Source organism: Streptomyces sp. NPDC001980 (assembly GCF_040296885.1).
Lineage (GTDB): Bacteria > Actinomycetota > Actinomycetes > Streptomycetales > Streptomycetaceae > Streptomyces.
The window spans coordinates 1-57671 of record NZ_JBEOYD010000032.1 but is presented as its reverse complement, the minus strand read 5'-3'; the positions used below and the strand labels follow the sequence as shown (position 1 = coordinate 57671).

At 73.5% G+C, this 57671-nt stretch carries 31 protein-coding genes (1 of these 31 running past the window's edge); 17 read left to right on the top strand and 14 right to left on the bottom strand.

Annotation, left to right across the window (positions count from 1 at the left end; genetic code table 11):
- Nucleotides 1-1291, bottom strand: partial view of a lysine N(6)-hydroxylase/L-ornithine N(5)-oxygenase family protein gene (locus ABT137_RS36590; RefSeq protein WP_351715584.1) — the 5' portion only. 35 nt of this gene lie to the left of the window's left edge; 1291 of the gene's 1326 nt are visible here — the first part of the coding sequence; the start codon lies at nucleotides 1289-1291; its stop codon lies off the left edge, out of view.
- 84 nt (nucleotides 1292-1375) lie between these two features.
- On the opposite strand from ABT137_RS36590, the gene ABT137_RS36585 reads away from it, so the two are divergent.
- The gene (locus ABT137_RS36585; protein ID WP_351715467.1) at nucleotides 1376-2329 is read left to right on the top strand and encodes a methionyl-tRNA formyltransferase; all 954 of its coding nucleotides are present in this window, start codon (nucleotides 1376-1378) and stop codon (nucleotides 2327-2329) included.
- 44 nt (nucleotides 2330-2373) lie between these two features.
- On the opposite strand, the gene ABT137_RS36580 is transcribed toward ABT137_RS36585, so the two are convergent.
- From ABT137_RS36580 to ABT137_RS36570, 3 genes are read right to left on the bottom strand one after another with little or no spacing between them, the layout of a single operon-like run.
- On the bottom strand, nucleotides 2374-3261 hold the full coding sequence (locus ABT137_RS36580; protein WP_351715465.1) for an ABC transporter ATP-binding protein: 888 nt from the start codon (nucleotides 3259-3261) through the stop codon (nucleotides 2374-2376).
- 4 nt (nucleotides 3262-3265) lie between these two features.
- Nucleotides 3266-4360, bottom strand: a complete 1095-nt coding sequence (locus ABT137_RS36575) for a FecCD family ABC transporter permease (RefSeq protein WP_502984632.1) — start codon at nucleotides 4358-4360, stop codon at nucleotides 3266-3268.
- Nucleotides 4357-5352, bottom strand: a complete 996-nt coding sequence (locus ABT137_RS36570) for a FecCD family ABC transporter permease (RefSeq protein WP_502984634.1) — start codon at nucleotides 5350-5352, stop codon at nucleotides 4357-4359. The genes ABT137_RS36575 and ABT137_RS36570 overlap by 4 nt, the downstream gene beginning before the upstream one ends.
- Before the next feature lie 226 nt (nucleotides 5353-5578).
- Here ABT137_RS36570 and ABT137_RS36565 point away from each other — a divergent pair, with 226 nt between their 5' ends.
- Together ABT137_RS36565 and ABT137_RS36560 are read left to right on the top strand one after the other, a co-directional pair.
- Nucleotides 5579-27652 carry a non-ribosomal peptide synthase/polyketide synthase gene (locus ABT137_RS36565; protein ID WP_502984631.1) on the top strand — a complete coding sequence of 7358 codons (22074 nt, stop codon included), beginning with the start codon at nucleotides 5579-5581 and terminating at the stop codon, nucleotides 27650-27652.
- 50 nt (nucleotides 27653-27702) lie between these two features.
- Nucleotides 27703-27906, top strand: a complete 204-nt coding sequence (locus ABT137_RS36560) for an MbtH family protein (RefSeq protein WP_351715463.1) — start codon at nucleotides 27703-27705, stop codon at nucleotides 27904-27906.
- A gap of 65 nt (nucleotides 27907-27971) precedes the next feature.
- Here the strand turns inward: ABT137_RS36560 and ABT137_RS36555 are convergent, their stop codons facing one another.
- From ABT137_RS36555 to ABT137_RS36530, 6 genes are all read right to left on the bottom strand, one after another.
- Entirely contained in the window at nucleotides 27972-29042 is a 1071-nt protein-coding gene (locus tag ABT137_RS36555) for an iron-siderophore ABC transporter substrate-binding protein (RefSeq protein ID WP_351715462.1), read from the bottom strand.
- 79 nt (nucleotides 29043-29121) lie between these two features.
- On the bottom strand, nucleotides 29122-31026 hold the full coding sequence (locus ABT137_RS36550; RefSeq protein ID WP_351715461.1) for an ABC transporter ATP-binding protein: 1905 nt from the start codon (nucleotides 31024-31026) through the stop codon (nucleotides 29122-29124).
- Nucleotides 31023-32720, bottom strand: coding sequence for an ABC transporter ATP-binding protein (locus ABT137_RS36545; RefSeq protein WP_351715460.1), 1698 nt, complete (start codon nucleotides 32718-32720; stop codon nucleotides 31023-31025). Before ABT137_RS36545 ends, ABT137_RS36550 begins: the two co-directional genes overlap by 4 nt.
- 140 nt (nucleotides 32721-32860) lie before the next feature.
- Nucleotides 32861-33559 (bottom strand): histidine phosphatase family protein, encoded by a 699-nt coding sequence (locus ABT137_RS36540; protein ID WP_351715459.1) that lies wholly within the window; start codon nucleotides 33557-33559, stop codon nucleotides 32861-32863.
- A 307-nt stretch (nucleotides 33560-33866) separates the two neighbouring features.
- On the bottom strand, nucleotides 33867-34979 hold the full coding sequence (locus tag ABT137_RS36535) for a sensor histidine kinase (protein ID WP_351715458.1): 1113 nt from the start codon (nucleotides 34977-34979) through the stop codon (nucleotides 33867-33869).
- A complete protein-coding gene (locus ABT137_RS36530; protein WP_351715457.1) occupies nucleotides 34976-35644 on the bottom strand; it encodes a response regulator in 669 nt (222 codons plus the stop codon). Before ABT137_RS36530 ends, ABT137_RS36535 begins: the two co-directional genes overlap by 4 nt.
- 264 nt (nucleotides 35645-35908) lie before the next feature.
- On the opposite strand from ABT137_RS36530, the gene ABT137_RS36525 reads away from it, so the two are divergent.
- The 4 genes from ABT137_RS36525 to ABT137_RS36510 are packed head-to-tail and all read left to right on the top strand — an operon-like array spanning nucleotide 35909 to nucleotide 39597.
- A complete protein-coding gene (locus ABT137_RS36525) occupies nucleotides 35909-36964 on the top strand; it encodes a serine hydrolase domain-containing protein (RefSeq protein ID WP_351715455.1) in 1056 nt (351 codons plus the stop codon).
- 39 nt (nucleotides 36965-37003) lie between these two features.
- Entirely contained in the window at nucleotides 37004-38533 is a 1530-nt protein-coding gene (gene miaB / locus ABT137_RS36520; protein ID WP_351715454.1) for a tRNA (N6-isopentenyl adenosine(37)-C2)-methylthiotransferase MiaB, read from the top strand.
- Between the two features lie 35 nt (nucleotides 38534-38568).
- Entirely contained in the window at nucleotides 38569-38838 is a 270-nt protein-coding gene (locus tag ABT137_RS36515) for a hypothetical protein (protein WP_351715453.1), read from the top strand.
- Nucleotides 38839-38871: 33 nt separating this feature from the next.
- A complete protein-coding gene (locus tag ABT137_RS36510) occupies nucleotides 38872-39597 on the top strand; it encodes a class III extradiol dioxygenase subunit B-like domain-containing protein (protein ID WP_351715452.1) in 726 nt (241 codons plus the stop codon).
- 123 nt (nucleotides 39598-39720) lie between these two features.
- Here ABT137_RS36510 and ABT137_RS36505 read toward each other — a convergent pair whose 3' ends face one another.
- Together ABT137_RS36505 and ABT137_RS36500 are read right to left on the bottom strand one after the other, a co-directional pair.
- Nucleotides 39721-40008, bottom strand: a complete 288-nt coding sequence (locus tag ABT137_RS36505) for an antitoxin (RefSeq protein ID WP_351715451.1) — start codon at nucleotides 40006-40008, stop codon at nucleotides 39721-39723.
- Nucleotides 40009-40041: 33 nt separating this feature from the next.
- The gene (locus ABT137_RS36500; protein WP_351715450.1) at nucleotides 40042-40353 is read right to left on the bottom strand and encodes a hypothetical protein; all 312 of its coding nucleotides are present in this window, start codon (nucleotides 40351-40353) and stop codon (nucleotides 40042-40044) included.
- A 183-nt stretch (nucleotides 40354-40536) separates the two neighbouring features.
- On the opposite strand from ABT137_RS36500, the gene miaA reads away from it, so the two are divergent.
- The 6 genes from miaA (at nucleotide 40537) to hflX (ending at nucleotide 48780) form a co-directional block, all read left to right on the top strand.
- Complete coding sequence (gene miaA, locus ABT137_RS36495; RefSeq protein ID WP_351715449.1) at nucleotides 40537-41475, top strand: tRNA (adenosine(37)-N6)-dimethylallyltransferase MiaA; 939 nt, start codon at nucleotides 40537-40539, stop codon at nucleotides 41473-41475.
- Nucleotides 41476-41582: 107 nt separating this feature from the next.
- Nucleotides 41583-42098, top strand: a complete 516-nt coding sequence (locus ABT137_RS36490; protein WP_351715579.1) for a hypothetical protein — start codon at nucleotides 41583-41585, stop codon at nucleotides 42096-42098.
- Between the two features lie 130 nt (nucleotides 42099-42228).
- On the top strand, nucleotides 42229-43092 hold the full coding sequence (gene dapF / locus ABT137_RS36485) for a diaminopimelate epimerase (RefSeq protein WP_351715448.1): 864 nt from the start codon (nucleotides 42229-42231) through the stop codon (nucleotides 43090-43092).
- Between the two features lie 295 nt (nucleotides 43093-43387).
- Nucleotides 43388-45523, top strand: coding sequence for a RelA/SpoT family protein (locus ABT137_RS36480; RefSeq protein WP_351715447.1), 2136 nt, complete (start codon nucleotides 43388-43390; stop codon nucleotides 45521-45523).
- 69 nt (nucleotides 45524-45592) lie between these two features.
- Nucleotides 45593-47098: a M1 family metallopeptidase gene (locus ABT137_RS36475; RefSeq protein WP_351715446.1), complete on the top strand. Its 1506-nt coding sequence runs from the start codon at nucleotides 45593-45595 to the stop codon at nucleotides 47096-47098.
- A 188-nt stretch (nucleotides 47099-47286) separates the two neighbouring features.
- Nucleotides 47287-48780, top strand: coding sequence for a GTPase HflX (hflX, locus tag ABT137_RS36470; protein ID WP_351715445.1), 1494 nt, complete (start codon nucleotides 47287-47289; stop codon nucleotides 48778-48780).
- Nucleotides 48781-48954: 174 nt separating this feature from the next.
- Here hflX and ABT137_RS36465 read toward each other — a convergent pair whose 3' ends face one another.
- Both ABT137_RS36465 and ABT137_RS36460 read right to left on the bottom strand, forming a co-directional pair.
- On the bottom strand, nucleotides 48955-50178 hold the full coding sequence (locus ABT137_RS36465) for a trypsin-like serine peptidase (RefSeq protein ID WP_351715444.1): 1224 nt from the start codon (nucleotides 50176-50178) through the stop codon (nucleotides 48955-48957).
- Nucleotides 50179-50277: 99 nt separating this feature from the next.
- A complete protein-coding gene (locus ABT137_RS36460; RefSeq protein WP_351715443.1) occupies nucleotides 50278-50433 on the bottom strand; it encodes a hypothetical protein in 156 nt (51 codons plus the stop codon).
- A 180-nt stretch (nucleotides 50434-50613) separates the two neighbouring features.
- On the opposite strand from ABT137_RS36460, the gene ABT137_RS36455 reads away from it, so the two are divergent.
- The 4 genes from ABT137_RS36455 (at nucleotide 50614) to ABT137_RS36440 (ending at nucleotide 57588) form a co-directional block, all read left to right on the top strand.
- Nucleotides 50614-52131 carry a diaminobutyrate--2-oxoglutarate transaminase family protein gene (locus ABT137_RS36455; protein WP_351715442.1) on the top strand — a complete coding sequence of 506 codons (1518 nt, stop codon included), beginning with the start codon at nucleotides 50614-50616 and terminating at the stop codon, nucleotides 52129-52131.
- Nucleotides 52132-52391: 260 nt separating this feature from the next.
- Complete coding sequence (locus ABT137_RS36450; RefSeq protein WP_351715441.1) at nucleotides 52392-54452, top strand: IucA/IucC family protein; 2061 nt, start codon at nucleotides 52392-52394, stop codon at nucleotides 54450-54452.
- Between the two features lie 105 nt (nucleotides 54453-54557).
- Nucleotides 54558-55409, top strand: coding sequence for a GNAT family N-acetyltransferase (locus ABT137_RS36445; protein WP_351715439.1), 852 nt, complete (start codon nucleotides 54558-54560; stop codon nucleotides 55407-55409).
- 202 nt (nucleotides 55410-55611) lie between these two features.
- On the top strand, nucleotides 55612-57588 hold the full coding sequence (locus ABT137_RS36440) for an ATP-dependent DNA helicase (RefSeq protein WP_351715438.1): 1977 nt from the start codon (nucleotides 55612-55614) through the stop codon (nucleotides 57586-57588).
- The last annotated feature ends 83 nt before the right edge of the window (nucleotides 57589-57671 follow it).

Sequence of the window (57671 nt, the reverse complement as noted above, 5' to 3'; positions counted from 1 at the left end):
GGTGGATCTCGTGCGCGCGGACCGCCACGGTCGACAGCAGGGTGCTGGTGAGCCCGTGGGTGTGCTCGGTCCCGCCCTGGAGGTAGATGCCGGCCGCCACCTCCGGCACCGTCTCCACGCGGTGGTCCCGGCCGACCCGGATCGCGTCGCCGTCGTCCTTGAGGCACAGCTTGGCCGCGTCGCCCATGAGTGCGGTCAGGTCCCGGGGCCGGTAGCCGGTGGCGAGCACCAGGACGTCGGCGGGCAGCGTCTGCTGTTCGCCGGTGGGCAGGAACTCGACGGTGACGTCGAGACCGCCGTCCGCGCCGTCCGCGATGTCGCGGACACGGGAGACGTTGAGGAACCGCAGCCGCTCCCGCCCCGCCACCTTCTCCCGGTACGTGGTGGCGTACAGCGACTCGATCAGATCCATGTCCACGACCGAGTAGTTGGTGGAGCGGTGGTAGTCCAGCAGGGACTGCTTCACCGCGGACGGCGCGGAGAAGTAGACGTCGACCGCCTCCGGATCGAAGATCCGGTTGGCGAACGGGCTGTCGTCCGCGGGCGTGTAGCCGTACTTGGCGAAGACCGAGCAGACCTCGGCGTCCGGGAACGTGCGGTGCAGGTAGTCCACCGTCTCGGCGGCGCTCTGCCCGGCACCGAGCACGACCGCCCGCCGCACCGGCACGCCCGTCGCGGCCAGTTGCTCGGCCTGCGGGATCAACTCGCTGTTGTGCCAGACCCGTTCCGCGAGCTCCAGCCCCGGCGGCACATGCTGTTCAAGGCCCATCGCCACGCTGATGTTGCGCGTGCGGTGGGTCACGGTCCTCCCCGGGCGTCCCGTGTCCCGGCAGGTGACGTCGAAGAACGTCACCCGGCCGTCGTCGTCGCGCACCGGGTCCACCGCGACCACCTCGCTGCCGTACGACACCAGGTGCGCCACCCGGGCCGCCGCCCACTCGAAGTACTCGTGGAACTCCATCCGCAGCGGGAAGAGCGTCTTCTGGTTCAGGAAGTCGATCAGTCTGCCCTGTTCGCGCAGGAAGCAGAGGAAGCTGTAGTCGCTGGTCGGGTTGCGCAGGGTGACGAGGTCCTTGAGGAAGGAGACCTGCATCGTGGCGTCGTCGATCAGCATGCCCCGGTGCCAGCCGAACCGCGGCTGCCGTTCCAGGAACAGGGCGTTGAGACGGCTGTCCGCCGTCAGACCCGTGTTGTGCTCCTCAACCGCTATGGAGAGAGCGAGATTTGACGGGCCGAAACCGATTCCGATGATGTCGTGGACGACGTCGGAACCCATGACCGGTGATTTCACCTTGGCATCGCCTCCCTCAGGCAGACCCATGCTAGATAAGGTAAGGCTTACCTAGCAATGGAGTCTGTGAAGGGAAGGACCGTCATGCGGGTCGTCATGCTCGGCTACCAGACCTGGGGTCACCGCACGCTGCAGGCGCTGCTGGACTCCGATCACGAGGTGGTTCTCGTCGTCACCCATCCGAGGAGCGAGCACGCCTACGAGAAGATCTGGGACGACAACGTCGCCGAGCTGGCCGAGAAGCACGGCGTCCCGGTGCTGCTGCGCAACCGCCCCGACGACGCCGAACTCCTCGCCGCCGTACGGGAGTCCCGGCCGGACATCATCGTCGCCAACAACTGGCGGACCTGGCTGCCCCCGGAGCTGTTCGACCTGCCCCCGCACGGCACCCTGAACATCCACGACTCCCTGCTGCCGGCCTACGCCGGGTTCTCCCCGATCATCTGGGCGCTGATCAACGGCGAGGAGCGGGTCGGGGTGACCGCGCACCGCATGAACGCCGAACTCGACGCCGGGGACGTCCTGGTGCAGCGCTCGGTGCCGGTCGGGCCCACCGACACGGCCACCGACCTGTTCCGCCGTACCGTCGACCTGATCGCGCCCATCGTGCGCGAGTCCCTCGACCTGATCGCCGCCGGCCGGGACGCCGGCCAGTGGGTGCCGCAGGACCGCAGCCGGGCCGGCTTCTTCCACAAGCGGTCCCTGGAGGACAGCCGCATCGACTGGACCTGGCCCGCGGAACGCCTGGAGCGGCTGGTCCGGGCCCAGTCGGACCCGTACCCGAACGCCTACGCCTTCCACCGCGGCGAGCGGCTCAGGATCGTCTCCGCCGCCGTCTCCGAGGGGCGTTACGGCGGCACGCCGGGCCGGATCTTCATCCGCGAGGGCGACGGCGTGGTGGTCGTGGCGGGCCCCGACGCCCACACCGGGCGCTGCCCGGGCCTGCTGGTCCGGCGGGTGCGCACGGACAACGGCACGGAGTATGCGGCGGCGGACTACTTCCGCACCATGGGGGGCTACCTGACGTCCCGTCCCTGAGCGCGGTCCCGTCGCCGGGCGCGGTCCCGACCCCGGCCGCCGGCTCAGTCGACGGCGGCCGGTACCGCGCCCTCGGGGTCGCGGGCGTCGCCGTCGTGGTGGTGGCGGCCCAGCGGGATGACCATCGGCGTGCCGCTGACCGGGTCGGGGGTGATCCGGCAGCGCAGGTCGAACACATCCTCGACGGTCGCCTCGGTGACCACCTCGGCCGGTGCGCCCTGGGCGACGATGCGGCCGGCCTTCATGGCGATGACGTGGTCGGCGTACCGGCAGGCCTGGTTGAGGTCGTGCAGCACCATCACCACCGTGCGGCCCTCGCGCCGGTTGAGGTCCGTGACGAGGTCCAGGACGTCGATCTGGTGGGCGAGGTCGAGATAGGTCGTCGGCTCGTCCAGGAGGAGGATCGGGGTGCCCTGGGCGACGGCCATGGCGATCCACGCGCGCTGCCGCTGGCCGCCGGAGAGCTCGTCCACCGGCCGGTCCGCGAGCTCGGTCAGGCCGGTGGCGGCCAGCGCGGCCCGTACGGCCTCCTCGTCCGCCGCCGACCACTGCCGCCACCAGGTCTGGTGCGGGGAGCGCCCGCGGTTGACCAGGTCGGCGACGGTCAGCCCCTCCGGCGCCACCGGTGTCTGCGGCAGGATGCCGAGATTGCGGGCGAGTTCCCGGGTCGGTATGGAGCGCAGCGCGGTGCCGTCCAGTTCGACGACGCCCTGGCGCGGGGCCAGCAGCCGGGCGAGGGCGCGCAACAGGGTCGACTTGCCACAGGCGTTGGCGCCGACGATGGCCGTGATCCGGCCGGTGGGCACGGTGAGGTCGAGGTCCGCCACCACCGTCCGTCCGTCGTAGGCGAGATGGAGGTCGCGAGCCCGCAACTCAGGTCCAGCGGGTTGCTGTTCGGCGGGGCCCGGCGTACGCGGGTCGGTGGTCGACATGGGATCAGCCTCCAGATCCCGCGCGGTTGGCGCGGACGAGCAGCCACAGCAGGACCGGCGCGCCGAGGGCGCCGGTGACGACCCCGACCGGCAGTTCCGTCCCGGGGACCGCCTCACGGGCGAGGAGGTCGGAGCCGAGGACGACGAACGCACCGGTGAGACCGGAGACGAGCGGGGGCGGTGCCGAGGTGCCGGCCAGCCGCAGCGCGATCTGCGGGCAGGCCAGGGCCACGAAGGCCACCGGTCCCGCCGCCGCCGTGCCGAAGGCGACCAGGCCCACTCCGGTCAGCAGCAGCGCCAGCCGGACCGGCTGGACGGGGGTGCCGAGCCCGGCGGCCACGTCGTCGCCGAGCTGGAGCGTGCGCATCCAGCGGCCCAGGCCCAGGGTGACGGGCAGCAGCACGGCGAGGGCGATCGCCAGGGAGTCCACCTGGCCCCAGGTACGGCCGTTGAGGTTGCCGACCAGCCAGCCGAGCGCCTCCTCGGCCTGGAACCGGTTGCCGCGCGCCACCAGGAAGTCGGTGGCGCTGGTGCAGATCCAGGAGACGCCGATGCCGACGAGGATGATGCGGTAGCCGGTGGCCCCGCCCTTCCAGGCCAGCGCGTACACGAGCAGCGCGGTCGCCAGGGCGCCGAGCAGTCCGACCGTGGACAGCCCGAGCCCGCCGGCCCGGCCGAGCACCACCGCCGCCACCACGGCGGTGCCGGCGCCCTCGGTCAGCCCGATCATGTCGGGGCTGGCCAGCGGATTGCGGGTCATCGTCTGGAACACCGCCCCGGAGACCCCGAAGGCGATGCCGACCAGGAGGCCGGTGAGGGCGCGCGGCAGCCGCAGGTCCCGTACGACGACGAGCGTCCCGGGGTCGCCGACGCCGAACAGGGCCCTGACGACGTCGGGCAGGCTCACCGGGTAGTCGCCGAGGGCCAGGCCCCAGCAGAACAGCGCGAACGCGCCCACACCGACGAGGACTCCGGTCAGCACCAGGCGCGGCCGCAGCATGCCGGAGACCGGGGGCACGGTCAGCCGGAACGGCCGGTCGCGCAGCGCGGGCCGGGCCGGAGCGACGGGGGCGGGGGACGACTGTGCGGGCACGCTCACACCTCCGCGAGTTTCCGGCGGCGGACCAGGGCGATGAAGAACGGGCCGCCGAGGAAGGCGACCAGGACACCGGCCTGGATCTCGGTGGGCCGGGCCACCATCCGGCCCACGATGTCGGCGGACAGCAGCAGGACCGGCGCCAGCGCGGCGGACAGCGGCAGCAGCCAGCGGTGGTCGGGCCCGATGCCGGCGAACTGGGCGAGCAGCCGGGCGATGTGCGGGACGACCAGGCCGAGGAAGACCACCGGACCGATCACGGCGACCGACGCGCCGGTCAGCAGCACGATCGCCGTCACCCCCTGGAGCCGTACCAGACCGAGCCGCCGTCCCAGGGAGGCGGCCACGTCGTCGCCGAGGGCCAGGCTGTTGAGGGCGGGCGCGCAGGACAGGGCGAGTACGGCGCCCACGGCGAGGAACGGCAGGATGCGCACCAGGTCGCCGGAGTCCTGGTCGGCCAGGGTGCCGGCGGACCAGTAGCGGTAACGGTCCAGCGCGTCCTGGTCGGTGAGCACCACGGCACTGGTCAGCGACGACAGCAGCGAGGTGACGGCCACTCCGGCGAGCGCCAGCTTCACCGGGGTCGCCCCGGAGCGGCCGAGCCGTCCGAGGAGGAAGACCAGGACGCTCGCGGCCAGCGCCCCGGCGAACGCGAACCACACATAGCCGTACAGCGAGCCGATCCCGAACACCGCGACCGACACGACGATCGCGAAGGACGCGCCCGCGCTCACCCCGAGGACGCCGGGGTCCGCGAGGGGGTTGCGGGTCAGGGCCTGCATCAGCGCGCCGGACATGCCGAGTGCCGCGCCCGTGGTCAGGCCGAGCAGGGTCCGGGGGATGCGCACCGACCAGATCACGTTGTCGACCAGCCGGCTCGGCGGATGCCCGAGCACCGAGCGCACCACCTGGTCGAGCGGGACGCTCAGCGCGCCCAACGCCACGGAGAGCAGGGACAGGAGGACCAGGAGCGCGACGATCACTGTCACCAGCACCGTGGTGCGAAGCCTTCTGCCTGAAGCCACTTGCCGGTCTCCATGCCGTCGTCCGGGGGTCCGCGAACAGTCCTGATAGCAGGTTAGGTGAGCATAACCTCAGTCGCTGTGACGTGAACCGCTGAAGCCGGATTGACCCTGTTGAGTTAGGCAATCCTTACCTTACTATGCGAGCGGTCGCGGCTCCGCTGAGCCGTTCCACACCTATGGGGAGGCACGGGCAGCTGTGTCGGGCACGTCGGGCAACACGCGTTCTTCCGCACCTTCTTCGGCCGCCTCGGCTTCGGCGGCACGGACGGCACCCACGGAGGACTACTGGCGGGAACGGTTCGCCGCACCGGCACCGGAGACCTCGCTGCCGTTCGACCTTCCGCATCCGGCGCGCCCGCAGGAGCCCCGGCCGCGGGCCGTCCGCACGGCCGCGCACGCCGTGCCGGCCGACGAGCCGACCCGGCTCGCCGCCTTCGTCGCCCTGCTGCACCGCTACGGCGGCGGCGCGGCCCAGGATCTGACGGTCGCTCACGAAGGGCTGCCGCTGCGGCTGCCGGTGAACGGCACCATGACGTTCGCCGAGGTGCGCGACCACGTCACGGCCGCCCACGCGCAGGCCGCCGCCCACCGACTGCCCATGGCCGAGCTGCTACGACTGCTCGCTCCCGAACCCGGCCGCGGCGGCGCCCTGTTGTGCGCCGTCGGCTTCGGTCCCGCGCCCTGGGACGGGGGCGGCCCGCTGGACCTGGCACTGTCCCTGAGCGGCACGGAGGTGCGCGCGGACTACGCCGCCGACCTCTTCGAGCCCGCCACCGTCGACCGGATCCTCGGCCACTACGCCACGCTCCTCGCCGACGCCCTCGACCGGCCCGGCACCGCGGTCGCCGACCTCCGGCTCCTCGGCGCCGACGAACGGCAGCGGATCCTGGCCGGCTGGAACGACACCGCCCACGACGTGCCCGCACGCACCTGGCCGCAGATGTTCGCCGACCAGGTCGCCGCCCGCCCCGACGAGGTGGCCCTCGTCCACGAGGACGTCCGCCTCACCTACGCCGAACTCGACGCCCGCGCCGCCCGGTTGGCGCACGCCCTGGTCGCCCGCGGTGCCGGTCCCGAGCAGGTCGTGGCGCTCGCCGTACCCCGCTCCGCCGACATGATCGTCGCGGAGGTCGCCGTACTGAAGACGGGCGCGGCCTACCTCCCCGTCGACACCGACTACCCGGCCGACCGCATCGCGTACATGCTCGACGACGCCCGTCCGGTCTGCCTCGTCACCACCGCCGAGATGGTCCCCGACCTGCCGCCGGGCCCGGCGCCGCTGGTCCTCGACGCCCCGGAGACCGTCGCCGAGCTGGCCGCCCACCCGGCCCACGACCCCGCCATCGCCGACGCGTTGACGGTCGCGCACGCGGCGTACGTCATCTACACCTCCGGTTCCACCGGCCGCCCCAAGGGCGTGGTGCTCTCGCACGCCGGGGTCGCCAAGCTGGTCGCCACCCAGCGCGAGCGGTTCGGGATCGGCCCGCACAGCCGGGTCCTGCAGTTCGCCTCGCCCAGCTTCGACGTGGCCTTCTGGGACCTGTGCCTCGGCCTGCTCTCCGGCGGCCGGCTGGTCGTCGTACCCGCGGACCGCCGGGTGCCCGGCGCACCCCTCGCCGACTACGCGAACGAGCACGGCATCACCTTCATGATCCTGCCGCCCGCTCTCCTCGCGGCCATGCCGGAGGACGTACAACTCCCGCCCGCCGCAACCCTGCTGGCCGGCACCGAGCGCGTCTCGCCCGAGCTGGTCGGCCGCTACGCGCGCGGCCGGACGATGTTCAACGCGTACGGGCCCACCGAGGCCACCACCAACTCCACGCTCGGTCTCTGCGACCCGGACACCCCGGCCGGCACCATCGTGCCCATCGGCGTCCCCGACCCCGGCACCCGCGCCTACGTCCTCGACGACCGGCTGCGGCCCGTACCGGCCGGTGTGGTGGGGGAGCTGTACCTCGGCGGCGCCGGACTCGCCCGCGGCTACCTCGGCCGGCCCGCGCTGACCGCCGAACGGTTCTTCGCCGACCCGTTCGGCGCGCCCGGCGAACGGCTCTACCGCACCGGCGACCTGGTCCGCTGGAAGTCCGACGGGCGCCTGGAGTTCCACGGCCGCGCCGACAGCCAGATCAAGATCCGCGGCTTCCGCATCGAGCCCGGCGAGATCGAGTCGGTGCTGCGCGCCCACCCGGCCGTCGACCAGGCCGCCGTGGTGGTCCGCGAGGACCGCCCCGGCGACCGCCGCCTCGCCGCCTACGTCGTGCCCTCCCTGGACTCCCCGGACGGCACCGCGGGGGCCGACGAGGCGGTGTCCGACTGGAAGGACCTGCACGAACTCCTCTACTCCGCCGCCGGATCCGACGGCTTCGAGGAGAACTTCGCGGGCTGGAACAGCATGTACGACGGCCTGCCCCTCCCGCTCGCCGACCTGCGCGAATGGCGGGACGCGACCGTCGCCCGGATCCGCGAACTACGGCCCCGCCGGGTCCTGGAGATCGGCGTCGGCAGCGGCCTGCTGCTCTCCCGGATCGCCCCCGACTGCGCCGAGTACGTCGGCACCGACCTGTCCGAGGAAGCGGTCCGCGCCCTGCGCGCCCAGGTCGACGCGGTACCGGAGCTGGTCGGCAAGGTCACCCTGCACGCCCGGCCCGCACACGAGCTGACCGGGCTCCCCGAGGGCCACTTCGACACGATCGTCGTCAACTCCGTGATCCAGTACTTCCCCGGCGCCGACTACCTCACCGACGTCCTGCGCTCGGCCGCCCGACTGCTCGCGCCCGGCGGCGCGTTGTTCGTCGGCGACGTACGCAACCTGCGGCTGCTGCGGACGCTGGCCACAGCCATCGAGTCGGGCCGCGGCCGCACGGAGTCCACCGAGGACAAGGAGGCCCTGCGCGCCGCCGTCGACCGGGCCGTGGCCTGGGAGGGCGAACTCCTCGTCGACCCGGACTACTTCGCGGCCCTGGACGGCTTCACCGCCGACGTGCGCGTCAAGCGCGGCGTCCACCACAACGAGCTGACCCGCTACCGGTACGACGTCGTCCTGCGCCCCGGCACCGAGCCGGCCCAGGACACCACGGCCCCGGTGCCCTGGTCGGCGCTCGGCACTCCGGACGCCTCGACCCCGGTGCCCTGGTCCGCGATCGGCACCCCGGACGCACTCGCCGAGCGGCTCGCCGCCCCGGACCGCCCCGCCCGCCTCCGCGTCACCGGCATCCCCAACGCCCGCCTCGCCCTCGACCTGGCCGCGCTCGGCGCCCTCGACGACAGCAGCCGCACCGGCAGTACCGGCGTCGACCCGGAGACCCTGTACGAGACCGCCGCCCGGCACGGCTACCGGGCCGCCCTCACCTGGACCGCGGACGCCGAGGACGGCAGTCTCGACGCGGTGTTCGCGGGCGGCGACGACACCCCGCTCGGCCCGCTGTACGTCCCCGGCCAGGCCCATCCGCACGCCAACCGCCCGGCGCCGTTCCGCAACGTCAGCGCCCTGATGGCGCACCTGCGCGCGCACGCCGCCGAGTTCCTGCCCGAGTACATGGTCCCGGCCGCCCTCGTCCCGCTGGACCGGCTCCCCGTCACCCCCAGCGGCAAGCTCGACTCCGCCGCCCTGCCGGTCCCGGACTACGGCCTGCTCAGCTCGGGCCGCGCCCCGCGCACCGAACGCGAGCGTCTGCTGTGCGACCTGTACGCACGCGCCCTGCGGGTGCCCTCGGTCACCGTCGACGACGACTTCTTCGCGCTCGGCGGCGACAGCATCGTCGCCATCCAGCTGCTCGTCCTGGCCCGCCGGGCCGGTCTGGAGCTGACCCCGCGCGACGTCTTCCGGCACCGCACGGTCGCCCAGCTCGCCGGCGTCGCCCGCACCGCCGACGCCGCCGAGGACCCGGCCGACACCCCCTGGGACCCGCCCACCGCCGACGAACTCGCCGCGCTCCAGGGCGAGGACCCGCTGACGGTCGCCGAGGTCCTGCCGCTCGGCCCGCTCCAGGAGGGCTTCTTCTTCCACGCCCTGGTCGACGGCGGTGAGCACGACGCCTATGTCGTCCAGCAGGTGATCGAACTCGCCGGACCCGTCGACGGCGGCCTCCTGCGCCAGGCCGCCCAGCGGCTCCTCGACCGGCACGCCCCGCTGCGGGCCTGCTTCCGCCAGCTCCCGGACGGCCGCCCCGCCCAGCTCGTCGCCACCGGCCTCGACGTGCCGTGGCGCGAGGTCGACCTGTCCGCCCAGGACCCCGCGGTCCGTCCGGGCCTCGCCGAGGCCGTCGCCGCCGACGAACGCGCCCGCCGCTTCGACCTCGCCCACCCGCCGCTGCTGCGCTGCGCCCTGGTCCGCCTCGGCGCGGACCGCAACCACCTCGTCCTGACCTTCCATCACATCGTGGCCGACGGCTGGTCCCTGCCTGTCCTGCACCGCGAACTCCTCGCCCTCTACGGGCCCTACGGTGAGGAGCCCGCCCAGCTCCCCGACGTCGCCCCGTACCGCGGCTACCTGGCCCGCGTCGCGCGCGCCGACCGGGAGGCCGCCCGGGAAGCCTGGCGCACCGCCCTCGCCGGGATCGACGAGCCCACCCGCCTGGTCGAGACCCCGGCCGCCGCCGGGCCGATCGAGCCCGCCCAGCTCCGCGTCGAGCTGCCCGAGCGCACCACCGCCCGGCTCACCGCCCGCGCCCGCGAACACGGCGTCACCCTCGGCACGGTCGTCCAGGCCGCCTGGGGCCTGCTCCTCGCCGGGCTGGCCGGCCGCCAGGACGTGGTCTTCGGCACCACCGTCTCCGGCCGCGACGCCGCCGTGCCCGGCATCGAGTCCATGGTCGGTCTCTTCATCAACACCCTGCCCACCCGGCTGGGCTGGGCCCCCGCCGACACACTCGGCGCCGTCCTGGAACGCCTCCAGCAGGAGCAGAGCGCCCTGCTGGACCACCAGCACCTCGGCCTCGCCGAGATCCAGCGGGCCGCCGGGCACGCGGGCGACGGCGAACTCTTCGACACCCTGGTGGTCTTCGAGAACTACCCCGCGGAACCGCACCTCACCGACCCCACCGGCACGGTCCGGCTGGCCGGGCACGCCTTCCACGACGCCGTGCACTATCCGCTGGCCCTGATCGTCAAGCCCGGCCGCCGGCTCGACCTGCGCCTCAAGCACCACGCGCACCGGGTCTCCGGCGACGCCGTGCGACTGCTCGCCGACCGGCTCACCCGGGTCCTGGACGCCCTCGCCGAGGACACCGCCCGCCCGGTGGCCGCCCTGGACCTGCTCATCGAGGGCGAGCACGTACACCTCGACGGCGAGCAGCGCGCCGTACCCGCGACCACCCTGCCCGCCGCCATCGCCGCGCAGACCGCCCGCACCCCCGACGCCACCGCCGTCGTGTACGAGGGCACCGCCCTCACCTACGCCGAACTCGACGCCCGTGCCGAGCTGTTGGCCCAACGGCTGCGCGCCCGCGGCGCCGGACCCGAGCGGTTCGTCGCCGTCGCGGTGCCGCGCTCGGCCGAGCTGATGGTCGCCCTCCTCGGGGTGCTCAAGTCGGGCGCCGCCTATCTGCCGGTCGACCTCGACTACCCGGCCGACCGCATCGCCTACATGCTCACCGACTCCGGCGCCCGGACCGTCGTCACCACGGCACGGGACGCCGTACGCCTGCCGGCGGTCGACGGACTGGAGGCCCTGTACGTCGACGAGGACGCGGAGCCTCGGGACGTACCGCAGGCCACGCCGCCCCTCACCCCCGACCACCCCGCCTACCTCATCTACACCTCCGGCTCCACGGGCCGCCCCAAGGGCGTCGTCGTCACCCACCGCGCCATCGGCAACCGGCTCGCCTGGATGCAGGGCGCGTACGGACTCGGCCCCGACGACCGGGTGCTGCAGAAGACCCCCTCCAGCTTCGACGTCAGCGTCTGGGAGTTCTTCTGGGCGCTGCACGAGGGCGCCGCGGTCGTGCTCGCCGCGCCCGACGGGCACCGCGACCCCGCCTACCTGGCCCGGCTGATCCGCGCCGAGGGCGTCACGACCACGCACTTCGTGTCGTCGATGCTGGACGCCTTCCTCGCGTCGGAGGAGGTCACCGCCGATCCGACGTGGGCGGGCAGCCTGCGCCGCGTCTTCAGCAGCGGCGAGGCCCTGTCCGGAACGGCGGCCCGGCGCTGGCGCGACCTGACGGGCGTACCGCTGCACAACCTGTACGGCCCCACCGAGGCCGCCGTCGATGTCACGCACCACGCCTACGACGGCGCGCCCGAGACGGTCGTGCCCATCGGGCGGCCCGTGTGGAACACCGGCCTGCGGGTGCTCGACTCCTGCCTGCGCCCGGTGCCCGACGGGGTGCCCGGCGAGCTCTACCTGACCGGCGTCCAGGTGGCCCGCGGCTACCACCGGCGCCCCGCGCTCACCGCCGACCGCTTCGTGGCGGACCCGTACGCGGCCGCGCCCGGCGCCCGTATGTACCGCACCGGCGACCTGGTGCGCCGCCGCCCCGACGGGGCCTTGGACTACCTGGGCCGCACCGACCGGCAGGTCAAGCTGCGCGGCAACCGGATCGAACTCGGCGAAATCGAGGCCGCGTTGACCCGTCACCCGGCAGTGGCCCGCGGTGCCGTGGTCGTCCGCGACCAGCGCCTGGTCGCCTACGCGGTCCCGGCGGCCGGTGCCGTCGCCGACCCCGCCGAACTGCGTGCCGCCCTCGCCGGGGCGCTGCCCCCGCCGCTGGTCCCGGAGGCGTACGTCGTCCTCGCCGACCTGCCGCTCACCCCCAGCGGCAAGCTCGACCAGGCCGCGCTGCCCGCCCCCGAGGCCGAACGCGCCGCCCGCCGCGAGCCCGCAGGACCCCTGGAGCGGCGGCTCACCGAGATCTTCGCGGCCGTTCTCGGCGTCGCCGACGCCGGCCCGGACGACGACTTCTTCCGGCTCGGCGGCGACAGCATCAGCTCCATCGGCGTCGCCGGCCGGGCCCGCGCGGCCGGCCTCGACCTCAGCCCGCGGGACGTCTTCACCCACCGCACGCCCGCCGCCCTGGCGGCCAACGCCGGTACCGCCACGGCCACCACCCCCGCCGCCGCTGCCGCCTTCAGCCTCACCGACGCCGAACACGCCCGGATCCGCGCGCTCGCCGCCCCGGCCGCCGTCGCCGACGTCTGGCCGCTGGCCCCCCTCCAGGAGGGCCTGTTCTTCCACTCGGCCTACGACCAGGGCGCGTTGGACGTCTACACCGTCCACGAGACCTTCGACTTCGCCACCGGCCTGAACCCGGCCCGGCTGCGCGCCGCCGCCCGCACCCTCCTGGACCGCAACCCGGGCCTGCGCGCGGGCTTCACCAGCGAAGGCCTCGACCAGCCGGTGCAGTTCATCGTCGAGACCCCGGAGATCCCGCTCGACGAGGTCGACCTCTCCCACCTCCGGGCCGCCGAACAGGACGAGCGGGTACGGGAGTTGACCGATGCCGAGCGCGACCGGCGCTTCGACCTCTCCGCGCCCCCGCTGTTCCGGCTGCTCCTGCTGCGCCTCGGCGCCGAGCGCGGCGACCGCCTCGTCGTCGGCCGGCACCTGATCCTCTGGGACGGCTGGTCGGCCTGGCTCTTCCTCGACGAGCTGTTCGCCCTGTACGAGACCGGCGGCGACGCCTCCGCGCTGCCCGCCCCCGGCAGCTACCGCGACTACCTGACCTGGCTCGAACAGCAGGACGACACCTCCGCCACGGCCGCCTGGCGCACCGCGCTGGCCGGTCTGGAGGAGCCCACCCTGCTGGCCCCGACCGCCGCCGACGGGCTCGAACCGGTCATCCCCGACCAGCTCGACGTCCGCCTCACCGCCGAACTCGGCCACCGGCTGCGGGAGACCGGCCGCGTCCACGGCCTCACCCTGAACACCCTGCTCAACGCGGCGTGGGGCCTGACCCTCGCCGCCGTGACCGGTCGCACCGACGTCGTGTTCGGCACCACGGTCGCCGGCCGGCCCAGCGAGGTCCACGACGTCGAGAACATCATCGGCCTGTTCCTCAACACCGTCCCCACCCGCATCGCCTTCGACCCCGCCGAGCCGGTCCTCGACCTGCTCCGCCGCGTCCAGGGCGAGCGCCTCGACCTGATGCCGTACGAGCACCTCAGCCTCGGCGTGCTCCAGGCCGAGACCGGGCACCGCAAGCTGTTCGACACGCTGTTCGTGCTGCGCAACAACGACACCGAGGACCGGCTGGCCGAGCTGCGCACCCGGCACGGCGCCACCGCCGTCGCCAACGTCGACGCCACCCACTACCCGGCCAACCTCGTCGTCACCCCCGGGCAGCGGATCACGGTCACCCTCACCCACCGGCCCGACCTGGTCCCGGCCGACCGGGCCCGCGCCCTGCTCGACCGCTTCACCCTGCTCGTCGACCGCCTCACCGCCGACCTCACGGCACCCGTCGGTTCACTGGACCCGCTGCTGCCCGCCGAACACGCGGCGCTGCGCGAGGAGTGGGCCGCCGGCCGGGTCGAGGTCCCCGAGGAGACCGTCGCCGACCTGCTCGCCGCCCAGGCCGCCCGCACCCCGGACGCCCGCGCCCTCGTCCTCGGCGAGCGCGCGCTGTCGTACGCCGAACTCGACGCGGCCGTCAACCGGACGGCCCGGCTGCTCATCGAGCGGGGCGCCGGTCCCGAGCGGGTGGTCGCGCTCGGCCTGGGCCGCTCCCTCGACATGGTGGTCGCGCTCTTCGCCGTCCTGCGCACCGGCGCCGCCTACCTGCCCCTGGAACTGGACCACCCGGCCGACCGGCTCTCCCTGATGCTGGCCGACGCCCGCCCGCTGCTCCTGCTCTCCACCGCCGCAGTCTCCGCGACCCTCGACGGCGCCGACCTGCCGCGCGTCCTGCTCGACGACCCGGTGGTTCAGGACGAACTGGCCGGCCTCCCCGACACCCCCGTCCGCCGCCGCTTCAGCCTCGAACACCCCGCCTACGTCATCTACACCTCCGGCTCCACCGGCCGCCCCAAGGGCGTCGTCACCCCCTACCGGGGCCTGACCAACATGCAGCTCAACCACCAGAAGGAGATCTTCGAGCCCGCGATCGCCGCCGCGGGCGGCCGGCGGCTGCGGATCGCGCACACCGTCTCCTTCGCCTTCGACATGTCGTGGGAGGAGCTGCTCTGGCTGGTCGAGGGCCACGAAGTGCATGTCTGCGACGAGGAGTTGCGGCGCGACGCGGAGGCGCTGGTCGCCTACTGCGAGCGGCACCGCATCGACGTCGTCAACGTCACGCCCACGTACGCCAGGCTGCTGATCGAGCAGGGCCTGCTCACGGGCCACGTCCCGCCGCTCGTGCTGCTCGGCGGCGAGGCGGTCCCGGAGACGGTGTGGGCGGCCCTGCGCGACACCGAGGGCACCTACGGCTACAACCTGTACGGGCCGACCGAGTACACCATCAACACCCTCGGCGGCGGCACCCTCGACTCCGACACTCCCACCGTGGGCAGGCCCATCCGCGGCACCCGCGCCCACCTCCTGGACGCCTGGCTGCGCCCGGTGCCCGACGGCGTCCCCGGCGAGCTGTACATCGCGGGCATCGGACTCGCCCGCGGCTACCTCGACCGGCCCGGGCTGACCGCGGAGCGGTTCGTCGCCGACCCGTTCGGCGCGCCGGGGGAGCGCATGTACCGCACCGGCGACCTCGTGCGCCGGAACCCCTGGGGGTCCCCCCGGCCGGAGGCTGGGGGAGGCAACCTCGACTTCCTCGGCCGCACCGACGACCAGGTCAAGATCCGCGGCTACCGCGTCGAACCCGGCGAGATCGAGACCGCCCTCAGCCGCCACCCCCTGGTCTCCCAGGCCGCCGTCGTGGTCCGCGACGAACGCCTCGTCGGCTACGTCGTGCCCTCCGGCGCCGACCCCGCCGACCGCACCGCCGCCGAGGCCGCGCAGGTGGGGGAGTGGCAGGAGATCTACTCCGACGAGTACGAGGAGATCGGCACCGCCGTCTTCACCGAGCAGTACGACGGCTGGGACAGCTCCTACGGCGGCCGGCCCATCCCCTTCGAGGAGATGCACGAGTGGCGCGAGGCCACCGTCGCCCGCATCCGCGCCCTCGACCCGCGCCGCGTCCTCGAAATCGGCGTCGGCTCCGGCCTGTTGCTCTCCCGGCTCGCCCCGGAGGCGGAGGAGTACTGGGCGACCGACTTCGCCGCCCCGGTCATCCGCAAGATCGGTGCGGAGCTGAGGGACCGGGACCCCGAGCTGGCCGCCCGAGTGGAACTGCGCTGCCGGGCCGCCGACGACCTGGGCGGGCTGCCCACCGGCCACTTCGACACGATCGTCATCAACTCCGTGATCCAGTACTTCCCGAGCATCGAGTACCTCACCGCCGTCATCGACGGCGCCATGGAACTGCTCGCGCCCGGCGGTGCCCTGTTCGTCGGCGACGTCCGCAACCTGCGACTGGCCCGCACCTTCCACACCGAGATCCAGCGTGCCCGGGGCACGGCGGAGGCCGACCTGGAGCGGGCGGTGGAGCGGGGGCTGCGCCTGGAGAAGGAACTCCTGGTCGACCCCGACTACTTCGCCGCCCTCGGGTACGGCGTCGACCTGCGTACCAAGCGCGGCCGGCACCACAACGAGCTGACGAGGCACCGCTACGACGTCGTCCTGTACGCCGGTGAGCCCGACGTCCGCCTCGACGACGCGCCGGCCGTCGAGTGGACCGCGGCCCACACCGTGGGCGAACTGGCGCGGGGCGGCCTGACGTCCGAGGCCGTCGGCAGCCTCCTGGACGGCATTCGGCAGCTGACCGCACGGGTCGGCGAACGCCAGGGCGCCGAGCGGCCCGCCGCCCTGCGCGTCACCGGCATCCCCGACGGCCGCACCCGCGGGGACGGCGTCGACCCGGAGGCCCTGCACGCCCTCGGCGCGGGGGCCGGATACCGCGTACTGACGACGTGGTCGGAGCGGACCGGCACCTATGACGCCGTCTTCCTCACCGACGAGACGGCCGGACCCCGGCTCACCGGCAACCTGTTCCGCCCCGGCGGCGGTACCGCCCCCTACGCCAACGACCCCACCGCCGCCCGCGAGACCGGCGCCCTGGTCCGGCGGCTGCGCGAGGACCTCGGGCGGGAGCTGCCCGAGTACATGGTCCCGGCCGCCTTCGTGACCGTCGACGGCCTGCCCATGAACGCCAACGGCAAGCTGGACGTGCGCGCCCTGCCCGAGGCCGAGCCCGCCGTCGCCCTCGGCGGCGGCCGCGGTCCCCGCACCCCGCAGGAGGAGGTGCTCTGCCGCCTGTTCGCGGAGGTGCTCGGGCTGCCCGAGGCCGGTGCGGAGGACAACTTCTTCGACCTGGGCGGCCACTCGCTGCTCGCCACCCGGCTGGTCAGCCGCGCCCGCACCGAACTGGGCGCCGAACTCGCCATCCGCGACCTCTTCGAGGCCCCCACCCCGGCCCGGCTCGCCGCCCGCGTCGGCGCGGCGAGCCCGGCCCGGCCGCCCGTCACCCCGGTGACCGACCGGCCCGCCCGGATCCCGCTGTCCCCGGCCCAGCGCCGGCTGCTGCTCGTCGAGCAGATCGCCGGCAGCGGTGTCGCCTACAACTTCCCGCTGGTCTTCCGGCTGCGCGGCGACCTCGACACCGAGGCCCTGCGCGCCGCCCTGCGGGACGTGGCCGCCCGCCACGAGGCGCTGCGTACGGTGTTCCCGGCGCACGACGGCGAGCCGTACCAGCGGATCGTCCCCGCCGACGAGGCGGACCCCGCTCTCACGGTCGCCGACGCCACCGAGGAGGCGCTGCCCGCGCTGATCGAGGCGGCCCAGCGCCGCCCGTTCGACCTCACCGCCGAACTACCGCTGCGCTGCGAGGTGTTCCGGCCGGCCGACGAGGATCACGTGGTGGCGGTCGTCCTGCACCACATCACCACCGACGAGTGGTCCGACCGCCCGTTCCTCGCCGACCTCGACACCGCCTACGCGGCCCGCCGCGCGGGTACGGCCCCGCAGTGGGCGCCGCTGCCCGTGCAGTACGCCGACTACACCCTGTGGCAGCGGGAGCTGCTCGCGACCAGTGGTGAGACCCAACTCGCCTACTGGCGGGACGCCTTGCGCGGTCTGCCCGACGAGCTGACCCTGCCCGCCGACCGGCCGCGCCCCGCCGAGCCGACCGGACACGGCGACAAGGTCCGTCTTGAACTGCCCGCCGCCACCGCCCTCGCCCTGCGCGACCTGACGGCCGCCACCGGCACCAGCATGTTCATGCTGTTCCAGGCCGCCACCGCCGCCCTGTTGCAGCGGCTCGGCGCGGGCGACGACATCCCCCTCGGCGCACCCATCGCGGGCCGCACCGACGAGGCCCTCGGCGACCTGGTGGGCTTCTTCGTCAACACCCTGGTGCTGCGCACCGACCTGTCCGGCGACCGGCTGACGTTCCGTGAACTCCTCGGCCGGGTCCGGGAGTCGTCGCTGTCCGCCTTCGAGTACCAGGACCTGCCCTTCGACCGGGTGGTGGAGGCCCTCAACCCGCCCCGGGTGGCCGGCCGCAACCCGCTCTTCCAGGTCATGCTCGGCTACCACCACCGGCCCGACGGCGACCCCGCCGTGCTGGGCCTGGCCACCGAGTGGTCCGACATGGACACCGGCATGGCCAAGTTCGACCTGCACTTCACGTACGTCGACGAGTCCGACCGTGTGGTCCTGCTCCTGGAGTACGCCACCGACCTCTTCGACCCCGGTACGGCCGAAGCCCTGGCCGACCGGGCGGCCCGGCTCCTCGCCCATGCCGCCGCCGAACCCGACGCCCCGCTCAGGGACTTGGAGCTCCTGCACGAGGACGAGCGGGCCCGGGTCCTCACCGGCTGGAACGACACCGCCCGGCCCGTCCCGGACCTGACGCTCCCCGAGCTGTTCCGCGCCCAGGCGGCCCGTACCCCCGACGCGACCGCCCTCGTCTTCGAGGAGCAGCGGCTCACCTATGCCGAGCTGGACGCCCGGGTCGAGCACACCGCCCGCGTCCTGGCCGGGCTCGGCGCGGGCCCGGAGCGGACCGTCGCCGTCGCCCTGCCGCGCTCGGCGGACCTCGTCGTCGCCCTCCTCGCCACCCACCGCGCCGGCGCCGCCTACCTGCCGCTGGACCCGGACCACCCGGCGGACCGGCTCGCCCTCATGGTCGAGGACGCCCGCCCGGTGTGCGTGATCCGCGACGCCCTGCCCACCGGCCCGGAGGCGGCGCTCCCGACGTCGTACGACCCCCGGCACCCGGCGTACGTCATCTACACCTCGGGCTCCACCGGCCGCCCCAAGGGCGTGGTCGTCCCGCACGCGGGCATCGTCAACCGCCTGCTGTGGATGCAGGACGCCTACTGCCTCGGCGCCGACGACCGGGTGCTGCAGAAGACGCCGTCCAGCTTCGACGTGTCGGTGTGGGAGTTCTTCTGGCCGCTGATCACCGGCGCCACGCTGGTCGTCGCCCGGCCCGAGGGCCACCGCGACCCCGCCTACCTGGCCGCGCTCATCCGCGAACAGGCCATCACCACCGTCCACTTCGTGCCCTCGATGCTCCAGCTCTTCCTGGAGGAGCCGACGGCCGCCGACTGCACCGGCCTGCGCCGCGTGCTGTGCAGCGGCGAGGCCCTCCCGGTCGCACTCACCCGCCGCTGCCACCAGGTGCTCGACGCCGAACTGCACAACCTCTACGGCCCCACCGAGGCGTCCGTCGACGTCACGGCGATCGGGATCGGCCCCGACGCGACCGCCGTCCCCATCGGCCGCCCGGTCTGGAACACCCGCCTCCACGTCCTCGACGCCGGCCTGCGCCCGGTGCCGCCCGGCGTGCCGGGCGAGCTGTACCTCGCGGGTGTGCAGCTGGCGCGCGGCTATCTGGACCGGCCCGGACTGACCGCCGAGCGGTTCGTCGCCGACCCGTACGGTCCGGCCGGGAGCCGCATGTACCGCACCGGCGACCTGGCCCGCTGGACGGCGGACGGCACGGTCGAGTACCTCGGCCGCACCGACGACCAGGTGAAGGTGCGCGGCTTCCGCGTCGAGCCCGGCGAGATCGAGGCCGTGCTCGCCGCCCATCCGGCCGTCGCGCACGCCACGGTCGCCGCGCACGGCCAGGCGCTCGTCGCCTACGTCGTCCCCGCCGTGGGCCCGGTGGTGGACGCGACCGCGCTGCGCGCCCACGCGGCCGCCGTACTCCCCGCCCACATGGTCCCGGCCGCCTACGTCACCCTCGACGCACTGCCGCTCACCCCGAACGGCAAGCTCGACCGCAAGGCCCTGCCCGCCCCCGAGTTCACCGCCGGCACGGGCGACGGGGCCGCGCCGCGCACCCCGCGCGAGGAGATCCTCACCGCCTTGTTCGCCGACGTCCTCGGCCGCGAACGGATCGGCCGGGACGACGACTTCTTCGCACTGGGCGGCCACTCGCTGCTCGCCATGCGCCTGGCCGGCCGCGTCCGCGGCGCACTCGGCACCGAGTTGACGGTCCGCGCGGTCTTCGAGGCACCGACGGTCGCCCTGCTCGCCGCCCGCACCGACACCCCCGACAGCGAGACCCGTCCCGCGCTCGCCGCCCCGCGCCCGCGTCCCGAACGGCTGCCGCTGTCCTCCGCGCAGCGCAGGCTCTGGCTGCTCGCACAGGTCGACGGCGCGAGCACGGCGTACAACCTCCCCTCGGCCTGGCGGCTGACCGGCGTCCTCGACCGGGACGCCCTCCAGGCCGCCCTCGACGACGTGGCCGCCCGGCACACCCCGCTGCGGACCGTCTTCCCGGCGGTCGAGGGCGTCCCGTACCAGCGGATCCTGGCGGATGTGCAAGTCTCCCTGGAGACCGCCCCGTTCGGGGAACTCGCCGACCGAGCGGCACACGTCTTCGACCTGGAGCGCGAACTCCCGGTCCGTGCCACCCTGTTCGAGACCGGCCCCGACGAGCACGTCCTGCTGCTCCTCCTCCACCACATCGCCACCGACGAGTGGTCCGGCCGCCCGCTGCTCGCCGACCTCGCCGCCGCCTACGCGGCCCGGACCGCGGGCCGGGCCCCCGACTGGGAGCCGTTGCCCGCGAGCTACGCCGACTACACGCTCTGGCAGCGCGACCTGCTGGCCGCGACCGAGCCGGAGCTGCTCGCCCACTGGGCCGAGACCCTGCGCGGGCTGCCCGCCGAGCTCAACCTGCCCGTCGACCGGCCGCGTCCCGCCGAGCCCACCGGGCGCGGCGGCACCACCGGCTTCACCGTCCCGCCCGCCCTGGCCGGCGCCCTGCGCGGCCTGGCCCGGGTGCACGGCGTCAGCATGTTCATGGTGGCCCAGGCGGCGGTGGCCACGCTGCTGCACCGGCTCGGCGCCGGCGACGACATCCCGCTCGGCGCCCCGGTGTCCGGACGGTCCGACGAGGCCCTCGAAGACCTGGTCGGGTTCTTCGTCAACTCCCTCGTCCTGCGCACCGACCTGTCCGGCGACCCCACCTTCGCCGACCTGCTCGCCCGGGTCCGGGAGACCGACCTGGCCGCCTACGAGCACCAGGACCTGCCCTTCGAACGGCTGGTGGAGGCCCTCAACCCCGAACGCTCCCTGGCCCGGCACCCGTTGTTCCAGGTGATGGTCGTCCACCTCGCGGCACCGGGCGACGGACCCGGGCTGCCCGGCCTGACCGCCCGCCGCGAGACCGTAGGGCAGGACAGCGCCAAGTTCGACCTCAGCTTCGACTTCGTCGAACAGGGCGAGCGCATCGACGGCTGGATCGAGTACAGCGCCGACCTCTTCGACGAGCGGACCGCCGGACTCCTCGCCCGCCGCCTGGAGTCCCTGCTGGCCCAGGTCGCCGCCGACCCCGGCCGCCGCGTCCGCACCCTCGACGTGCTGCGCGACGACGAACGCGACCTGGTCCTCACCGGCTGGAACGACACCGGCCGGCCGGTCCTGGACCTTACCCTGCCCGAGCTGTTCCGCGCCCAGGCGGCCCGCACACCCGCCGCCACGGCCCTCGCCTTCGAGGACACCTCGCTCACCTACGCCGAACTCGACCAGCGTGTCGAACGGCTCGCCCACACCCTCGCCGCGCACGGCGCCCGCGCCGAGACGACCGTCGCCGTCGCCCTGCCGCGCTCCGTCGCCCTCGTGGTCACCCTGCTCGCCGTGCACCGCGCGGGGGCCGCCTACCTGCCCCTCGACACCGGCTACCCGGCCGAGCGGCTGGCGTACACGCTCACCGACGCCCGCCCGGCCTGCCTGGTCACGGGGGACGGCATCGCCGTTCCGGACACCGGCACACCCCGCCTCACGGTGGCCGCCGACGGCACCCCCGGCCGCCCGGCCGACGCCCCCCTGCCCTCCTCCTACGACCCCCGCCACCCCGCCTACGTCATCTACACCTCCGGCTCCACCGGCCGCCCCAAGGGCGTCACCGTCCCGCACGCGGGCATCGTCAACCGCCTGCTGTGGATGCAGGACGCCTACCGCCTCGACGCGGCCGACCGGGTCCTGCAGAAGACCCCGGCGGGCTTCGACGTGTCGGTGTGGGAGTTCTTCTGGCCGCTGATCACCGGCGCCACGCTGGTCGTCGCCCGGCCCGAGGGACATCAGGACCCGGCCTACCTGGCCGACCTCATCCGGCGCGAGCGCATCACCACGGCCCACTTCGTGCCGTCCATGCTGCGCGCCTTCCTCGACGAGCCCACCGCCGCCGGCTGCACCGGCCTCCGCCGGGTGATGTGCAGCGGCGAGGCCCTGCCCGCGCCTCTGGCGGCCCGGTTCCGGGAAGTCCTTCCGGACACCCGGCTGCACAACCTCTACGGCCCGACGGAGGCCTCCGTCGACGTCACCGCCCACGAGGTGCCGGCCGATCCGGTCGCCGTGCCGATCGGCCGCCCGGTGTGGAACACCCGCACCTACGTCCTCGACGCCGGCCTGCGCCCGGTGCCGCCCGGTGTCGCCGGGGAGCTGTACCTGGCGGGCGTGCAGCTGGCCCGCGGCTACCTCGGCCGCCCCGCCCTGACCGCCGAACGGTTCGTCGCCGACCCGTACGGCCCGGCAGGCACTCGCATGTACCGCACAGGCGACCTGGCCCGCTGGACGGCCGACGGCGAGCTGGAGTACCTCGGCCGCACCGACGACCAGGTCAAGCTGCGCGGCTTCCGGATCGAGCTCGGCGAGATCGAGACCGTGCTCGCCGCCCACCCGGCCGTCGCGCACGCCACCGTCGTGGTCCGCGACGACCGGCTCGTGGCGTACGCCGTCGCGGTCGCCCGTACGACGGCCGACTCCGCCACCTTGCGCGCCCACGCCGCGGCCGCCCTGCCCGAGTACATGGTCCCGGCCGCCGTGGTCACCCTCGACACCCTCCCGCTCACCCCCAACGGCAAGCTCGACCGCCGGGCCCTGCCCGCCCCGGACTTCGCCGCCGAGGTGACCGACACCCGGCCGCGGACCCCGCTGGAGGAGACCCTCGGCGCTCTCGTCGCCGAGGTGCTCGGCCTCGAACGGGTCGGTGTGGACGACGACTTCTTCGCCCTCGGCGGGGACAGCATCGTCGCCATGCAGCTGGTCGCCCGGGCCCGCGCCGCCGGGCTGGCCTTCAGCCCCCGCGACGTGTTCCGGCACAAGTCGGTGGCGGGGCTGGCCGCGGTGGCGACCACGGCCCTGGACGCGCGGGACGGAACCACCACCCCCCTGCTCGACCTCACCGACGCCGAACGCGCCGAGGTCGCCGCCCTGCCCGCCGGCACCGACGTGCTGCCCCTCTCCCCGCTCCAGGCCGGACTGCTCTTCCACGCGGCCCTGGACTCCGGCGACGAGGGACCGGACGTCTACACGGTCCAGATCTCCTACGACCTCGAAGGCCCCGTCGACGCCGACCGGCTGCGCGCCGCCGCGCAGGACCTGCTCGACGCCCACGAGAACCTGCGCAGCGGCTTCCGGTACCTGTCCTCCGGCCGCCCGGTGGCCGTCGTACCGCGCACCGCCGTGCTGCCCTGGCGGCAGCTCGACGTCACCGGCCTCACCGGCCTCACTGGCGACTCCGCCGACGACGCGGCCTGGACCCGGCTGCTCGGGCAGGAGCGGCGCCGCTTCGACCCCGAACGTCCGCCGCTGCTGCGCCTGTTGCTGGCCCGCACCGGCCCGGACCGGCACCGCCTCGTCCTCTCGCACCAGCACCTGCTCCTCGACGGCTGGTCGCTGCCGCTGCTCACCGCCGAGCTGTGGGCGCGTTACGAGGGCCGTACCCCCGTCCCGCCCGCCCCCTACCGGGAGCACCTGCGGCTGCTGGCCGCCCAGGACCCGGCCGCCTCCGCCACCGCCTGGACCGAGGCCCTCACCGGCCTCGCCGAACCCACCCGGCTCGCGCCCGCCGACCCCGACCGGGCCGCCGCCGTCCCGCACACCCACACCGTGGAGCTGGACGCCGGCCGCACGGCGGAACTGGAGGCGTTCGCGCGACGCGCGGGCGTCACCGTCAACACCCTCGTGCAGGCCGCCTGGGGCGTGCTTCTCGGCCGGCTCACCGGACGCGACGACGTGGTGTTCGGCGCCACCGTCGCGGGCCGCTCGCCCGAACTCCCCGGCTCCGAGGCGATGATCGGCCTCTTCATCAACACGATCCCGGTCCGGGTGCGGATCCGTCCCGAGGAGAGCACGGCCGCCCTCCTGGAACGGCTCCAGGACGAGCAGTCCCGGCTCATCGCCCACCAGCACCTCGGCCTCGCCGACATCCAGCGCACCGCAGGGCTCGGAGAACTCTTCGACACGCTCGTGGTGTTCGAGTCGTACCCGGTGGCGGAGCCGGACGAGGAGACCGGAGACGCGCCCCGTGTCTCGGTCCGCGCGCACGCGGACTCCACCCACTACCCGCTGGCCTGGGCGGTCGAGCCCGCCGAACGGCTGCGGGTGACCGCCGAGTTCCGCCCCGACCTGTTCGACGCGGCCACTGTACGGCGGATCACGGACGCCCTGACCGGCCTGCTGACCGGCATGGCCGCCGACCCCGGGCGCCCCGTCGGCCGACTGGACCTGCTCGGCTCCGCCGACCGGTACACCGTCCTGGAGACCTGGAACGACAACGCCCTGCCGGCCGCCGAACGCCTCGGCACGGTACCGGCGCTGTTCGCCGCCCAGGCTGCCGCCACCCCGGACGCGGTCGCCGTCACCGACGGCCGTACCACCTGGACCTTCGCCGAACTCGACGCCCGAAGCACCGAGTTGGCCCGCGTCCTGGCCGCGCACGGCGCCGGGCCCGAGCGGATCGTGGCCCTCGCCCTGCCCCGCACCGCCGACCACATCGCCGCGATCCTCGCCGTGCTGAAGGCGGGCGCCGCCTATCTGCCCCTCGACCCGGACCTGCCCGCGGCCCGCCTCACCGGCACGCTCGCCGACGCCCGCCCGGAGCTCGTCCTGGCCACCGCCGAGACCGCCGGCGCGCTGCCCGCGACAGACGTCCCCGTCCTGCGGCTCGACGCCCCGACGGAGGGCCTGCCCCAGGCCGACCCCACCGCCCCCGGCCCCGACCACCCCGCCTACGTCATCTACACCTCCGGCTCCACCGGCCGCCCCAAGGGCGTCGTCGTCACCCAGCGCGGAGTCGCCAACCTCTTCCACAGCCACCACCACGACCTGCACGACCCGGCCAAGGCACGCGCCGGACGGCGGCACCTGCGGGTCGGGCACGCCTGGTCGTTCTCCTTCGACGCCTCCTGGCAGCCGCAGCTCTGGCTCCTCGACGGACACGCCCTGCACATCGCCGACGACGACACCCGCCGCGACCCCGAACTCCTCGCCGACTTCATCCGCGACCGGGGCATCGACTTCATCGAGGTCACCCCGTCCCTGCTCGCCCGGATGGCCGACAGCGGCCTGATCGGGCCCGACGGCGACTGCCCGCTCGCGGTGGTCGGCTTCGGCGGCGAGGCCGTACCCGAGTCGCTGTGGCAGCGTCTCGCCGCGCTCCCGGACACCGAGGCGGTCAACCTCTACGGCCCCACCGAGGCCACCGTCGACGCCCTCGTCGGCCGGGTCCGCGACAGCGCCCGCCCGGTCGTCGGCCGCCCCGTCCACCACTCCCGCGCCTACGTCCTGGACACCGCACTGCGCCCGGTCCCGCCCGGCGTCACCGGCGAGCTGTACCTGTCCGGACCGGGCCTGGCCCGCGGCTACCTCGGCCGGCCCGACCTCACCGCCGAACGCTTCGTCGCCGACCCCTTCGGGCTGCCGGGGGCCCGCATGTACCGCACCGGCGACCTGGCCCGCTGGACCGAAGACGGGCTCCTGGAGTTCGCCGGACGCACCGACGACCAGGTGAAGATCCGCGGCTACCGGGTCGAACTCGCCGAGATCGAGGCCGCGTTGGACACCCACCCCGCCGTCGCGCGGAGCGTCGTGGTGACCCGTGAACACCGGCCTGGCGTACGGCAGTTGATCGCCTACGCGGTCTCCGGCAGCGCGGACGGCGCCGAGCTGCGCGCCCATGCCGCCGCCCGCCTGCCCGACTACATGGTCCCGGCCGCCGTGGTCGTCCTGGAGCGGCTGCCGCTGCTCTCCAACGGCAAGCTCGACCGGGCCGCCCTGCCCGCCCCGGACTTCACCGCGTCGGGCGGCGGCCGGGCACCGGAGAACGACACCGAGCGCGTGCTGCGCGACCTGTTCGCGGACGCCCTCGGCCTGCCCGCCGAGGCGATCGGCACGGACGACGACTTCTTCGCCTTCGGCGGGGACAGCATCGTCGCCATGCAGCTCGTCGCCCGAGCCCGCTCCGATGGCCTGCGGGTCACCCCCCGCCAGGTCCTCCAGCACCGCACGGTCGCCGCCCTCGCCGCCGTCGCCGTCCCGCTGGGCGCGGACGACCGGCAGACCGCGCACGACGACGGCACCGGCACCGTCCCGCTCACCCCGATCATGCGCGCCCTGCTCGACCGCGGCGGCCCCATCGCCGCGTACCACCAGGCGGCCCTGCTGCGCACCCCGGCGGACCTCACCGAATCCGGCCTGCTCGCCGTGCTCGGCGCCCTCGCCGCACGGCACGACATGCTCCGGGCCCGGCTCGTCCGCACCCCGGAGGCCGCGCTGTCGGTCCCGGCGGCGGGCGGCACCGACGTACGGACCTGGCTCACCCGGGTCGACGTACGCGAAGCCGATCCGGCGGAAGGCGTTCCGGCGAACGGCGTTCCGGCGGAGGGCGTCCCGTCCGAGGCCGCCCCGTCCGAGGCCGCGCTGCGGGACGCCATCGCCCGTCACGCGCCGACGGCGCTGGCGGGGCTCGACCCCGAGGCCGGGGCGATGGTGCGGGCCGTCTGGTTCGACGCCGGACCGGACCGCCCCGGGCGGCTGCTGCTCCTCGTCCACCACCTGGTGGTCGACGGCGTCTCCTGGCGGGTGCTGCTGCCCGACCTGGCCACCGCCTGGGCGGCCGTCCGCGGCGGCCGTACCCCCGAACTGGCGCCGGTGGAGCTGTCGTTCGCCCGCTGGTCACGGCTGCTCGGCACCCGGGCGGGCGAACCGGCCGCCGAGGACGAGCTGCCCTGGTGGACCTCCGCCCTCGCCGCGGGCGCGGACCTGCCCCTGCCCCGCCCCCTCGACCCGGCACAGGACACCGTCGCCACCACCCGCTACCTGTCCCTCTCCCTGCCGGCCGCCGTCACCGGCCCCCTGCTGAGCCGGGTCCCGGCCGCCTTCGGGGCGAGCGTCAACGACGTCCTGCTCACCGCGTTCGCCCTGGCCGTCGGCGACTGGCGGGCCCGGACCCTGGGCGCGGAACGCGCAGGCGGCCCGGTCCTGGTCGACCTGGAGGGCCACGGCCGCGAGGCGGAACTGGCGGGCGACGCCGACCTGTCCCGCACGGTCGGCTGGTTCACCAGCGTCGTCCCGGTACGGCTCGACCCCGGTGCGTCCGGGCCCGACGCGCTGACCGGCGGACCGGCCCTTGACGCGGCCGTGGCCCGGGTCCGCGACCACCTCACCGCCCTCCCGGCGGCCGGCATCGGCCACGGCCTGCTGCGCCGGCTCAACCCCGCGACCGGCCCGCTCCTCGCCGAACTCGCCGAACCGCAGATCGAGTTCAACTACATGGGCCGCTTCGACCGCCCCGCGGCCGCCGACTGGTCCTACGCCGCCGAGGAGGACGCCGCCGACCTCGACGCCGACGCCGGCATGCCGATGTCGCACGCGCTCACCCTCAACGCCCTCACCGAGGACCGCCCCGAGGGACCGGAGCTCAGCGCCCACTGGGCGTACGCGGCCGGACTGCTCACCGAGGACGCGGTACGGGAGCTGGCCGAGACCTGGTTCCGGGCGCTGGAGGCGGTGGTGCGGCGCGCCGACGAACTGACCTGACCCGAGAGCACACACGCACCGACCGGACCGGAAGGCAAGGAACCGCTGACATGAGCAACCCGTTCGAGAACCCCGAAGGCGTCTACTCCGTCCTCGTCAACGACGAGGGCCAGTACAGCCTCTGGCCCGACTTCGTGGGCGTACCGGCCGGCTGGACCGTCGTCCACGGCCCGGCGGCCCGGCAGGAGTGCCTGGACCACATCGAGACACACTGGACGGACATGCGGCCCAAGAGCCTGGTCGACGGCTCCTGACGGCACACGAAAGGGGGGGCGGTCCGGTCTGGAACCGGACCGCCCCCCTTTCTGCTCTCCTGCGCTCACGACGCCGGCTGTTCCACCTTCGTCGACGTCTTGCCGTCCACCGCCGCCGCCAGCTGCGGCACCAGGCGGTCCAGGACGTAGGGGATGCTCAGCACGGTCGACAGGGACACCGCGTTGCCGTAGTCGCTGGTCTCCTTGATGTAGACCTCACGGCCCTGCTTCACCACGTTCAGATCGCCGTAGACCGGGTCACCGTGCAGCTTGGTGACCGACGTGGTGGTGTCCGGCGCGATCCACACGGCCACGTCCTGGTCGAGCAGGTCGTAGCGCTCCTTGCTGATCTGGGCGCCGAACTGGTCCCCGATCACCTTGTCGAGGTCCTTGGGCAGCGCGAACCCGAGGTCGGACAGGAGCCGGGAGCGCGGGTCCTGGCTGCCGTAGACGAACACGCCCTGGTACGGGGTCGCCATGACCGCCGTGGCCTTGGCGAACGCGGGGTTCGCCTTCTCGGCCGCCGCGAACTTGGCCTCGACGCCCGAGACCAGGGCCTTCGCCTCGTCCGCCTTGCCGAGCGCCTGCCCGATCTCCTCGGTCTGCTGCTGCCACGGCACGCCGTAGTCGTTGTACTGCTTCGGCTGGGCCACGACCGGCGCGAACTTCGACAGGTTCTCGTACTGGGCCTTCGTCAGCCCCGAGTACGCGGCGAGGATCAGGTCCGGCTTGAGCGCGGCGATCTTCTCCACCTGCGGGCCGGTGCCGGTGTCCTTGAGCACGGTGGGCGCGGCCGCGCTGCCCAGCTTGTCCTGGGCCCAGGGGCCGATCGCGCCCTTGTAGCCGCCCAGCCACTCGGTCGTGCCGACCGGGACCTTGCCGAGGGCCAGGACGGCGTCCTGGTCGGTGAGGCCGACCGTCACGATCCGCTCGGGTTCGGACTTGATGGTCGTACTGCCGAACTTGTGGGCGATCGTCACGGGGAACGCGCCGGCGGACGAGCCCTTCGCCGCGGACGACGACGAGCCGGAGTCGCTGTCGGAGTCGGAGGTGCCGCAGGCGACCGCCGTCGCCGTGAGCAGGAGTACGGAGGCGAGCAGGCCGGTGAGCCTGGACACTCTGGTGACGCGGGGCATCGGCTGATCCTTCTGTTCTTGGCCGTTCTCGGCTGTTCCTGGCGATGGGTCCGGCGGGGGCGGCTCGGCTTTGTGGAGATCAGTGGGGAGCGGCGGGGGAGCGGTGGTCCGACCAGGCCTGCCACAGGGCGGCGTACCGGCCCCGGGCGGCGAGGAGTTCGTCGTGGGTGCCCTCCTCCACCACGCGGCCGTCGCTCAGCACGACCACCCGGTCGGCCGCGGCGGCCTGGCTGAGGCGGTGCGCCACGACCAGCGCGGTACGGCCGCGCAGCGCCTGCTCGGCGGCCTCGTCGAGCAGCCGGGCGCCGGAGCTGCCCGCCTCGGCGGTCGCCTCGTCGAGCACGACGACCGGCGGATCGGCCAGCAGCAGCCGGGCCAGGGCGAGTTGCTGGGCCCGGTCGGCGGTGAGCCGGTGCCCGCCGTCGCCGACGACCGTGTCCAGCGCCTCCGGCAGGGCCTCGGCCCAGCCGAGGGCGCCCACCGCGGCCAGCGCGTCCCGCAGCTCCTCGTCGCTCGCGTCCGGGCGGGCGAGGCGCAGGTCGTCGGCGAGCGGCCCGGCGAAGACGTGCACCTCCTGGGTGACGAGCCCCACCAGGCGGCCGGAGCCGTCCGGTTCGGCGCCGCCGACGTCGACCCGGCCGGCCTCCGGGCGGTGCAGTCCCGCCACCAGCCGCGCCAGAGTCGTCTTGCCCGCACCCGTGGTACCCACCAGCGCGACCCGCTCCTTGGGCCGAACCATCAGGTCGACGCCGTGCAGCACCGGACGGCCGGGCACGTACGCGTGCGAGACCCCGGTCAGCGTCACGGTCGGATCGCCCGCCACACCGGTGGTACGACCGCCCGTGCGCTCGTCGGCCGCGGGCGCCGGCTCGTCGACGACCCCGACCAGCCGGGCCAGCCCCGCCGTCGCCGACTGGGCGTCGTCGAGGAGCACCAGCGCGGTGTTGACCGGCCCGAAGAGGCTGTGGAAGTAGAGCGCGGCGGCCGTCGCCGTACCCACCGAGGCGGAGCCGGACCGCACCAGCAGGAACCCGGTGACCAGCACGGCGGCGAGGCCCACGTACTCGGCGATGTGCAGCCGGCTGTAGAAGCGCAGCACCAGCCGCACCCCGCGCATCGTCAGCTCCACCGCCGCCCGCGACCGCTCGGTGACCCGGCGGGTGTGGTCCTCCTGCAGCCGGTACGCCCGTACCGTCCGCGCCCCGCCGATGCTGTCCAGCAACTGCTGCTGCTGGGCCCCGGTGGCGATCCGCTCCTTCGCGTACAGGGGCACGGCGTTCCGCACGTACCAGCGGGCGGTGTGCGCCTGCACCGGCACCGCGAGCAGCGCGGCCAGCAGGAACCGCCAGTCCAGCAGGGCGAGGGCGGCCAGGGTCAGCACGATCGACAGCCCGGAGCGGGCCAGCTCGGGCAGGGCGGTGCGGACCGCGTCGGCGACCCGCGAGACATCCCGGGTGACCCGGGAGTTGAGGTCGCCGGAGCCCGCCCGCTCCAGCCGCTCCAGCGGCAGTGACAGGGCGCGCTCCACGAAGAGTTCGCGCAGCCGGGCGAGTGCGGTCTCGCCGAGCCGGGACACCAGGGACATGCCCAGCGCGGTGCTGACGCCCTGCACCACGGCGACCCCGGCGAGCGCGACGACCGGCCAGGTGAGCGCGTCGGGGGAGCGGTGCTCGGTGACCACGTCCACGATGTGCCCGAGCAGCGGCTGGGTGAGCAGTCCGACGGCCGTGGCGATCACCATCGTGCCGAAGCCGGCGACCGCCAGTTTCCGGTCGGGGCGCAGGAGTTCGCGGACGGCCGCGCGGGTGCGGGTGGGCGTGGCGGTGGGCAGGAGACGGCCTTCGGCGCTGTCCGGCCCTGCGGCGCTGTCCGGCCCTGCGGTGACGTCCGGTCCCCCGGTCACGTCCGGTCCGGCGGTGCGGTCCGGTGCGGCTGCGTGGTCCGGTCCGGCGGTGTGGTCCGGCTCCGGGACGGGGTCCGTCATGCCAGCACCGCCGTCCGGTAGGTCTCATGGGTCCGGGCCAGTTCCGCGTGGGTGCCCTCGGCGCCGACGCGGCCGCCGTCCAGCAGCACCACCCGGTCGGTGACGGAGAGCAGCGCCGGGCTGTTGGTCACCACGACCGTCGTACGGCCCTGCCGGAACTCCCGGAGCCCCTCGGCGATCCGCGCCTCGGTGACCGCGTCCACGGCGGTCGTCGGATCGTGCACGACCAGGACGGGGGGTCCGGCGTGCAGGGCCCGCGCCAGCAGGACCCGCTGCCGCTGCCCGCCGGACAGCGAACGCCCGCCCTCGCCCACCCCGGTGGCCGCGCCGTGCGGCAGCGAACGAACCACCTCGTCGGCGTCGGCGGCGGCCATGGCGCGTGCCGTCAGCAGGTCATCGGCAGCGCCCGCGGGGACCACGTTCTCGGTGAGGGACCCCTCGAACAGCGCGGCGTCGTGCGCGGCGACCAGCACCGCGGCCCGCAGCCGGGCCGGGTCCAGCCGGGTCAGCGGCACCCCGTCCAGCTCGACCGAGCCCGACTCCGGGTCGCTCTCCCGGCCCAGGCAGCTCAACAGGGCCTCGGCGCACGCCGGATCGGTCACCGCGATCCCGGTCAGCCGCCCGGCGGGCACGTCGAGGTCCACGCCGTCCAGGCCGCCGAGCCGCACCCCGCGCAGCCGCAACTCCCCGCGCACCGCGTCCGGAACCGGCTCGTCCCCGCCCGGCACGGCGGGCCCGGCGGAGAGCACCTCGGCGATCCGGGCCGCGGAGGCACGGCCCTGCGCCAGCTCGGCGTTGACCCAGGCGAACGTCTCCAAGGGCCCCAGCAGGAACAGCGCGAGCCCCACCGCCGAGACCAACTGGCCCAGGGTGAGGGAGCCGTCGAGCGCCAGCCGTCCGCCCACCCAGGCGATCAGCGCGATGAACCCGCCGGTGAGGGCCAGCACGAGCCCGGTCTGCCACGACTCGGCCCGCGCCGCGCGCAGGGTGGCCGCGAGGGAGACCTGGCTGGTGCGGCGGTAGCGCTCGACCGCGGCCTGTTGCGCGCCGAGCCCCTTCAACACCCGCAGCCCGGCCACCAGATCGGCCGCGACCCCCGCGGCGCCCGCGGCCCGGTCCTGCTCGGCCTCGCTGCGCCGCTCCAGCGGCTTGCCGAGCAGATGCCCGAGCCACAGCAGCACCGGTGTGCCCAACAGCACGATCAGACCGAGCGGCACGGACGTCAGCAGCAGCGCCACCGCGCTGACGGCGATCCCGGCGATGGCCGAGATCCCGCTCATCAGAGCCATGTTGACCGCTCCGACGCGCTTGGCGTCCTCGGTGGCGACGTTGGCCAGCTCACCGGAGAGCCGGTCCGCCTCGGCCCCGCCCCGAGGGTCGAGCACCCGGCGCACGACGGCCAGCCGCAGCTCGTGGGCGGCCTCCTCGGCCCCGCGCTCCCCGGCCCGCGCACCCAGCCGGAAACTCCACGACAGGCACACGTACAGGACGGCCAGCACCGCCAGCCACAGCACCAGACGCCCGGTGTCCCGGCCGGCCACGGCCTGGTCGACGACGACACCGATGAGCACGGGGACCAGGGCTTCCCCGAGCTGGTGCACGCACCCGAGCGCCGCGCCGACAGCGACCCGCCGCCCCTGCCCTCCGACCGAGCCGGCCAGAACGTCCCGCCCCGACAGTTCCCCTGATCCCACCGGCCACCCTCCGGAAGCGGTCAACTTAGGCAAGGCTACTCTAAGTAAATCCGGTCACGTCAATCCCCCATGCCGGACGTGACCGGCACCGGCTCCCGGACCCGTGCCGCGCCGTCGTCACCGAACGAGCAGGTCAGGCCCTACCCGCAGCTGGTGAGGATCGATTCCGGCGAGGTCCTCGGGCGTTTCCCTCCGCCCAGGTGGACCGGCGCCGACCGCTCGCTGTCGACGCCCGCGAGCGCCGGGGGCCGCGAGAGGAACCGCTGCCGGGACTCCCGGGGGGAGACGCGGCCGCACTGGACGTCCCAGTGGCTGCCTCGCCAGGTGAGGAAGACCGTGCACAGGGGCGGCACCTCGAGATGCCAGAAAGTTCTTGCCGGTACGGCCAGGGCGTGGATGAGCGCGGCCCGGACCACGGCCGCTTCGGTAATGACCACCGCGTGGCCCGTGTCGGGCGCCACGCCGCGCAGCCAGTCCGCCGACCGGCGGCAGAGTTGGCGTACGGACTCCCCACCGTGGGGCGCGGCATCCGGATCCGTGAGCCAGGCACTGAACCCGTCGGGGTCGGCCGCGGCGACTTCACCGACGGTGCGACCGCACCATCCGCCCACGTCGAGATCGCGCAGCATGGGCTCGGACGCCGCCACCAGGCCGAGGGCATCAGCAGTCTGCGAGCAGCGGATCGAGGGCGCCCGGACGGCCCGCTCGTGGGGAGAGAGCACTGCTCTCGCGGTGCTTGCCAGACGCAGGGAGCGCTCGCTCAGGGGGGCGTCGCCGAGGAGCGGATCCAGAGTGGCATCACCGCCGGGCGCGCACAGAAACGTCAGGTGGATCGACATGGGATCGACCTCCTACTTGGCCCGGCACGGATTCGGACGGTGTGAGTACCACGCGAAGGCCGCTCGGCCGGTCGGGCCGGCGCCACGTGGTGCCTCACCTGCTCCACAGTCGGTGCAGGTCCCCCGGCCGCACTATCCGCCAGGTGTCCGGAACCACCCCGCCGACTGGCCGGCATGCCCCCGCGGCCCGGCCGAACCGGCACCGGTCACCGTTGCGCGCCGCCCGACGGGGTACGCAACCGGACCGTGGTCCGGTGGCCGGCGCCGCGGCTGACGAGCCGGCGGACGGCCGGGCCGGTGGCGGCGTTCACCGGTTCCGCTCAAGGGGCAGTTCGAGGCGGAGCTCGTAGCCCCCCTGGGTGGTGGGGCCGGAGGTGACGGTGCCACCCAGGAGTTCCGCGCGCTGGGCCAGGCCGACCAGGCCGTTGTGGGAGCTCGGCAGGGCGACCGCAGGCCGGGTGGGGGCGGTGTTGGTGACGGTGGCGCGGACGACACCGTCGCTGTGCCTGACACGGACGGTCGCGGCGGCGCCGGGGGCGTGTTTGCGGACGTTGGTCAGCGCTTCCTGGACGGTGCGGTAGACGGCGCGCTGCACCGTGGGCGGAAGCTCCTCGGGCAGGTCGGTCTCCAGCTTCGCCTCGATGCCGCTCGCCTCGACCAGGTGCTCCAGGTCGGCGAGCGACGGCTGCGGGGTGAGCTCCGTGGGCCTGCTGCCGGAGGCCCGCAGCACGCCGACCATGTGCCGCAGTTCCTCCAGGGTCTGCACGCTCAGGCGGCGGATCGTGGCCGCGGCCTGCCTCGTCTCGGCGTCCCGGCCGCTCACCTGGAGCGCTCCGGCCTGTACGGCGATGAGACTGACCTGGTGGGAGACCACGTCGTGCATTTCCCGGGCGAGCTGGGCGCGTTCCTTCGCCAGCACGCTCTGGGCGGTCAGCAGCCGTTCCTGCTCGCGGGCCTCGGAGATGTCGGCGAGCCGCAGGGACAGTTCGCGCCGCGCCTGGACGAGCTGGCCGAGGAAGACAGGGGCGGCAGCGGTGGCCAGCGTGTAGCTGAGGTGGAACAGGTTGTTGGTCTGGGACAACTCGGTGGCGTCCAGGGACGACCACGGCCAGGGCAGGTAGTCGATGATCGCGTAGGCCAGCGCGCAGCCGGCCAGCAGGAGACGGTGGCGGTTGAGGGAGGAGAGCGTGTACAGCGCGGCCATGGGGGCGACCACCGCGTCGGTGACCAGGGCGGTGGGGAGCGTGAGGACGAAGGTCGTCAGCGGCAGCCGGTGACGCAGCATCAGGGCGAGGGCGCCGAGCAGCGCGCACCCGGCAGCCGGCTGGTCCTTGACTCCGACGTGTGCCCAGGAGTCCGCCAGCGCGATCCCGACGAAGCCGATGTCGAGGAGCACAGCCGACGGCTTTCGGGAGTTCACCGGGCGCCCTCGTCCTGCGAGGGAGTGAGCAGGCCCGCGCGCTCGGCGATGAGAGCCGCCTGGACCCGGCTGCTCACCCGCAGTTTGCCGAGGACGTTGGTGACATGGCCCTTGATGGTTCCGGTGCTCAGGTGCAGCCGTTCGCCGATCTCGGTGTTGGCGAGCCCCTCGGCCATGAGGACGAGCACGGCACGTTCGCGCTCGGTGAGCCGGGCGGTGAGACGGACGGCGGCGGGCTCACGAACGCTGTTGTCGAGGTAGCTGTCCACCACCAGGCGAGTGACCTTGGACGACAGTACGGTCCCGCCCTCCGCCAGGGTGCGCACCAGATGGGGAAGCTGCTCGGGGTCGGTGTCCTTGAGCAGGAATCCGGCGGCCCCCGAACGCAGAGCGGTCGCCACGTATTCGTCGGTGTCGAACGTGGTGAGCATGGCGACCACGGGAGCCTCGGGCATGCGGCGGAGGTCGGCCAGGATCGTGAGCCCGTCCACGTCCGGCATCCGGATGTCGAGCAGGACGACGTCGGGTCGCAGCTCCCGCACCGTGGGCACCGCCTGGCCACCCGGTACCGCCGCGACGACCTCGATGTCGTCCGCCGTTTCGAGAATGTGCATGAAGCCCGTGCGGATCAGGGCTTCGTCATCGACCACCAGTACCCGGATCACGTGCGCTCCGCTCGTCGCATGCCCTGTCGACGCGTACCCCGTGGGAGCCTTCCTCCCGGCGCCCGGCGCCGAGAACCCGCCGGTTGGCGGCGTGACCTCAGCCGGTCGGCGGGCCGCCCGCCACCCGCTCACCGCCCGGGCGGCAGGCGTGCCAGCTCGGCGAACAGCGCGCCCGGCGCACCCGTGGCGCAGCCAGGACCTCCGCATGCGCCTGACTACGCTGAGCGACGGGAGATCACACGGCCCAGGACAGATCGGGAGACCATGGCCCTCGACCTAGACATCGACCGCATCCGTCGGCTCGTCGGCGAAGGCGTCCGCGACAAGGTCTACCCCGGCGCCGTCTGGGCCGTCGGCGACCGCTCGAACATGGCCATCGGCACCCCGGGCGTCCTGGATCCCGACCGGCCCGACGAACCGATGCGGCACGACACCGTCTTCGACGTCGCCGGCCTCACGGAGATCCTCGCGGTGTGGTCGTCCGTCGGATGCCTCGTCGAGGACGGCAGGCTGCACCTCGACGAGCACCTGGGCGACTTCTGGTCCGAGGTGCGCGGCCACCCCCTGGGCCGGGTGAACACCCGCCACCTGCTCACCCACACCGCAGGCCTTCCGCTCCACACCGACCTCGGGAACCGGTACGGCACCCACCCCCGGGACATCCGCAACGGCGTCCTCCGGGAAGCCGTACGCCGTCCGCCCGGGGAGGCCGTGGAGTACACCGACCGCGCCGCCCTCGTCCTCGGCTACCTCGCCGAAGACCTCTCCGGCCAGAGCCTCGACACCCTCGCGGCCACCGGCGTGTGGCAGCCCCTCGGCATGACACGCACCTGCTACGGCCCCTTGCCCGACGAAGCGGCCGCCCGCTGCGCGCCGACCGAACTCGACGACATCACCGGGGTCCGCCTGAGGGGCACCACCCCGTGCCCGTCGGCGCACCTGCTCGGCGGAGTCCGCGGCAGCTCCGGAGTGTTCTCCGTCCTCCCCGACCTCGCGGCCTTCCTCCGCCACCTGCTCCAGCCGAAACAGGACGGGGGCGGCGGGCAACCCGGCTTCGGCCCCGCCTGGGTCCAGGAGTCGCTGCGGATCCGGACCGGCGATCTCACACCCGCCGGCGGACTGCTCTGGCACCCGGCCCCCGGAACGGGCCCCGGGACCGACGACATCTGGGTGCACCACGGCACCACAGGAGCAGCCGCATTCCTCTCTCCGAAGCAGGGCCGCTGGGCGGTCCTGCTGACCAACGAGCTCTACTACGCCAGGGACCACGGGCCCCTCGGCCACGTCCGCGACGCCTTCCGCTCGCTCGCCTTCGCCTGACCGGGGCAGCGGCTTCCGGGGACCGCCTACCCTTGACCCATGACCAGCAGCAGCCACCGGAGCCCGGTAGTGGACGTTCAGGCACCCAAGACCTACGAAGTGCGCACTTACGGGTGCCAGATGAACGTCCACGACTCCGAGCGATTGTCCGGGCTGCTGGAGGACGCCGGGTACGTGCGCGCCCCCGAGGGATCGGACGGCGACGCCGACGTGGTCGTGTTCAACACCTGCGCGGTCCGGGAGAACGCCGACAACCGGCTCTACGGCAACCTCGGCCGGCTCGCGCCCAGGAAGGCGTCCCGCCCCGGCATGCAGATCGCGGTCGGCGGCTGCCTCGCGCAGAAGGACCGCGACACCATCGTGAAGAAGGCCCCCTGGGTCGACGTCGTCTTCGGCACGCACAACATCGGCAAGCTGCCGGTCCTGCTGGAGCGCGCCCGGGTCCAGGAAGAGGCCCAGGTGGAGATCGCGGAGTCGCTGGAGGCGTTCCCCTCCACCCTGCCGACCCGCCGCGAGAGCGCCTACGCGGCCTGGGTGTCGATCTCCGTCGGCTGCAACAACACCTGCACCTTCTGCATCGTCCCGGCCCTGCGCGGCAAGGAGAAGGACCGCCGCACCGGCGACATCCTCGCCGAGATCGAGGCCCTGGTCGCCGAGGGTGTCTCCGAGATCACGCTGCTCGGCCAGAACGTCAACGCGTACGGCTCCGACATCGGCGACCGCGAGGCCTTCAGCAAGCTGCTGCGGGCCTGCGGGGGCATCGAGGGCCTGGAGCGGGTCCGGTTCACCTCCCCGCACCCGCGTGACTTCACCGACGACGTGATCGCGGCCATGGCCGAGACCCCGAACGTGATGCCGCAGTTGCACATGCCGATGCAGTCCGGCTCGGACACCGTCCTGAAGGCGATGCGCCGCTCGTACCGGCAGGAGCGCTACCTCGGGATCATCGAGAAGGTGCGGGCCGCGATCCCGCACGCGGCGATCACCACCGACATCATCGTGGGCTTCCCCGGCGAGACCGAGGCGGACTTCGAGCAGACGATGCACGCCGTGCGCGAGGCCCGCTTCACGCAGGCCTTCACCTTCCAGTACTCCAAGCGGCCCGGCACCCCCGCCGCGACCATGGAGAACCAGATCCCCAAGGAGGTCGTCCAGGCGCGCTACGAGCGTCTCGTCGCCCTCCAGGAGGAGATCTCCTGGGACGAGAACAAGAAGCAGGTCGGCCGCACGCTCGACCTGATGGTCGCCGAGGGAGAGGGCCGCAAGGACGGCGCCACCCACCGCCTCTCCGGCCGCGCCCCCGACAACCGCCTGGTCCACTTCACCAAGCCCGACCAGGACGTCCGCCCCGGCGACGTCGTCACGGTCGAGATCACCTACGCCGCCCCGCACCACCTCCTCGCCGAGGGCCCGACGCTGGGCGTCCGGCGCACCCCTGCAGGCGACGCCTGGGAGAAGCGGAACGCGGCCGAGGCGGCCAAGCCGGCGGGCGTGCTGCTGGGGCTGCCGAAGATCGGGGTGCCGGAGCCGCTGCCGGTGGCGACCGGGAGTGGCTGCGGCTGCGACTGATGGCCTGCCACAATACGGGCGGAAAGGAGCATCACATGTTGCCGTACCGAGTCGCGTTCACCGAAGAAGCCGCCCAAGTGCGTGACAGCCTGCCCGCCGACCGTCGTGACGTGCTGGAACGTGGCCTGGCCATACTGGTGACCGACCCGCGGCACAAGCTCTCCCACGCCGTCCGCGGCGACGAGACGACGCGGGAGATCGCCCTCTCGCGCAACCTCTTCATCGAGTACGTGATCAGCGACGGCAAGCTCGTCGTGCTGGTGCTCACGTTGATCGACCTGACCGACGTGCTGATCGAAGACTGACCTGATGCCGCCGTCGGCGTTACGCTGCCGATCATGCTTGTCGCAGCAGCAGTCTGTCCCTGTCCGCCCGTCCTCGTCCCCGAGGTCGCCGCGGGAGCCGCACCGGAGCTGGACGCCGCGCGTGCCGCCTGCGCCGACGCGCTCGGGGTGCTCGCCGCCGCCCGGCCCGACCTCCTGGTGGTGGTAGGGCCCGCCGAACAGCCGGGACGGGGTGTGTTCCCGCAGGGCAGCCGGGGCACCTTCCGGGGGTTCGGGGCCGAGGTCGACGTACGGCTCGGCGACGCCGCGGCAGGCGGGCCGGACGCGGCCGGTGAGCGCGAGCTGCCGCCCTCGCTCGCCGTCGGCGCCTGGCTGCTGGAGCGCACCGGCTGGGCCGACGCCCCCATCGAGGGGCTCGGCGTCGGCGAGCCGCTGGAGGCCGTGCGGTGCGTCCGGGCCGGCCGGGAGATCGCCGGCCGGGCCGCGCGGGTGGCGATGCTGGTCATGGGCGACGCCAGCGCCTGCCGCACCCTCAAGGCACCTGGCTACCTCGACGAACGGGCGGCCCCCTTCGACGCCGAGGCCGCCCGGGCGCTCGGCGCGGCCGACATCGAGGCGATCAAGGCCCTCGACGCCGACCTGGCGTACCAGCTCAAGGCCGCCGGCCGCGCCCCCTGGCAGATCCTCGCCGGCGCGGCCGAGGGCGCGGACCTCGCCGGGGCCCTCCTCTACGACGACGCACCGTACGGCGTCTGCTACCTGGTGGCGACCTGGTCCTGAGCGCCCCTGGTCCTGAGCGCCGGCCGCACCGCGCCCCCGCCCTGAACGGCTGCCGAAACGGCGGACGGCCGGGAGTCGGGTGACTCTCGGCCGTCCGCCGATCTTCGCCGGGACCCGCCCGGCTCAGGAAGCCGGCGGCGGCCCCTCCGGCCGGGTCGGGGCGGTGGCGTCGGACGTCGTACCGCCCATGGCGTCCGGGTGTACGAACCGGTCCATGGCGCCCTTGGCCCTGCCCGTACGCGTCTGGATCTTGTCGCTGTACTTGCCCTTGGTCTTCTCGTCGACGACCCGCGCGGCCTTGTCGATGCCGTGCTGAAGCTTGTCGACCTTGTCCTCGTGCTGCTGCGCGAAGTGAGAGGCCTTGTCCTTGGCCGGGGCGAGCTTGGCCTTCAAATTGTCCAAAAGACCCATGGTTACCTTCCCTATGGCTTCCCTCGCGGGCCGTTATGTGCGGGCGCCCTCGCCGGCCTCGTTGTCGGCGGCCTCCTTGGCGGACTGCTGCTGAGGGATCTCGGTGCTCTCGGCGGCGGCGGCCGCGGCGCGCTCCGTCTCCGTCCTCGCGTCCGCGCCCCGGCCGCCGTCCTCGTCCGAGCCCTTCGCCGCCGCCTCGGCCTCGGTCGCCTCCTCCGCGGCGTCCTCCGGGCCGGGCCCGTCCGGCTCGGCACCGGCCGGCATCCTGGCCTCCGGCTCTTCCGGCGTCTTCGGCTCTTCCGACGCCTTCTGCTTCTTCCCAAGGAACCGTGCAAAAACGCCCATATCCACTCCATACGTTACTCGTGCGAGCGAAATCCCGCGTGACCCCGGTGCGTCCGATTGCGCCGGACCGGTCGCGGCCTCTCGGCGGCGGTGGCGGGAACCTCGCAACGGGCAACGAAGCCGGACACGCTCCGTCACGTAACTCGTTCGAGAGCCGCCTCCGAGGTTTGCGAGACTGGTGCGGTGAGCAGCGCACCCCCCGCCCCCCGTGTCATCGCCGTCGTCGGCCCCACCGCGGCCGGAAAGTCCGACCTCGGCGTCTTCCTGGCCCAGCGACTCGGCGGGGAGGTCGTCAACGCCGACTCCATGCAGCTGTACCGGGGGATGGACATCGGCACCGCCAAGCTGACGCCCGAGGAGCGCGCCGGCGTCCCGCACCACCTGCTCGACATCTGGGCCGTGACCGTCACCGCCTCCGTCGCCGAGTACCAGCGGCTCGCCCGTGCCCGCATCGACGCCCTGCTCGCCGAGGGCCGCTGGCCGATCCTGGTCGGCGGCAGCGGGCTGTACGTCCGCGGCGCCGTCGACAACCTGGAGTTCCCCGGCACCGACCCCGAGGTCAGGGCCCGCCTGGAGGACGAGCTCGCCCTGCGCGGCTCGGGTGCCCTGCACGCCCGGCTGTCCGCCGCCGACCCCGGGGCGGGCCGCGCGATCCTGCCCAGCAACGGCCGCCGTATCGTCCGCGCGCTGGAGGTGATCGAGATCACCGGGCGCCCCTTCACCGCCAACCTGCCCGGCCACGACTCGGTCTACGACACCGTCCAGATCGGCGTCGACGTGGCCCGCCCCGAACTCGACGAGCGCATCGCGCTGCGCGTGGACCGGATGTGGGAGGCCGGGCTCGTGGCCGAGGTGCGCGCACTGGAGGCGCACGGGCTGCGCGAGGGCCGCACGGCGTCGCGCGCCCTCGGCTACCAGCAGGTCCTGGCGGCGCTCGCCGGCGAGTGCACGGAAGCGGAAGCACGGGCCGAGACCGTCCGTGCCACCAAACGCTTCGCGCGCCGCCAGGATTCATGGTTCAGGCGCGACCCCCGGGTGCACTGGTTGAGTGGGGCCGCGGCGGACCGCGAGGAACTTCCGCGGCAGGCCCTGGCGTTGGTCGAACGACCGGTCACAGCCTGATCACGTCATGGCATCGGGATGCGCCACCGGTCATCGAGGCCTCCGGCGCCGTGCCATCATCGAGCTCCGATCGCAAGTGGAGTCCTAGGTTGGGAGGGCGCGTGGCGATGGAGGCCGGCCCTCGCGACACCGCACACGACACCGAGCACGTCGCCGTCGAGGCCCTCGAACCGGGTGACGTCGAGGAGGGCGAGGGGCGACTCTCGCCGGACGGTCCGGACGACACGGTGGGCGGCGGCGTCACCGCCGACGGCCCCGAGCCGGAGGAGATGTTCGCGAGCGGCCCCGAGGTCGAGGTCGAGCTCCGCCCGCAGCGCCGCCTGCGCCTGTGGCAGCTGGCCCCCATCGTCGGCCTGGCCGCGGTCGGCTCCCTGATGTTCGCCTTCCCGCTGGCCTTCGACTTCGGCGACAGCGGCGCGGTGATCGCGATGCTGGGCCTGCTGATCTGCTCCTGCGCGGCGGGCTGGGGAATGATGGCGGCACGGAAGGTCGGCTACACCTGGCCGGGCCTCCCGGCAAGGGGCTCGGGCCGCACGCCCGACTGGCGCGTGGTGATCGGGTACGTGATCCTGGTGGCGATCGTGGTCGTCCTGGCGGTGTGGCGGGTAGCAAGGCTCCGCTGAGGCGCCCCTTCAGGGGCGCTGGGGCTACCCCCGGCCGAAGGCTGGGGGAGGAACTGCGCGACCAGCCCCCACCGGCCCGCAGCCGAACCACCATCCGAACCACCCCCCACCCCTCCTTTACCCTCGAAGAATGAGCATCCCCTTCCTCAAGGGCCACGGCACCGAGAACGACTTCGTGATCGTCCCGGACCCCGACAACGCCCTGGACCTCACCCCGGCCGCCGTAGCCGCCCTCTGCGACCGCCGCGCCGGCATCGGCGCCGACGGCGTGCTGCACGTCGTACGGTCCGCCGCGCACCCCGAGGCCAAGGGGATGGCCGCCGACGCCGAGTGGTTCATGGACTACCGCAACGGCGACGGCTCGATCGCCGAGATGTGCGGCAACGGCGTCCGCGTCTTCGCCCGCTACCTCCAGCACGCCGGCCACGTCACGGAGGGCGACCTCACCGTCGCCACCCGCGGCGGCGTCAAGACCGTGCACATCGCGAAGGACGGTGACGTCACCGTCGGCATGGGCACCGCCCGCCTCCCCGAGGGCGACGTGACCGTGCGCGTCGGCGACCGCACCTGGCCCGCGCGGAACGTGAACATGGGCAACCCGCACGCCGTCGCCTTCGTCGAGGACCTCGCCGACGCCGGGGACCTCTACACCCCGCCCCCCTTCAGCCCCCCGTCGGCCTACCCCGAAGGGGTCAACGTCGAGTTCGTCGTCGACCGCGGCCCCCGCCACGTCGCGATGCGCGTGCACGAGCGCGGCTCCGGCGAGACCCGCTCCTGCGGCACCGGCGCCTGCGCGGTCGCCGTGGCCGCCGCCCGCCGCGACGGCGCCGACCCTTCGGCCACCGGCGCTCCGGCGACGTACACCGTGGACGTGCCCGGCGGACGGCTCGTCATCACCGAGCGGCCCGACGGCGCGATCGAGATGACCGGCCCCGCAGTGATTGTCGCCACGGGCGAGATCGACGCCGATTGGCTGGGAAACGCCGTCCGTTGAGCTGACCGCACGTCGGGATCCGTGGTCAGGGCGGTCGTTCAACACCTGGATCCACGGCCCGCGTTGCCGCCGTTGGCGAGAAACATGGGCCACCCCCCGAACAGGTGGCGCAAAATCGTAAACCTCAAAATCGTCGCTCGATTGGGTGATCCGTTTCACGCTCGGCGGGAGCCGGTCAATCGGGGGTGATGGGCTCGATAGCATCAAGCACCGGCACGGACGGGGGAACGTCGCCAATCCCTGAGCCTCGTACGCCCTGGGGCCCCGTCCACCGGTCCACGAGCCGGAGGTGCCCATGAGTGCGGAGGCCACGAACCCTGCGACGCCCGGTCCCGCAGCGCCCGCGGCGGCGGTCCGCAGGAAGGCCCGCCCCCGGATCGATCTGCGCCGGCTCGGCCGGGCCGCGCTGCTCGGCAACGCCGCCCGCGGCAAACTCCCCGACGCCATCGGCCACGTCGCCGAGGCGCACCGCGCCCACTACCCCGACGCCGACCTCGAACCCCTGCGCCGCGCCTACGTGCTGGCCGAGTCCTCGCACCGCGGCCAGATGCGCAAGAGCGGCGAGCCGTACATCACCCACCCCCTCGCGGTCACCCTCATCCTCGCCGAACTCGGCGCCGAGACCACGACCCTGACGGCGTCTCTGCTCCACGACACCGTCGAGGACACCGATGTGACGCTCGACCAGGTGCGGGAACAGTTCGGCGAGGAGGTCCGTTATCTGGTCGACGGGGTGACGAAACTCGAAAAGGTCGACTACGGGGCCGCCGCCGAACCCGAGACGTTCCGGAAGATGCTCGTCGCCACCGGCAGCGACGTCCGGGTGATGTCGATCAAGCTCGCCGACCGGCTGCACAACATGCGCACCCTCGGCGTGATGCGCCGCGAGAAACAGGAACGCATCGCCAAGGTCACCCGTGACGTCCTCATCCCGCTCGCCGAACGGCTCGGCGTGCAGGCGCTCAAGACCGAGCTGGAGGACCTGGTCTTCGCCATCCTGCACCCCGAGGAGTACGAGCACACCCGGGAGCTGATCGCCGAGAACGCGGCCCGCGCCGACGACCCCCTCGCGGGGATCGCCGACGAGGTGCGCGGGGTGCTGCGCGAGGCCGACATCCCGGCCGAAGTCCTCATCCGGCCCCGGCACTTCGTCTCCGTCCACCGCGTCAGCCGCAAACGCGGCGAGCTGCGCGGCGCCGACTTCGGCCGGCTCCTGGTGCTGGTCAACGAGGACGCGGACTGTTACGCCGTCCTCGGCGAACTGCACACCTGTATGACCCCGGTGGTCTCGGAGTTCAAGGACTTCATCGCGGTACCGAAGTTCAACCTGTACCAGTCGCTGCACACGGCGGTCGCCCGCACCGACGGACAGGTCGCCGAAGTCCTCATCCGCACCCACCAGATGCACAAGGTCGCCGAGGCCGGCGTCGTCGCCCTCGGCAACCCCTACGCCCCGGCCGCCGACGCCCCCGCGGCCGAGACCGCCGCCGCGGCCGCCCCGGTCGACGGCGAGCGCGCCGACCCCACCCGCCCCGGCTGGCTCTCCCGTCTCCTCGACTGGCAGAAGGCCGCTCCGGACACCGACACCTTCTGGTCCACCCTGCGCGAGGACCTCGCCCAGGACCGCGAGATCACCGTCTTCCGCCCCGACGGCGGCACCCTCGGCCTCCCCGAGGGCGCCACCTGTGTCGACGCCGCCTACGCCCAGTACGGCGAGGACGCCCACGCCTGCATCGGCGCCCGCGTCAACGGCCGCCTCGCGACCCTCAGCACGGTCCTCACGGACGGCGACACCGTCCAGCTCCTGATGGGCCAGGACCCGGCCTCCGAGCCCTCCCGGGAGTGGCTGGAGCACGCCCACACCCCGGCGGCCCGGATCGCCATCCAGCGCTGGCTCGCCGCCCACCCGGACAGCACGGAGGAACCGCCGGCCCCCGCCCCCAGCCGCCCGGTACCCGACTTCCCCGCCGCCGGCACCGCTCCCCGGAGCGCCAGCGCCGTGGTCGCCGACCGCCCGGGCGCGACCGTACGGCTCGCCGGCTGCTGCACCCCCGTACCGCCCGACGAGGTCACCGGCTTCGCCGTGCGCGGCGGAGTGGTCACCGTGCACCGCGTGGAGTGCGCCTCGGTGGCGCACATGAAGAGCACCGGACGCCCCGAGGTGGCCGTGAGCTGGGGCGACAGCACCGCCTGCCGGGTCACCCTGGTCGCCGAATCGTTCGGCCGCCCCCATCTGCTCGCCGACCTCACCGAGGCGATGGCCCAGGAGGGCGCCGAGATCGTCTCGGCGACCGTGGAACCTCCCAGCCAGCAGCGCGTCCGGCACACGTACACCGTGGAGCTCCCCGACGCGGCCCACCTGCCCGCCCTGATGCGCGCGATGCGCAACGTGCCCGGCGTGTACGACGTCGGCCGAGCGCAACACCAGTGACCTACTCGTTCGAGTGGATCGGTCGCGCGTCGTCGCCGTGAGCGCGGGGCGTGCTGGTAACGGTGGTCCATGCCGCTCACCCTCCGCACCCGCCCGTCACAGCGTGCCACCCGACCGCTCCGGCACCGGCGGGCCGCCGCCCTCCTCGCCTCCGCCGTCTCCGTCGCCCTCCTCGGCGCGAGCGCCCCGCCGGTCCCGCTCGGCGTCGGCGACCGGCTCTTCCCGTACCTCGGCAACCCGGGGTACGACGTGGCGTCGTACGACCTCTCCTTCACCTATCCCGGCAGCAACGACAAGCCGCTGCAGGCCGTGACCATCATCGACGCCTGGACCACCACCGACCTGGACCGCCTCAACCTCGACTTCGCGCACGGCAAGGTCGAGTCCGTCGAGGTCGACGGCCGGCCGGCCGCCTTCGAGAGCGCCGGCGAGGACCTGGTCGTCACGCCGGACAAGCCGCTGCGGCAGGGCGACTGGACGCGGATCACGGTGCAGCACACCAGTGACCCGGTCTCCGCCAAGGGCCAGGACGGCGGCTGGGTGCGCACCACCGACGGGCTCGCCATGGCCAACCAGGCCGACGCGGCCCACCTGGTCTTCCCGTGCAACGACCACCCGTCCGACAAGGCGATGTTCACCTTCCACGTCACCGCCCCGAACGGCTACGCCGTCGTCGCCAACGGCCTGCCCACCGAGACGGCCCGGACCGGCAGCACGACCACCTGGACCTACCGCACCCAGCACCCCATGGCCACCGAGCTGGCCCAGGTCTCCATCGGCCGCTCCGCCGTGCTGCACCGCGCCGGACCGCACGGACTGCCCGTCCGGGACGTCGTCCCGAGCGCCGACGCCAAGAAGCTCGAACCCTGGCTGGCCAAGACCCCGGACCAGATCGCCTGGCTGGAGAGCAAGGTCGGCACGTACCCGTTCGAGACGTACGGCGTGCTCATGGCCCAGGCGTCCACCGGCTTCGAGCTGGAGACCCAGACCCTCTCCCTCTTCGAGAAGAAGCTGTTCACCGAGTCCGCGTACCCCAAGTGGTACATCGAGTCGGTCATGGTGCACGAACTGTCCCACCAGTGGTTCGGCGACAGCGTCAGCCCGCGCGTCTGGTCCGACGTCTGGCTGAACGAGGGCCACGCCACCTGGTACGAGGAGCTGTACGCGGAGGAGAAGGGCCACCAGCCCATGATCGACCGCATGAAGGCCGCGTACGGCGCCTCCGACCGCTGGCGCGCCGACGGCGGACCGCCCGCCCTGCCCAAGGCCCCCGAGCCCGGCCAGAAGATCAGCATCTTCCGCCCCAACATCTACGACGGCGCCGCCCTCGCCCTCTACGCCCTGCGCCAGGAGATCGGCAAGCCCGCCTTCGAGCGCCTGGAACGGATCTGGGTCCAGCGGCACAAGGACGCCACGGCGACGACCGCCGACTTCGTCCACCTGGCCTCCGCCGTCGCGAACCGCGACCTCACCGGCTTCTTCGACGCCTGGCTGTACGGCGCGAAGACCCCGCCGATGCCCGGCCACCCGGACTGGAAGCAGGTCCCGGCCCCGAAGAAGCAGACCAAGAAGTGACGGCGGGGCGGCCCCCGGAATAACACGGTGCCGGGACGGGGCGTACCGTGCGACCATCGTGGGGCCGGCACAGCCGGCCACAGGTCGGCTCAGGTCGGCACGGTACGGGTCGCGGGGAATCTCCCGGGGTACTCGTACGTTGAGAAGTCGAAGGCCGGCTTCGGCACTCCCATCGACGTAAGGACCCAATGACCTCCTCTTCTTCCCCTTCCCAGGACACCAGGCGCCTCGCGCAGGACTACCCCGACGGTCTTCGGGCCGAAGCCCTGATGGAAGAGGACGTCGCCTGGAGCCACGAGATCGACGGAGAGCGGGACGGCGACCAGTTCGACCGCTCCGAGCGCGCGGCCCTGCGCCGCGTGGTGGGCCTCTCCACCGAGCTCGAGGACGTCACCGAGGTCGAGTACCGACAGCTCCGCCTGGAGCGGGTCGTGCTGGTCGGGGTGTGGACCTCGGGCACCGTACAGGACGCGGACAACTCCCTCGCGGAGCTGGCCGCCCTCGCCGAGACCGCGGGCGCGCTCGTCCTCGACGGCGTCATCCAGCGCCGCGACAAGCCCGACCCGGCCACCTACATCGGCTCCGGCAAGGCCCTGGAGCTGCGCGACATCGTCGTCGACACCGGCGCCGACACCGTCATCTGCGACGGTGAGCTCAGCCCGGGCCAGCTGATCCAGCTGGAGGACGTCGTCAAGGTCAAGGTCATCGACCGGACCGCCCTGATCCTTGACATCTTCGCCCAGCACGCCAAGTCCCGGGAGGGCAAGGCGCAGGTCTCGCTCGCGCAGATGCAGTACATGCTGCCGAGGCTGCGAGGCTGGGGTCAGTCGCTGTCCCGCCAGATGGGCGGCGGCAAGGGCGGCGGCCTCGCCACCCGTGGTCCCGGTGAGACCAAGATCGAGACGGACCGGCGGCGGATCCGCGAGAAGATGGCGAAGATGCGCCGGGAGATCGCGGAGATGAAGACCGGCCGCGACATCAAGCGCCAGGAGCGCCGCCGCAACAAGGTGCCGTCCGTCGCCATCGCGGGCTACACCAACGCCGGCAAGTCCTCCCTGCTCAACCGCCTCACCGGCGCCGGCGTCCTGGTCGAGAACGCCCTGTTCGCGACCCTGGACCCGACCGTCCGCCGCGCGGAGACGCCCAGCGGCCGCCTCTACACCCTGACGGACACCGTCGGCTTCGTCCGCCACCTGCCCCACCACCTGGTCGAGGCGTTCCGCTCCACCATGGAGGAGGTCGGCGACGCCGACCTGATCCTTCACGTGGTCGACGGCTCGCATCCGGTCCCGGAGGAGCAGCTGGCCGCCGTACGCGAGGTGATCAGGGACGTCGGCGCCACCGGCGTACCCGAGATCGTCGTGATCAACAAGGCCGACGCGGCCGACCCGCTGGTCCTCCAGCGGCTGCTGCGCAACGAGAAGCGCTCGCTCGCGGTCTCGGCCCGCACCGGCCAGGGCATCCAGGAACTCCTCGCCCTGATCGACAACGAGCTGCCCCGCCCGTCGGTCGAGATCGAGGCCCTGGTCCCGTACACCCACGGCAAGCTGGTGGCCCGCGCCCACAACGAGGGCGAGGTCCTCTCGGAGGAACACACCGCCGAGGGCACCCTCCTCAAGGTCCGCGTCCACGAGGAACTGGCGGCGGAACTCGCGCCTTATGTGCCGGCTCCGGCTGCGTAGTAGTTCGTAAGTGAAGGCCCCGCTCCCTTTTCAGGGAGCGGGGCCTTCACTTACGAGGGGCGCGGGGCTGTTCTCAATGTGCGGCTCCGCCGCGTGGGTGCGAGCAACCCACGACGGCCGTCAGCCGCCACACCACAGTCATCGCCACGGCGACAAGGCGTTGTGAACCCCCGCTCACTGATCAGCAAACTCCTTACTGACCCCCTCATAAACCCCCTTGGCCACATCACCGAACCGCGGCCCCGCCAGCCACCCCGAACTCACCGGCCCGATCGACGTGTTGGACACCAGCGCCGGCTTGCCGTCGGCACCCGTCTCCACCCAGCCGCCACCCGACGCCCCACCGGTCATCGTGCACCCGATCCGGTACATCGTCGGCGCCGCCGCATCCACCGACAGCCGCCCGGGCTTGTCGGCGCACCGATACAGCAGCGACCCGTCGTACGGCTTCGCCGCCGGATACCCCGTGGCGGTGATGCTCGACACCTTCGGCACCGCGGGCGCGTCGAAGTTCACCGGCAACGCCGAACCGACCGTCTCCTCCAGCGACTTGCCGCCACTTCCCTGCTCGGGCGTCACATGGATCACGGCGTAGTCGTACGACGCACCGTCACCGCCCGTCTCGCCGCCCTGGTCGATCCACTGCTGCGAGGTCTGCGCCCCGTCGCCCCACCAGACGCCGTACGGCGCGACCTCCGAACGCGTCGCCGCCGTCAGCGCCGAACCGGTCAGCCCCTTGTCGTTGTACGACGGCACGAACGCGATGTTCCGGTACCAGCCGCCGTTCTTGCCGGCGTGCACGCAGTGCCCCGCCGTCCACACCAGGTTGGACTTGCCAGGGTGCGCCGGGTCCTCGACGACCGTCGCCGAACAGACCATCGTGCCCTCGGGGGAGTCGAAGAAGACCTTCCCCGCCGTGGCCGCGCTCGCGTGGTACGCCGGCCGCACCGCCTTCGCCTGGACCGGTTCCGGCGTCGGGTCGGTCACCCCCTGGTCACCGGAGAGGTCGTTGTCGTCGACGCCCTTGTCCTTGTCGGGGTCGTTGGCGTCCCGCATCCGGTCCGGGTCCCACAGGCCCTTGATGATGGGGTTGATGAAGTCGTTGGCCTCGCGCAGCCAGTCGTCCTTGTCCCAGTTCTTCCAGGCGCCGTTCTTCCACTTGTCGATGTCGATCCCGTGCTCTTTGAGCTTGTTCTTGATGTCGTCCGGGATCTTGATCTTGCCGTCACCGGTGTCGGCCGTGGCGGACGCGGACGCCGGGCCGCCCGCGTTGTCGTCGCCGGAGCCGCCGCAGGCGGTGGCGGTCAGCGCCAGCGCCGAGGCGAGGGCGACGGCCGCCAGCGCACGGGGCGCGCCCCTTCCACCTCGAAGGGCGAACGACGGCCGGATGGGTCGCATGGTGGTGACTCCCCCTGTTGGTAAGGAACTTCAGCGCCACACACTATGCGCTCGCTGTGCGGTGCTCCCGATGGATGGGCAACGGTTTTGCTACGGGCCTCACCAGCGGGGCAACCGCAGTTCGCAGGTGGGATCGACGCGTCGCGTGTGACCGGTGTCGTCGCGGGTGCATACACCCGACTCCCGGTACGGCCGGTGCAGTCGGCCGAGCGCGTGGTGGTCGAGTGCGACGTCGAGCCCCGGACCGGTGGACACGGCGGCCGGTCCGGCGGGCCGAACATCGGCCGGACCGTCCATGGCAACCTCACGGCAAGGATCTTGAGACGACCCGTAACCCGCCGGACGGTCCGGGGTTGGTAGCGGTGGGGGTCCGGCTGCCTGTGCCCGGTGCCCGCCGATCAACTCGCCTCTGGACAGCGGGGAGGACAGCGAGCCGTGGCCGTGACGGAGTCGGTGACCGGGGGGACGTACGGGGGAGCGCGCGCGGCGCACGAGGGGATCCTGAGGCGTCAGTCGGCGCGTGAGTCGCGGGCGCGTACCTACGCGCGCGCCCTGCCCATCGTGCCGGTGCGGGCCCGCGGCCTGACCATCGAGGGCGCCGACGGGCGCCGCTACCTGGACTGCCTCTCCGGCGCCGGCACTCTCGCCCTCGGCCACAACCACCCCGTCGTGCTGGAAGCGATCCGCAAGGTCCTCGACTCCGGTGCCCCGCTCTCCGTCCTCGACCTGGCGACCCCCGTCAAGGACGCCTTCATCACCGAACTGTTCCGGACCCTGCCGCCCGGCCTCGCCGACCGCGCCCGCGTCCAGTTTTGCGGGCCCGCCGGCACGGACGCCGTCGAGGCCGCCTTCAAACTCGTCCGGGCCGCGACCGGCCGCACCGGCATCCTCGCCTTCACCGGTGCCTACCACGGGATGACGACCGGCGCCCTGGCCGCCTCCGGCGGAGCCGGCGACGTCCGCGTCGCCCGGCTGCCCTACCCCCAGGACTACCGCTGCCCGTTCGGCGTCGGCGGCCCCCGCGGCGCCGAACTTGCCGCCCGCTGGACCGAGACCGTCCTCGACGACCCCAAGTCCGGCGTCCCCCTCCCCGCCGGCATGATCCTCGAACCCGTGCAGGGCGAGGGCGGGGTGATCCCCGCGCCGGACGACTGGCTCCGCCGGATGCGCCGGCTCACCGCCGACCGCTCCATCCCCCTGATCGCCGACGAGATCCAGACCGGGGTGGGCAGGACCGGCGCCTTCTGGGCCGTCGAGCACAGCGGCGTCACCCCCGACGTGATGGTCCTGTCCAAGGCCATCGGCGGCAGCCTCCCCCTCGCCGTCGTCGTCTACCGCGACGACCTCGACGTCTGGGAGCCCGGCGCCCACGCCGGCACCTTCCGCGGCAACCAACTCGCCATGGCCGCCGGCACCGCCACCCTCGCCCACGTCCGCGAGAACGCCCTCGCCGAACGAGCGGGCCTGCTCGGCGCCCGGCTGCTCGCCCAACTGCGACGGCTCCAGGACGACTTCACGTGCGTGGGAGACGTGCGGGGGCGGGGGCTGATGATCGGGGTGGAACTGGTGGACCCGGAGGGCGAGGAGCCCGCGGGGGATGCGGAGGAGCACACGAGGAAGGCGAGGGCTCACGGGGACGGTGACGTGGTCGCGGTGGCGCGGGGCGCCGCGGTGAGCGGGTGGGAGGGGGACGCCCGGCCCGGGCCGCGCCCCGCCGCTCCCGAACTGGCCTCGGCCGTGCAGCGCGCCTGCCTGGAACGCGGCCTGATCGTCGAACTCGGCGGCCGCCACGCCGGTGTCGTACGACTGCTGCCGCCACTGACCATCACCGACGAACAGGCGGCCGCCGTAGTGGACCGCCTCGCCGACGCCGTGGCGGCCGTGGCCCGCGACCCGGCCGCCCACCGTGCCGGGCCCCGACGACCCGAGGACCGCAAGGAACCGGACGACTGACCGGCGCCCCGGGAAAACCCCGGCCGGCCCCCACTCCCGACACGAACCCGCCGCCCGGACCGCTCGGATCATCCGGACCACTCGGACCACTCGGACCACTCGGACCGCCCGGATCATCCGGACCGCCCCACGAAACGAACCACCCCACATCATCCGCACCCCTCTCATCAGGACACTCAGCACTCGACTCGCCACCCGACCAGTACGGTTCGCCGGCCCGACGCCGAACACCGCACCGCCCGAGCCCCGAGGAACCCTCCTTGAACGCCACCCCCGCGCCCGACGACAACGGAGACCAGGGCCCACAGGGACGCCCCGTTCCGCTCGCCGAGTCGGTCCCCCAGCAACGAGGCCGGACCTCCCAGCCCGAACGGCCCCGCGACGACACGGGAGACCTCCTCGAACACCCCGACCCGGGCATCGCCGCCCAGGCCGCGGCCGTGGAGAACCTGCTTCGCTGCTGGGTACGCGAGACGAACCTGCCAGCGCCCGACACCGGCACCCTCCGCATCCCGCTCCCCGCCAGCGGTACGGCGCTGATCACCCCGATCCGCCACTGGTCCCCGACCGGCTGGCACCGCTTCGGCCCGCTCCGCCTGGCAGGCGCCCCCGACACCGCTCCACCCGTCGACGCGGTCACCCTCGCCGCCCTGCTCACCCGCGAGACGACCACGGGACCAGCGGGCCCCACCGACCGAGGAGCCGAGGGCAGCACCGGCCATGCCGGAGGGAGCGCTGGCCATGCCGGCCCCGGCACCGGCCACGCCGGGAGCCTGGCCGGCCACACCGGAGGCGCAGTCGGCCACGCGGCCGACGGAGCTCCCAGCAGCACCCGGGCCACCCCCGACAGCGCCGACCTCGTGGCCCGGGTCGCCGACTCCCTGCGTCGCACGGTCACCTTCATCGCGGACCGGCGCGCCCACCCCGCCGACGGCCCCGACCGCTTCCTCGCCGCCGAGCAGGCACTCCTCCTCGGGCACCCGCTGCACCCGACCCCGAAGAGCCGCGAGGGCCTGACCGAGGCCGAAGCCCGGCTCTACTCACCGGAGTTGCGCGGCTCCTTCCCCCTGCACTGGATCGCGGTCGCCTCCTCCCTGCTCGCCACCGACTCGGCCTGGACCGAGCGAGGCCGTCCCGTCCCCGCGGCGCACCTCATGGAACGCCTGGCCGGCACGGCTCTGCCCCTGCCCGACGGCTGCGCCGCCGCCCTGCCCCTGCACCCCTGGCAGGCCGGCGAGATCGGTCACCGCGAGGAGACCGCCGCCCTCCTCGACGCCGGGCTCCTGCGCGACCTGGGTCCGCTCGGCGCCCCCTGGTGTCCCACCTCCTCCGTACGAACCGTCCACCGCACCGGTGCCGCCGCCATGCTCAAGCTGTCGCTCGGCCTGCGCATCACCAACTCCCGCCGGGAGAACCTCCGCAAGGAACTCCACCGGGGCGTCGAGGTGCACCGCCTGCTGCGCTCCGGCCTCGCCAAGCAGTGGCAGGCCGCCCACCCCGCGTTCGACATCGTGCGCGACCCCGCCTGGCTGGCCGTCGAGGGCCTGGACGGCCGGCCCGTACCCGGACTCGACGTGGTGATCCGGCACAACCCGTTCACCCCCACCGACGACGTGTCCTGCGTCGCCGGGCTGGTCACACCCCGGCCCCTCGACACCTCGGCGGCGAACGGCGGGCCCCGCCCGTACCGTTCCCGGCTGGCCCGGGTGGTCTCCCGGCTCGCCGAACGCACCGGTCGGCCCGTGGGTGCCGTCAGCGCCGAGTGGTTCCTGCGCTACCTGGAGCAGGTCGTCCGCCCGGTGCTCTGGCTCGACAGCGAGGCCGGCATCGCCCTGGAGGCGCACCAGCAGAACACCCTCCTCCTGCTGGACGCCGACGGCTGGCCCGCCGGCGGGCGCTACCGCGACAACCAGGGCTACTACTTCCGCGAGTCCCGAAGGGCCGACCTCGACGCGCGGCTGCCCGGCATCGGCGAGCACAGCGACACCTTCGTCTCCGACGAGGTCACCGACGAGCGCTTCGCCTACTACCTCGGCATCAACAACGTGCTCGGCCTGATCGGCGCGTTCGGCTCCCAGCGGCTCGCCGACGAGCGGCTGCTGCTCGCGGCGTTCCGCCGGTTCCTCGCCGCCGCGGCCACCGGACCCGCCCGGCTGCGCAGCCCCCTGCCCGGCCGCCTGCTCGACTCACCCGTCCTGCGCTGCAAGGCCAACCTGCTGACCCGGCTGCACGGCCTCGACGAACTCGTGGGCCCGGTCGACGTCCAGTCTGTCTACGTCACCATCACCAACCCCCTCCACTCCTCTGCCTCACCCTGCTGACCTCACCGACCCCGTCACCGACTCTCATCCACCGCCTTTCCTTCCCTGCCTTTCATCCAGCGACCGAGGAACATGACCCACCTCGTCTCCTGAGAGGAGCGCACCATGCCTCCCACCGACGCGAGCGCCGACCCAGGCGCCGTCCCGGTCCACCCCGGATGCTCCGGGCCCTCCGGCCACCCCGGCCGTACCGGACCCGCCGAGGACATCAGGGACTGCGAGGACACCCTGGACCTCCGCCTGCCCGACGAACTGCTCGCCCTCGTCGCCGGGACGGTGCCCGACGCCTGCGGGGCCGACGAGCGAGCCCCCGGGCGCACTCACGACCGATCCGGCCCACTCGACCCGCCCGGCCCGTCCAGCCCCCCGGGCCCGCTCGACGCGCGCGACCTGCTCGACCAGGTGGGCACCTGGGGTCCCGCCAAGACCCCCGTCGGCCTCTTCCACCTGCTGCCGGTCCACGTCGAACGCGACCTGCCGGTCATCAGCGGCTGGATGAACGACCCCGGCGTGGCCGCGTTCTGGCAGCTGGCCGGCTCAGGGGCGCGGACGGAGGACCATCTGCGGGCCCAGCTCGCGGGGGACGGACGCAGCGTGCCGTGCCTGGGCATGCTCGACGGCACCCCGATGAGCTATTGGGAGATCTACCGGGCCGACCTGGACCCACTCGCCCGCCACTATCCGGCCCGCCCGCACGACACCGGCGTCCACCTCCTCGTCGGCGATGTCGCCGACCGGGGCCGGGGACTGGGGTCCGCCCTGCTCAGAGCCGTGGCCGACCTCGTACTCGACCATCGCCCCGCCTGCGCGCGTGTCGTCGCTGAACCCGACCTTCACAACACCCCCTCCGTGGCCGCCTTCCTCAACGCGGGCTTCCGCTACGCCTCCGAGGTCGACCTGCCTGCCAAACGGGCCGCCCTCATGATCCGGGACCGGTCCCTACGTCATCTGATGTAGCGCTGAGTGATTGTGTGTACACATGTAGTACGAAGCGGCGACCGATCGAGTTCCCGGCCGCCGGAAAGTTTTCCGAGCGTCCCGGCCGCCGGCCTGCCCTTCCCCCTTGGCCTGCCGGTACGGGAGCCCTCGGCGTGATCCCACCCCCCGTCCCTGCCTTGATCGCCCGGTTGTCAGTGCTGGGTCGTAGGGTGGTCGCGCTATGACGAAGCCCTCACTCCCTGAACTCCTGCATGCCGCTGTCACAGCTGTCGGCGGTACGGAGCGCCCCGGCCAGGTGACCATGGCCGAATCGGTCGCCGAAGCGATCGACGACGGATCCCATCTGCTGGTCCAGGCCGGCACCGGCACCGGTAAGTCGCTCGGCTATCTGGTGCCCGCGCTCGCACACGGAGAGCGGGTGGTCGTGGCGACGGCGACCCTCGCCCTGCAGAGACAGCTTGTCGAGCGGGATCTGCCGCGTACCGTCGACGCCCTGCACCCGCTGCTGCGTCGGCGCCCGGAGTTCGCCATGCTCAAGGGCAGGTCGAACTACGTGTGCCTGCACCGGCTGCACGAGGGCATGCCGCAGGACGAGGAGGAGGGCCTCTTCGACCAGTTCGAGGCGGCCGCGCCCACCAGCAAGCTCGGTCAGGACCTGCTGCGCCTGCGCGACTGGGCCGACGAGACCGAGAACGGCGACCGCGACGACCTCACACCGGGTGTCTCCGACAAGGCCTGGGCGCAGGTCTCGGTCTCGTCGCGGGAGTGTCTCGGCGCGTCCAAGTGCGCCTACGGTGCCGAGTGCTTCGCCGAGATGGCCCGTGAGCGCGCGAAGCTCGCCGAGGTGGTCGTGACCAATCACGCCCTGCTCGCGATCGACGCCATCGAGGGCGCCCCGGTGCTCCCGCAGCACGAGGTGCTGATCGTGGACGAGGCGCACGAACTGGTCTCCCGCGTCACCGGCGTCGCCACCGGCGAACTCACCCCGGGCCAGGTCAACCGCGCGGTCCGGCGCGCCGCCAAGCTGGTCGACGAGAAGGCCGCCGACCAGCTCCAGACCGCCGCCGAGGGCTTCGAGCGGCTGATGGAGCTGGCTCTGCCGGGCCGCCTGGAGGAGATCCCGGAGGATCTCGGTTACGCCCTGGCGGCGCTCAGGGATGCCGCCCGCACCGTGATCTCCGCGCTCGGCACGACCCGCGACAAGTCGGTCCAGGACGAGGACGCGGTCCGCAAGCAGGCGCTGGCCTCCGTGGAGACCGTGCACGACGTGGCGGAGCGGATCGTGAACGGCTCCGAGTGGGACGTCGTCTGGTACGAACGCCACGACCGCTTCGGCGCCTCCCTGCGGGTCGCCCCGATGTCCGTGTCCGGCCTGCTCAGGGAGAAGCTCTTCGCGGACCGCTCGGTCGTCCTCACCTCGGCGACCCTCAAGCTCGGCGGCGACTTCAACGGTGTCGGCGCCTCCCTGGGCCTCGCCCCGGAGGGCACGGAGGGTGAGGACCTCCCGCAGTGGAAGGGCGTCGACGTCGGCTCGCCCTTCGACTATCCGAAACAGGGCATCCTCTACGTCGCCAAGCATCTGTCGCGCCCCGCACGGGACGGCGACCGCGCCGACATGCTCGACGAACTGACCGAGCTGATCCAGGCTGCAGGCGGCCGCACGCTCGGCCTCTTCTCCTCGATGCGGGCCGCCCAGCAGGCAGCCGAGGAACTGCGCGTCCGGATTCCCGAGTTCCCGGTACTCCTGCAGGGCGAGGAGACCCTCGGCGAACTGATCAAGAACTTCGCTGCCGACCCCAGGACCTGTCTCTTCGGGACGCTGTCGCTCTGGCAGGGCGTCGATGTCCCCGGACCCAGCTGCCAGCTGGTCGTGATGGACAAGATCCCGTTCCCGCGCCCGGACGACCCGCTGATGAGCGCCCGGCAGAAGGCCGTCGAGGACGCCGGCGGCAACGGCTTCATGGCGGTCGCCGCCACCCACGCCGCGCTTCTGATGGCCCAGGGCGCCGGCCGGCTCGTACGTGCGTCGGGGGACCGCGGCGTGGTCGCCGTACTCGACCAGCGCCTGGCCACCGCGCGGTACGGCGGCTATCTCAAGTCCTCGCTGCCCGACTTCTGGTACACCACGGACCGTAACCAGGTCCGTAGGTCGCTGGCGGCGATCGACGCCGCGGCGCGGCAGGCGGAGGCGGAGTGACCGCGGGTTGGGGGGGGCGGGGGCCGGGGCGGCCCACCCCCCGGGCGGGGCGGCCGGCTGGGGGCCCGGGGGGCGCGCCAGGG

Excerpts from the sequence above, each read along its gene's own strand:
- ABT137_RS36475 (WP_351715446.1), top strand. The coding sequence starts at position 45,593 with ATGCCGCTCACCCTCCGCACCCGCCCGTCACAGCGTGCCACCCGACCG.
- ABT137_RS36560 (WP_351715463.1), top strand. The coding sequence starts at position 27,703 with ATGAGCAACCCGTTCGAGAACCCCGAAGGCGTCTACTCCGTCCTCGTC.
- ABT137_RS36465 (WP_351715444.1), bottom strand. The coding sequence starts at position 50,178 with ATGCGACCCATCCGGCCGTCGTTCGCCCTTCGAGGTGGAAGGGGCGCG.
- ABT137_RS36480 (WP_351715447.1), top strand. The coding sequence starts at position 43,388 with ATGAGTGCGGAGGCCACGAACCCTGCGACGCCCGGTCCCGCAGCGCCC.
- ABT137_RS36585 (WP_351715467.1), top strand. The coding sequence starts at position 1,376 with ATGCGGGTCGTCATGCTCGGCTACCAGACCTGGGGTCACCGCACGCTG.
- ABT137_RS36540 (WP_351715459.1), bottom strand. The coding sequence starts at position 33,559 with ATGTCGATCCACCTGACGTTTCTGTGCGCGCCCGGCGGTGATGCCACT.
- ABT137_RS36445 (WP_351715439.1), top strand. The coding sequence starts at position 54,558 with ATGCCTCCCACCGACGCGAGCGCCGACCCAGGCGCCGTCCCGGTCCAC.
- ABT137_RS36510 (WP_351715452.1), top strand. The coding sequence starts at position 38,872 with ATGCTTGTCGCAGCAGCAGTCTGTCCCTGTCCGCCCGTCCTCGTCCCC.
- ABT137_RS36525 (WP_351715455.1), top strand. The coding sequence starts at position 35,909 with ATGGCCCTCGACCTAGACATCGACCGCATCCGTCGGCTCGTCGGCGAA.
- ABT137_RS36440 (WP_351715438.1), top strand. The coding sequence starts at position 55,612 with ATGACGAAGCCCTCACTCCCTGAACTCCTGCATGCCGCTGTCACAGCT.
- ABT137_RS36515 (WP_351715453.1), top strand. The coding sequence starts at position 38,569 with ATGTTGCCGTACCGAGTCGCGTTCACCGAAGAAGCCGCCCAAGTGCGT.
- ABT137_RS36555 (WP_351715462.1), bottom strand. The coding sequence starts at position 29,042 with ATGCCCCGCGTCACCAGAGTGTCCAGGCTCACCGGCCTGCTCGCCTCC.
- ABT137_RS36490 (WP_351715579.1), top strand. The coding sequence starts at position 41,583 with ATGGAGGCCGGCCCTCGCGACACCGCACACGACACCGAGCACGTCGCC.
- ABT137_RS36580 (WP_351715465.1), bottom strand. The coding sequence starts at position 3,261 with ATGTCGACCACCGACCCGCGTACGCCGGGCCCCGCCGAACAGCAACCC.
- ABT137_RS36550 (WP_351715461.1), bottom strand. The coding sequence starts at position 31,026 with ATGACGGACCCCGTCCCGGAGCCGGACCACACCGCCGGACCGGACCAC.
- hflX (WP_351715445.1), top strand. The coding sequence starts at position 47,287 with ATGACCTCCTCTTCTTCCCCTTCCCAGGACACCAGGCGCCTCGCGCAG.
- ABT137_RS36505 (WP_351715451.1), bottom strand. The coding sequence starts at position 40,008 with ATGGGTCTTTTGGACAATTTGAAGGCCAAGCTCGCCCCGGCCAAGGAC.
- miaB (WP_351715454.1), top strand. The coding sequence starts at position 37,004 with ATGACCAGCAGCAGCCACCGGAGCCCGGTAGTGGACGTTCAGGCACCC.
- ABT137_RS36500 (WP_351715450.1), bottom strand. The coding sequence starts at position 40,353 with ATGGGCGTTTTTGCACGGTTCCTTGGGAAGAAGCAGAAGGCGTCGGAA.
- dapF (WP_351715448.1), top strand. The coding sequence starts at position 42,229 with ATGAGCATCCCCTTCCTCAAGGGCCACGGCACCGAGAACGACTTCGTG.